The 56,147-nt window shown below is 70.8% G+C and carries 52 protein-coding genes, 1 pseudogene and 1 riboswitch (2 of these 54 running past the window's edge); of the genes and pseudogenes, 11 read left to right on the top strand and 42 right to left on the bottom strand.

Translation table 11 applies throughout. From position 1 onward, the window contains the following. The 5 genes in view from ACZ39I_RS10190 to tdh are tightly spaced (at most 32 nt apart) and all read right to left on the bottom strand, a layout consistent with a single transcriptional unit that may run on beyond the window. Window positions 1-454: the 5' portion of a GNAT family N-acetyltransferase gene (locus tag ACZ39I_RS10190; protein WP_467244001.1), read on the bottom strand. 71 nt of this gene lie to the left of the window's left edge; 454 of the gene's 525 nt are visible here — the first part of the coding sequence; it begins with the start codon at window positions 452-454; its stop codon lies beyond the left edge, outside the window. Beyond that, a complete protein-coding gene (locus ACZ39I_RS10195) occupies window positions 451-1,056 on the bottom strand; it encodes a helix-turn-helix domain-containing protein (RefSeq protein ID WP_467244003.1) in 606 nt (201 codons plus the stop codon). Before ACZ39I_RS10195 ends, ACZ39I_RS10190 begins: the two co-directional genes overlap by 4 nt. Window positions 1,057-1,076: 20 nt before the next feature. Then, the gene (locus ACZ39I_RS10200) at window positions 1,077-1,979 is read right to left on the bottom strand and encodes a LysR family transcriptional regulator (RefSeq protein ID WP_467244004.1); all 903 of its coding nucleotides are present in this window, start codon (window positions 1,977-1,979) and stop codon (window positions 1,077-1,079) included. A gap of 27 nt (window positions 1,980-2,006) precedes the next feature. Then, a complete protein-coding gene (locus ACZ39I_RS10205) occupies window positions 2,007-3,215 on the bottom strand; it encodes a glycine C-acetyltransferase (protein ID WP_467244006.1) in 1,209 nt (402 codons plus the stop codon). 32 nt (window positions 3,216-3,247) lie between these two features. Then, window positions 3,248-4,276, bottom strand: a complete 1,029-nt coding sequence (tdh, locus tag ACZ39I_RS10210; RefSeq protein ID WP_467244008.1) for an L-threonine 3-dehydrogenase — start codon at window positions 4,274-4,276, stop codon at window positions 3,248-3,250. Window positions 4,277-4,542: 266 nt separating this feature from the next. On the opposite strand from tdh, the gene ACZ39I_RS10215 reads away from it, so the two are divergent. Continuing rightward, on the top strand, window positions 4,543-5,136 hold the full coding sequence (locus ACZ39I_RS10215; protein WP_467244009.1) for a GPP34 family phosphoprotein: 594 nt from the start codon (window positions 4,543-4,545) through the stop codon (window positions 5,134-5,136). Between the two features lie 61 nt (window positions 5,137-5,197). Here the strand turns inward: ACZ39I_RS10215 and ACZ39I_RS10220 are convergent, their stop codons facing one another. From ACZ39I_RS10220 to ACZ39I_RS10245, 6 genes are all read right to left on the bottom strand, one after another. Then, window positions 5,198-5,776 carry a GAF domain-containing protein gene (locus tag ACZ39I_RS10220; protein WP_467244011.1) on the bottom strand — a complete coding sequence of 193 codons (579 nt, stop codon included), beginning with the start codon at window positions 5,774-5,776 and terminating at the stop codon, window positions 5,198-5,200. Between the two features lie 58 nt (window positions 5,777-5,834). Beyond that, the gene (locus tag ACZ39I_RS10225) at window positions 5,835-6,434 is read right to left on the bottom strand and encodes a GTP-binding protein (protein ID WP_007386183.1); all 600 of its coding nucleotides are present in this window, start codon (window positions 6,432-6,434) and stop codon (window positions 5,835-5,837) included. After that, window positions 6,412-6,783 (bottom strand): DUF742 domain-containing protein, encoded by a 372-nt coding sequence (locus ACZ39I_RS10230; protein ID WP_352382484.1) that lies wholly within the window; start codon window positions 6,781-6,783, stop codon window positions 6,412-6,414. Before ACZ39I_RS10230 ends, ACZ39I_RS10225 begins: the two co-directional genes overlap by 23 nt. 2 nt (window positions 6,784-6,785) lie before the next feature. Continuing rightward, window positions 6,786-7,220, bottom strand: a complete 435-nt coding sequence (locus tag ACZ39I_RS10235; protein WP_467244012.1) for a roadblock/LC7 domain-containing protein — start codon at window positions 7,218-7,220, stop codon at window positions 6,786-6,788. Window positions 7,221-7,288: 68 nt separating this feature from the next. Beyond that, complete coding sequence (locus tag ACZ39I_RS10240; RefSeq protein ID WP_467244015.1) at window positions 7,289-9,997, bottom strand: sensor histidine kinase; 2,709 nt, start codon at window positions 9,995-9,997, stop codon at window positions 7,289-7,291. Between the two features lie 981 nt (window positions 9,998-10,978). Beyond that, entirely contained in the window at window positions 10,979-12,166 is a 1,188-nt protein-coding gene (locus ACZ39I_RS10245) for an MBL fold metallo-hydrolase (protein WP_467244016.1), read from the bottom strand. A gap of 176 nt (window positions 12,167-12,342) precedes the next feature. On the opposite strand from ACZ39I_RS10245, the gene ACZ39I_RS10250 reads away from it, so the two are divergent. Both ACZ39I_RS10250 and ACZ39I_RS10255 read left to right on the top strand, forming a co-directional pair. Beyond that, window positions 12,343-13,521 carry a glutamate dehydrogenase gene (locus ACZ39I_RS10250; RefSeq protein ID WP_467244018.1) on the top strand — a complete coding sequence of 393 codons (1,179 nt, stop codon included), beginning with the start codon at window positions 12,343-12,345 and terminating at the stop codon, window positions 13,519-13,521. 48 nt (window positions 13,522-13,569) lie between these two features. Next, window positions 13,570-14,178, top strand: coding sequence for a TetR/AcrR family transcriptional regulator (locus ACZ39I_RS10255; RefSeq protein WP_467244020.1), 609 nt, complete (start codon window positions 13,570-13,572; stop codon window positions 14,176-14,178). Window positions 14,179-14,270: 92 nt separating this feature from the next. Here ACZ39I_RS10255 and ACZ39I_RS10260 read toward each other — a convergent pair whose 3' ends face one another. The 4 genes from ACZ39I_RS10260 to ACZ39I_RS10275 form a co-directional block, all read right to left on the bottom strand. After that, window positions 14,271-15,056 (bottom strand): SGNH/GDSL hydrolase family protein, encoded by a 786-nt coding sequence (locus ACZ39I_RS10260; protein WP_352382485.1) that lies wholly within the window; start codon window positions 15,054-15,056, stop codon window positions 14,271-14,273. A gap of 145 nt (window positions 15,057-15,201) precedes the next feature. Continuing rightward, window positions 15,202-15,918: a DUF6250 domain-containing protein gene (locus ACZ39I_RS10265; RefSeq protein WP_467244022.1), complete on the bottom strand. Its 717-nt coding sequence runs from the start codon at window positions 15,916-15,918 to the stop codon at window positions 15,202-15,204. Window positions 15,919-16,135: 217 nt separating this feature from the next. Further along, complete coding sequence (locus tag ACZ39I_RS10270; protein WP_467244024.1) at window positions 16,136-17,050, bottom strand: M23 family metallopeptidase; 915 nt, start codon at window positions 17,048-17,050, stop codon at window positions 16,136-16,138. A gap of 4 nt (window positions 17,051-17,054) precedes the next feature. Next, window positions 17,055-17,216: riboswitch (cyclic di-AMP (ydaO/yuaA leader) on the bottom strand. A 306-nt stretch (window positions 17,217-17,522) separates the two neighbouring features. Further along, entirely contained in the window at window positions 17,523-19,598 is a 2,076-nt protein-coding gene (locus ACZ39I_RS10275) for an alpha-galactosidase (RefSeq protein WP_467244025.1), read from the bottom strand. Window positions 19,599-19,806: 208 nt separating this feature from the next. Here ACZ39I_RS10275 and ACZ39I_RS10280 point away from each other — a divergent pair, with 208 nt between their 5' ends. Then, a complete protein-coding gene (locus ACZ39I_RS10280) occupies window positions 19,807-20,604 on the top strand; it encodes a tyrosine-protein phosphatase (protein WP_467244027.1) in 798 nt (265 codons plus the stop codon). 16 nt (window positions 20,605-20,620) lie between these two features. Here ACZ39I_RS10280 and ACZ39I_RS10285 read toward each other — a convergent pair whose 3' ends face one another. The 20 genes from ACZ39I_RS10285 to ACZ39I_RS10380 form a co-directional block, all read right to left on the bottom strand. After that, a complete protein-coding gene (locus ACZ39I_RS10285) occupies window positions 20,621-20,743 on the bottom strand; it encodes a DUF6126 family protein (RefSeq protein WP_352380693.1) in 123 nt (40 codons plus the stop codon). Further along, window positions 20,740-21,345, bottom strand: coding sequence for a helix-turn-helix domain-containing protein (locus ACZ39I_RS10290; protein ID WP_467244028.1), 606 nt, complete (start codon window positions 21,343-21,345; stop codon window positions 20,740-20,742). Before ACZ39I_RS10290 ends, ACZ39I_RS10285 begins: the two co-directional genes overlap by 4 nt. A gap of 79 nt (window positions 21,346-21,424) precedes the next feature. Beyond that, complete coding sequence (locus tag ACZ39I_RS10295; protein ID WP_467244029.1) at window positions 21,425-22,810, bottom strand: aspartate aminotransferase family protein; 1,386 nt, start codon at window positions 22,808-22,810, stop codon at window positions 21,425-21,427. Then, a complete protein-coding gene (dxs, locus tag ACZ39I_RS10300; protein WP_467244030.1) occupies window positions 22,807-24,705 on the bottom strand; it encodes a 1-deoxy-D-xylulose-5-phosphate synthase in 1,899 nt (632 codons plus the stop codon). The genes ACZ39I_RS10295 and dxs overlap by 4 nt, the downstream gene beginning before the upstream one ends. Before the next feature lie 27 nt (window positions 24,706-24,732). After that, a complete protein-coding gene (ispG, locus tag ACZ39I_RS10305) occupies window positions 24,733-25,890 on the bottom strand; it encodes a flavodoxin-dependent (E)-4-hydroxy-3-methylbut-2-enyl-diphosphate synthase (RefSeq protein ID WP_467244031.1) in 1,158 nt (385 codons plus the stop codon). 4 nt (window positions 25,891-25,894) lie between these two features. Next, window positions 25,895-26,917, bottom strand: coding sequence for an adenosyl-hopene transferase HpnH (hpnH, locus tag ACZ39I_RS10310; RefSeq protein WP_007386169.1), 1,023 nt, complete (start codon window positions 26,915-26,917; stop codon window positions 25,895-25,897). A gap of 5 nt (window positions 26,918-26,922) precedes the next feature. Next, on the bottom strand, window positions 26,923-27,564 hold the full coding sequence (locus ACZ39I_RS10315; RefSeq protein WP_467244032.1) for a phosphorylase family protein: 642 nt from the start codon (window positions 27,562-27,564) through the stop codon (window positions 26,923-26,925). Next, the gene (gene shc / locus ACZ39I_RS10320; RefSeq protein ID WP_467244034.1) at window positions 27,564-29,555 is read right to left on the bottom strand and encodes a squalene--hopene cyclase; all 1,992 of its coding nucleotides are present in this window, start codon (window positions 29,553-29,555) and stop codon (window positions 27,564-27,566) included. The genes ACZ39I_RS10315 and shc overlap by 1 nt, the downstream gene beginning before the upstream one ends. Window positions 29,556-29,676: 121 nt before the next feature. Further along, window positions 29,677-30,741 (bottom strand): polyprenyl synthetase family protein, encoded by a 1,065-nt coding sequence (locus ACZ39I_RS10325; RefSeq protein WP_467244369.1) that lies wholly within the window; start codon window positions 30,739-30,741, stop codon window positions 29,677-29,679. Between the two features lie 71 nt (window positions 30,742-30,812). Then, window positions 30,813-32,207, bottom strand: coding sequence for a hydroxysqualene dehydroxylase HpnE (gene hpnE, locus ACZ39I_RS10330; protein ID WP_467244035.1), 1,395 nt, complete (start codon window positions 32,205-32,207; stop codon window positions 30,813-30,815). Beyond that, window positions 32,204-32,353, bottom strand: a complete 150-nt coding sequence (locus tag ACZ39I_RS10335; protein WP_352380709.1) for a DUF6380 family protein — start codon at window positions 32,351-32,353, stop codon at window positions 32,204-32,206. Before ACZ39I_RS10335 ends, hpnE begins: the two co-directional genes overlap by 4 nt. After that, on the bottom strand, window positions 32,353-33,303 hold the full coding sequence (gene hpnD, locus ACZ39I_RS10340) for a presqualene diphosphate synthase HpnD (RefSeq protein ID WP_467244037.1): 951 nt from the start codon (window positions 33,301-33,303) through the stop codon (window positions 32,353-32,355). Before hpnD ends, ACZ39I_RS10335 begins: the two co-directional genes overlap by 1 nt. After that, window positions 33,300-34,202 (bottom strand): squalene synthase HpnC, encoded by a 903-nt coding sequence (gene hpnC, locus ACZ39I_RS10345; protein ID WP_467244039.1) that lies wholly within the window; start codon window positions 34,200-34,202, stop codon window positions 33,300-33,302. Before hpnC ends, hpnD begins: the two co-directional genes overlap by 4 nt. A gap of 387 nt (window positions 34,203-34,589) precedes the next feature. Then, window positions 34,590-35,369 carry an ABC transporter ATP-binding protein gene (locus ACZ39I_RS10350; protein ID WP_467244041.1) on the bottom strand — a complete coding sequence of 260 codons (780 nt, stop codon included), beginning with the start codon at window positions 35,367-35,369 and terminating at the stop codon, window positions 34,590-34,592. Next, complete coding sequence (locus tag ACZ39I_RS10355) at window positions 35,362-36,291, bottom strand: ABC transporter permease (RefSeq protein WP_352380717.1); 930 nt, start codon at window positions 36,289-36,291, stop codon at window positions 35,362-35,364. Before ACZ39I_RS10355 ends, ACZ39I_RS10350 begins: the two co-directional genes overlap by 8 nt. A gap of 105 nt (window positions 36,292-36,396) precedes the next feature. Then, a complete protein-coding gene (locus ACZ39I_RS10360; protein ID WP_467244370.1) occupies window positions 36,397-37,269 on the bottom strand; it encodes a glycosyltransferase family 2 protein in 873 nt (290 codons plus the stop codon). A gap of 8 nt (window positions 37,270-37,277) precedes the next feature. Next, complete coding sequence (locus ACZ39I_RS10365; RefSeq protein ID WP_352380721.1) at window positions 37,278-38,057, bottom strand: CDP-alcohol phosphatidyltransferase family protein; 780 nt, start codon at window positions 38,055-38,057, stop codon at window positions 37,278-37,280. After that, window positions 38,035-39,096 (bottom strand): iron-containing alcohol dehydrogenase family protein, encoded by a 1,062-nt coding sequence (locus ACZ39I_RS10370; RefSeq protein WP_467244042.1) that lies wholly within the window; start codon window positions 39,094-39,096, stop codon window positions 38,035-38,037. Before ACZ39I_RS10370 ends, ACZ39I_RS10365 begins: the two co-directional genes overlap by 23 nt. Beyond that, window positions 39,084-39,836, bottom strand: coding sequence for a phosphocholine cytidylyltransferase family protein (locus ACZ39I_RS10375; RefSeq protein ID WP_467244043.1), 753 nt, complete (start codon window positions 39,834-39,836; stop codon window positions 39,084-39,086). Before ACZ39I_RS10375 ends, ACZ39I_RS10370 begins: the two co-directional genes overlap by 13 nt. Further along, window positions 39,833-41,641, bottom strand: coding sequence for a DUF5941 domain-containing protein (locus tag ACZ39I_RS10380; protein ID WP_467244045.1), 1,809 nt, complete (start codon window positions 41,639-41,641; stop codon window positions 39,833-39,835). Before ACZ39I_RS10380 ends, ACZ39I_RS10375 begins: the two co-directional genes overlap by 4 nt. 277 nt (window positions 41,642-41,918) lie before the next feature. Here ACZ39I_RS10380 and galE point away from each other — a divergent pair, with 277 nt between their 5' ends. From galE to idi, 3 genes are all read left to right on the top strand, one after another. After that, on the top strand, window positions 41,919-42,887 hold the full coding sequence (gene galE / locus ACZ39I_RS10385) for a UDP-glucose 4-epimerase GalE (protein WP_467244046.1): 969 nt from the start codon (window positions 41,919-41,921) through the stop codon (window positions 42,885-42,887). A gap of 138 nt (window positions 42,888-43,025) precedes the next feature. Then, on the top strand, window positions 43,026-43,967 hold the full coding sequence (locus ACZ39I_RS10390) for a cation diffusion facilitator family transporter (RefSeq protein WP_467244047.1): 942 nt from the start codon (window positions 43,026-43,028) through the stop codon (window positions 43,965-43,967). 202 nt (window positions 43,968-44,169) lie between these two features. Then, window positions 44,170-44,763 (top strand): isopentenyl-diphosphate Delta-isomerase, encoded by a 594-nt coding sequence (gene idi / locus ACZ39I_RS10395; protein WP_352380732.1) that lies wholly within the window; start codon window positions 44,170-44,172, stop codon window positions 44,761-44,763. A gap of 15 nt (window positions 44,764-44,778) precedes the next feature. Here the strand turns inward: idi and ACZ39I_RS10400 are convergent, their stop codons facing one another. Together ACZ39I_RS10400 and ACZ39I_RS10405 are read right to left on the bottom strand one after the other, a co-directional pair. Continuing rightward, window positions 44,779-45,348: an ATP-binding protein gene (locus tag ACZ39I_RS10400; RefSeq protein ID WP_467244371.1), complete on the bottom strand. Its 570-nt coding sequence runs from the start codon at window positions 45,346-45,348 to the stop codon at window positions 44,779-44,781. A 126-nt stretch (window positions 45,349-45,474) separates the two neighbouring features. Further along, window positions 45,475-46,117 (bottom strand): annotated as a pseudogene (locus ACZ39I_RS10405) (HdeD family acid-resistance protein). Between the two features lie 69 nt (window positions 46,118-46,186). Between ACZ39I_RS10405 and ACZ39I_RS10410 the strand changes: the two are divergent. Beyond that, window positions 46,187-46,945, top strand: coding sequence for an enoyl-CoA hydratase/isomerase family protein (locus ACZ39I_RS10410; protein ID WP_467244048.1), 759 nt, complete (start codon window positions 46,187-46,189; stop codon window positions 46,943-46,945). Here ACZ39I_RS10410 and ACZ39I_RS10415 read toward each other — a convergent pair. Both ACZ39I_RS10415 and ACZ39I_RS10420 read right to left on the bottom strand, forming a co-directional pair. Further along, window positions 46,932-47,567 (bottom strand): DJ-1/PfpI family protein, encoded by a 636-nt coding sequence (locus ACZ39I_RS10415; protein ID WP_467244050.1) that lies wholly within the window; start codon window positions 47,565-47,567, stop codon window positions 46,932-46,934. The two genes, ACZ39I_RS10410 and ACZ39I_RS10415, sit on opposite strands and share 14 nt — an antisense overlap. Window positions 47,568-47,578: 11 nt before the next feature. After that, window positions 47,579-48,571: a GlxA family transcriptional regulator gene (locus tag ACZ39I_RS10420; RefSeq protein ID WP_467244051.1), complete on the bottom strand. Its 993-nt coding sequence runs from the start codon at window positions 48,569-48,571 to the stop codon at window positions 47,579-47,581. A gap of 113 nt (window positions 48,572-48,684) precedes the next feature. Between ACZ39I_RS10420 and ACZ39I_RS10425 the strand changes: the two genes are divergently transcribed. The 3 genes from ACZ39I_RS10425 to ACZ39I_RS10435 all read left to right on the top strand — a co-directional run bounded on the left by ACZ39I_RS10425 (window position 48,685) and on the right by ACZ39I_RS10435 (window position 52,235). Next, window positions 48,685-49,554 (top strand): SCO6745 family protein, encoded by an 870-nt coding sequence (locus ACZ39I_RS10425; RefSeq protein WP_467244053.1) that lies wholly within the window; start codon window positions 48,685-48,687, stop codon window positions 49,552-49,554. Between the two features lie 88 nt (window positions 49,555-49,642). Further along, a complete protein-coding gene (locus ACZ39I_RS10430; protein WP_467244054.1) occupies window positions 49,643-49,774 on the top strand; it encodes an LPFR motif small protein in 132 nt (43 codons plus the stop codon). A 94-nt stretch (window positions 49,775-49,868) separates the two neighbouring features. Continuing rightward, window positions 49,869-52,235 carry a Tex family protein gene (locus ACZ39I_RS10435; RefSeq protein WP_467244056.1) on the top strand — a complete coding sequence of 789 codons (2,367 nt, stop codon included), beginning with the start codon at window positions 49,869-49,871 and terminating at the stop codon, window positions 52,233-52,235. Between the two features lie 59 nt (window positions 52,236-52,294). Here ACZ39I_RS10435 and abc-f read toward each other — a convergent pair whose 3' ends face one another. The 3 genes from abc-f to ACZ39I_RS10450 form a co-directional block, all read right to left on the bottom strand. After that, entirely contained in the window at window positions 52,295-53,938 is a 1,644-nt protein-coding gene (abc-f, locus tag ACZ39I_RS10440) for a ribosomal protection-like ABC-F family protein (RefSeq protein ID WP_467244058.1), read from the bottom strand. A 48-nt stretch (window positions 53,939-53,986) separates the two neighbouring features. Next, a complete protein-coding gene (locus ACZ39I_RS10445; RefSeq protein WP_467244060.1) occupies window positions 53,987-55,015 on the bottom strand; it encodes an oxidoreductase in 1,029 nt (342 codons plus the stop codon). A gap of 195 nt (window positions 55,016-55,210) precedes the next feature. Further along, window positions 55,211-56,147, bottom strand: the 3' portion of a protein-coding gene (locus tag ACZ39I_RS10450; protein ID WP_467244061.1) for a BCCT family transporter. It continues 764 nt past the right edge of the window; 937 of the gene's 1,701 nt are visible here — the last part of the coding sequence; its start codon lies off the right edge, out of view; it ends in the stop codon at window positions 55,211-55,213.

Consider the following 56,147-nt stretch of genomic DNA (forward strand, 5'->3'; position numbering starts at 1 on the left):
AGTCGGGGATGACGCCGGCCCGGGTCCAGCCGGCCGAGCCGTAGAGGCGCTCGGCGGGGCTGTCGGTCTCGGTGTCGAGGTGGAGCAGGGTGATTCCGGCCGCGCAGGCCGCCTGCTCCGCGGTGTCGAGGAGCCGCCGTCCGAGGCCCTGACCGCGCGCGTCCCTGTGCACCATCAGCTTGACCAGCTCCGCGCGGTGGCGGGAGTTGGGTTTGTCGGGAAAGGCGAGGCTGACGGTGCCGACGACGCGATGACCGTCGTGCGCCGCCCACACCGCCAGGTGTCCCGCGGCCACCGCGGCCGCGCGCTCCTTCCACCAGGCGACGGCCGCCGCGTGGTCCATCGGAGCGAGGAACCCGATGGAGGCGCCGCCGTCCACGGTGTCGACCAGCAGATCGGCCAACTCGCCCACAGAGTATGACAGTTGGGCCTCGCCGAGGCGCGTGACGGTCACGGCAGGACCACCGCCAGCACGTACCGCGCCGCGTCGGGGCCCGCGCACCGGAACCGCGTCGGGCCCCACACCCGCAGCCGCAGACAGTCCCCGGCGCCGAGGTGGCGCTCGGCGTCCTGGGCGGTGACGTCGAGCGCCCCCTCCAGGACCCAGATGTGTTGCTCCAGGCCGGGCACGGGCGGCCGGTCGTAGGCGATGTCGGCACCGGCGGCGAGCCTCCCCTCGACGAGTTCGCCGCGCAGCCCGGGATGCGGCGGCGACACGGACCGCCGTACGAACCCGGAGGCCCGGTCCTCCCACACCGGCTGCTCGGCGCCCCGCACCAGTGGCGGGGGCTCCGCCTCGGCCTCGACCTCGCTGAGCAGCTGGGACATGGTCCGTCCGTACACCCCGCACAGCCGGTTCAGCAGCGCGGCGGTGGGGCTGATCTCGGCCCGCTCGGCACGGGAGAGAGTGGACTTGCTGACTCCGCTGCGCTCGGCCAATTCGCCCAGCGACCAGCCGCGTTCGGCCCGCAACTCGGCGAGCCGGAGGCCGAGGCGGGCGTCGACGGGGTCGGGTCCGGGTTCGTCACGTCTCACATTCGGGACGCTATCCCACATACGAGAAACCGTGCCAGCCCCTATGCCCCGGCAATGGCTCCGAGCGCGTCCAGCACCGGACGGATCAGGGGATGCTCCTCCGCTCCCCGCCGTACGGCCGCGAAGACCCGGCGCGTCGGGGCGACCCCGTCGACCGGCCGTACGACCACTCCGGTCAGGTCCATCCCGATCAGGGCCGAACGCGGCACCAACGCCACTCCCGCGTCCGCCGACGCCAGTGCGACCACCGCCCGGAAGTCGTCCGAGGAGTGCTCCAGACGGGGCTGGAAACCGGCGCTCTCACAGGCCAGGACCACGACGTCGTGGCAGGGGTTCCCCGGGTAGGGGCCGATCCACGGGTCCTTGGCGAGCTCGGCCAGCGGCACCTCGCCCGCGTCGGCCAGCCGGTGGCTCACCGGCACGACCGCGTCGAAGGGCTCGGCGTACAGCGGCACGTGCGCCAGGCGGGGGTCGTCGGCGGGCGGCGCCCCGCGGTACTCCACCGCGACCGCCACATCGACCTGCCGGTCCAGCACCATCGGCAGGCTGGCGTCGCCCTCGGCGTCCTGGACGCGGAGGTGGATGCCCGGGGCCGTCGAGGCGAGGCGGGCCACCGCGGGCGCCACGACCAGGGCGATCCCGGTCGCGAAGGAGGCAACGGTGACCGTGCCGGCCGCACCCGAGCTGTAGGCGGCCAGCTCGGCCTCCGCCCGCTCCAGCTGGGCGAGCACGGCGTTGGTGTGGCTGAGCAGGATCTCGCCGGCCGGGGTCAGCCGTACGCCCTTGGCGCCGCGCTCGACGAGCCGGTGGCCGGTCTCCTGCTCCAGGGCCGTGAGCTGCTGAGAGACCGCGGAGGGGGTGAGATACAGCGCGGCGGCAGCCGCCGTGACCGTGCGGTGGTCGGCCACCGCACGGAGGATGTGGAGCCGCCGCGCTTCGATCATGGGATCGATTATCGCAATACGTCCGGACTACAGGGCGCCCGAGAAGCCGGTCAGCTCGGCCCTGGCCGCGACGAAGGCGTCGACCGCGCGGTTCACGTCCTCGGTGGAGTGGGCCGCCGAGAGCTGCACCCTGATGCGCGCCTGTCCCTGGGGAACCACCGGGTACGAGAAGCCGATCACGTACACGCCCCGCTCCAGGAGCAGCTCCGCGAGGCGCCCCGCCTTCGCCGCGTCCCCGATCATCACGGGCGCGATGGCGTGATCACCGGGCAGGACGTCGAAGCCCTCCTCCGTCATCCGGCGCCGGAACAGCGCGGTGTTCTCCCGCAGCCGCACCCGCAGGTCGTCCGCCGACTCCAGCAGGTCGAGGACCTTCAGGGAGGCCGCGGCGATCACCGGGGCGAGCGTGTTGGAGAAGAGGTACGGCCGTGAGCGCTGACGCAGGAGCGCGACGATTTCGGCGCGGGCGGCCACGTAGCCGCCGGAGGCACCGCCGAGCGCCTTGCCGAGCGTTCCCGTGATGATGTCGACACGGTCCATGACGCCGTGCAGTTCGGGGGTGCCGCGGCCACCGGGGCCCACGAAGCCGACGGCGTGCGAGTCGTCGACCATGACCATGGCGTCGTAGCGGTCGGCGAGGTCGCAGATGTCCTTCAAGGGCGCGAGGTATCCGTCCATGGAGAAGACGCCGTCGGTGACGACCAGCTTCCGGCGGGCCCCCGACGCCTCCTTCAACTGCCGCTCCAGATCGGCGAGATCACGGTTGGCGTAGCGGAAGCGGCGGGCCTTGGACAGCCGGATGCCGTCGATGATGGACGCATGGTTCAGGGCGTCGGAGATCACCGCGTCCTCGGGGCCCAGCAGCGTCTCGAAGACACCGCCGTTGGCGTCGAAGCAGGAGGAGTACAGGATCGTGTCCTCCTGGCCGAGGAAGGCCGACAGCCGCGCCTCCAGCTCCTTGTGGACCTCCTGCGTGCCGCAGATGAAGCGGACCGAGGCCATGCCGTAGCCCCAGCGGTCCAGGGCCTCGTGCGCGGCGGCGATCACCTCGGGGTGGTCGGCGAGGCCGAGGTAGTTGTTGGCGCAGAAGTTGAGGACCTCGCCGGGGCGGCCGCCCGCAGAGACGTTCACGGCCCTGGACTGCGGGGTGTCGATCACGCGCTCGGGCTTGTGCAGTCCGGCGGCGCGGATCTCGTCGAGGGTGGCGCGCAGGTCGTCGCGCACGGAGTCGAACATCGTCAATCCCTAAGTCGGTTGGTCCGGTCGAGTCAGTTGGTCCAGTCGAGGATGACCTTGCCGCCGCGGCCGCTCGCCGCGTCGGCGAACGCCGCCTCGAAGTCGCGGTAGCCGTACCGGCCGGTGATCACGGGGGCGAGGTCGAGGCCGCCCTCCAGGAGGACCGACATCGCGTACCAGGTCTCGAACATCTCGCGGCCGTAGATGCCCTTGATGGTGATCATCGAGGTGACGATCCGGGCCCAGTCGACCGGGAACTCCGCGGCCGGCAGTCCCAGCATGGCGATCCGGCCGCCGTGCGTCATGTTGGCGATCATGTCGCGCAGGGCCTCCGGACGGCCGGACATCTCCAGGCCGATGTCGAAGCCCTCGCGCAGCCCCAACTCCCTTTGCCCGTCGGCGATCCGGGCCTGTGAGACGTTCAACGCGAGGCTCACCCCGATCTTGCGGGCCAGTTCCAGGCGCTCCTCGCTGACGTCGGTGACGACGACGTTGCGGGCACCCGCGTGCCGGGCGACCGCCGCCGTCATCAGTCCGATCGGCCCGGCACCGGTGATCAGCACGTCCTCGCCGACCAGCGGGAAGGACAGCGCGGTGTGCACGGCGTTGCCGAACGGGTCGAAGATCGCCGCCACATCGAGGTCCACGGGGACGCGGTGCACCCACACATTGGCGGCGGGCAGCACGACGTACTCCGCGAAGGCCCCGTCCCGGCCGACGCCGAGTCCGACCGTGGCCCGGCACAGGTGCCGTCGCCCGGCGAGGCAGTTGCGGCACTTGCCGCAGACGAGGTGCCCCTCGCCGCTCACCCGGTCCCCGATGGCGATCTCCGGGACATCGCGCCCGGTCTCCACGACCTCGCCGACGAACTCGTGTCCGAGCACGAGCGGGGTCCTGATCGCCTGCTGGGCCCAGCCGTCCCAGGACCGGATGTGCAGATCGGTGCCGCAGATGCCGGTGCGCAGCACCTTGATCAGTACGTCGCCGGGGCCGACGGCCGGCTCCGGGACGTCCGCGAGCCACAGCCCGGGCTCGGCCTTCTCCTTGACCAGCGCCTTCACGGTACGGCTCCTGTGGGTGCGAGGGGTGGAAACGCCCAGCAATCTGCCGTACGGCACCGTCCTGGTCCATCGAGGATTTCTTAAGCGGTGCCACAGCTCCGCTTCACACCCGCCGGGCGGTTCGGCCCGGGTTCTCGCATCACATGGTCGTATCGGGTCACACGGTCCCCGATCAGCAGCGAGAATCGACCGGGAAGGCCCGGCCCGCCGCGGCCGGCCCCTGAACGCTCACCGCCGTACCCGGCCAAACTGACGTGGAGCCGCTGATGACCACCGCACGGGACCTCGCGATCGTCGCCCTCGATGTGGCCGCCGACAAGCCGGTGGAACAGGGTGACCTCGCGCTCGCGCTCGCGGGCGCCGAGGTGTTCGACCTCCTCGACGCCCACGCCGTCGCCCTGGACGGCGACCGCATCCTGCCGCAGGCCCAGTCCCCCACGGGGGACCGGCTGTTGGACGAGGCCGCCGACGCGCTCGTACGGCAGGAACCGTACGAGACGGTCGAGGACTGGCTGTGGCGCCGGGGCCGCGGGCTGTCCGCGGCCTACGTCGACGACCTGGAGCGGATGGGGCTGACCACCCGCTCGCGGGGCCGCCGCATCCCGCTGCGGACCGGGCGGACGGAGCTGGTCGAGTCGGCGGCCCGGCGGGAGGCCGAGGAGCGCTGGGCGGCGGGCGAGCCCGTCCTCGCAGCCCTGGTGGCCGCCGCCGGGATCGGCGACGAACCGGCCGGGGAACCTGCCGACGAGGCGGCCACCGTGCTGGCCGCGGTCGGGGACGCGGTGATGGAACTGGAAGCGGTCCGCCAGCGGAAGGTCATCGAGGACGCCGCGTTCGACAATGTCTGGCGCGGTTACTAGGAGCCGGCGAGCCGGACACCCGGCCCTCCAGCCGGGCTCCCCCGACGGGCCGTCCCGCCCGTCACAGCACCGGGAGCCCGTCGGCCTCCCGTCGTTCCAGCCGCGCGACCAGTTCCGCCGCGGACGACTTGATGGTGTCCAGTCCGGACCTCCCCCAGGTCCGCGGCTGCACGTCCGCCGCGCACACCGTGCCGAGGACCATCCCCGTGGAGTCGATGAGCGGAGCGCCCAGATAGGAACGGATGCCGAACTCGTCGACAACCGGGTTGCCCGCGAACCGCGGGTAGTCACGGACGTCCTCCAGCACCAGCGCCTTGCGGCGGGCGACCACATGGGGGCAGAACCCATGGTCGCGCGCCATATAGCGGCCCACTTCCGGCTTGGCCTCCTCGCCGGCCGCCGGCGGCCGGGCCGCGGGAATTCTCAGACCGGCGAAGAACTGCCGGTTCTCGCCGAGGAAGTTGACCATGGCGTACGGCGCCCCCGTGCACTCGGCGAGCCGCTCGGCGAAGGCGTCGAGCACCGGCTCCGGATACTCCCCGAGCCCGAGCAGGCGCAGCCGGCGCGTCCGGTCCGGGGCCTCCTTGTCCTCCGGGGTGAGCAGCAGTCGACCGGCCGGGCGGGGTGGGTCGTAGCTCATGGGCGGCCGTCGCTGTGGACGTCGGTCATATGCGGCTCCGTAGCGGTGTGTGCGGGGGTCACATGTGGGCGCCATGGCTCGGCGCGGGGGCCGGGCTGTGGGCGATGAGATGCCGTACGAGGGTGAGCAGGGTCTGCACACCGGAACTGGAGATCCGGGCGTCGCAGCGCACGATGGGGATCTCCGGCGGGAGGTCGATGGCGGCACGGACCTCCTCCGGGTCGTAGCGGTACCCCCCGTCGAACTCGTTGATCGCGACGATGAATCCGAGGCCGCGCTGCTCGAAGAAGTCCACGGCGGCGAAGCAGTCCTCCAGTCTGCGGGTGTCGGCGAGGATCACCGCGCCGAGCGCGCCCTCGGAGAGTTCGTCCCACATGAACCAGAACCGCTCCTGGCCGGGTGTGCCGAACAGGTACAGGACGTGTTCCGGGTCGAGCGTGATCCTTCCGAAGTCCATGGCCACCGTCGTCTCGACCTTGTTCTCGATGCCGTCGAGACTGTCGGTCGCGGCGCTGACCGTGGTGAGCAGCTCCTCCGTGCTGAGGGGAGCGATCTCGCTGACCGCGCCCACGAAGGTCGTCTTGCCTACCCCGAACCCTCCCGCCACCAGGATCTTCAGTGCGGTGGGAAAGGGGTCAGAGCTGTCGTCGTAGTCCATCGAGCACTGCCTCCAGAAGAGCCCGGTCAGTCGGGTTGTGGGTGAACTCGGGGGGCTTGGTGGTCAGCGCCCCGCAGTCGACGAGGTCGGACAGCAGCACCTTGGTGACCACCGCCGGCAGCTTGAGATGGGCGGCGACCTCGGCCACCGAGACGGGCGCGCGGCACAGGTCGAGCGCCTGCGCGTGCTCGGGGCCGAGATAGCCGATGGGGGTGGCACCGGTGGCCATCACGTGCGAGAGGAGATCGAACACGATGGACGGCCGGGTGCGGCCGTTGCTGACCGTGAAGGGCCGCACCAGCCGCCCGGCCGCGTCGTCGAGCCAGGGCCCGTCGCCGGCCGCCGCCACGCTCAAGGCCTCATCGCCGAGGGTTCGACGGCGTGCTGCCGGGGCGCGGTCACCAGGTAGGGGCGCACGCTCTTGACGAGCATCGCCATCTCGTAGCCGAGCACGGCGGCGTCGGCCTCGCGTCCCGCCAGGACGGCGAGACAGGTACCGGAGCCGGCGGTGGTCACGAACAGCAGCGTCGAGTCGAGTTCGACGACGACCTGGCGGACGTCTCCGCCGTCGCCGAAGCGGACGCCCGCGCTGCGGCCGAGGGAGTAGAGGCCGGAGGCCAGGGCCGCCATGTGGTCGGCGCTGTCCACGTCGAGGCCGTGGACCGACTTCACGAGCCCGTCGCAGGACAGCAGGACCGCGCTGCTGGTGTGCGGCACGCGCTGCACGAGGCCGCTCATCAGCCAGTCGAGATCGGATACATGGCCGGTCGGCGCTTCGCTCGCCATGGTGGATCGACTCCTTGAGGTACGAAGGTCTGCGGGAGCGCTGGGGGGTGGGGTGAACGCGGGGGTGGTCATCCGGCGGGTGCGCTCCCGTCGTGCCGGTGGGTGGTGCGGTCGGGATCGAGGCCGTGCGCCTCGGCTATGTGGGGCCGCTCCATGGGGGTTACGTCGAGGGTGGCGGCGTCGGTCGTGTGTGTGGCGTCCGTGTGGCTCGCATCCAGGTCGATGTCGCTGTCGCTGTTGCTGTCGAAGTCGAAGGAGGCGGAAGGGTCGGGGGACGTAGCGGGGCGGGACGTGGGCGCCGCGGACACCGCCCTGGGGCGGCCCGTGGTGTATGCCGAGTCCATGTGTCCCGCCTCCGTACGCGGCGACGGCAATGGCAAGGGCAAGGGCGTGGTCGGTTCACCGCGCTCCGGCTCCACGTGTTGCTGGGCCTCGGCGAGGTTGATCCCGCGCTGGAAGGCCGCCATCAGCCCCGGGTCGTGGCCGGCGATGTACTCGGCGTCCTGCCGTGGTGCCGGTCCGCCGCGCAGTTGGGGTGCGATGTGCTCCTGGGCGCGGCGGCGGGGCAGTTGGGGCTTGCCCATGGTGCCGCGCACGGTCCCGCTACGCGGGGTGGGCGGCGCGGCGACGTGCTCCGCGACCAGCCGCCGGTCGTCGGGCCTGATCCCGGGCACGGCCTCGGCAGGGGTGGGCCGCGCCCCGCGGGCCCCACGCACGGGCAGCGGCGCGGGACGCCCGGAGCGCGCTCCCTCCGGCCCGCTCCCACGACCGGCCTGCCGATCGGTCCCCGCTCCGTTGCCACGGGCCGGGGACCCGCCCCCGCCGGGCAGGGCCCCGCCTGCGAGATGCCCTTGCCCACCGTCGCCCGGAACACCCAAGCCACCACTGGGTACGGCCGAGCCAACACTCGGAGAGGACCCACTGCCACGCGCCAGGGAGTCGCCAACAGGCACTTGCCTACCGTCACCTGGAGCTCGCGAGGCACCGTCCAAGAAGGCTCCGCCACCACTCGCCAGGGCGTCGGCACCGGACGTTTGTCCACCGCCAACCGGCCCCCCCGAGGCACCATCCAGAAACGCTCCGGCGCCACCCGCCAGGGCCTCGCCGCCGGGCACCTGTCCGCCGCCGCCCGGCAAGCGCCCGCCCTCATGCGGAACGCTTCCACCGCTGGCCGGTGCCCCCGAGCCGTTCAAGAACGGCCCGCTGCCACTCGGCAGGGGATCGCTGCCGCCAGGCCCAGGCCCCCCACCGCTCGACACGGCCGCGCCGCGATCCGGCGCAGCACCTTCGCCGACCGGTACGCCTCCGCCGCCACCCGGTGCGCGACCACTCCCGTTCAGTCCGGGCCCACGGCCGTTCTGCCCATGCCCGACGCCCTGCGGAACCGCCACGCCGCTCTCCGCCGTCGGCGTCGCACCACCGTTGAGACCCGGACGCGGCTCCGCGGGCGCTCCCCGGTGCCGTGCCTCGTGCCCGGCACGCGGATGACCCGGACCCTGGCGCGCTACGACCGCCCCCGCGCCCCCACCCGTCCCCGCCGCTTCCGGCTGGTGCGCACCGATCGCCCCCGGCGCCGAACCCAGCAACGTCTGCGGCACGACGAGGACGGCCTGGACGCCGCCGTAGATATTGGTCTGGAGCCGGACATGGATCCCGTGCCGCTTCGCGAGCTGCGAGACCACGAACAGCCCGATGCGCCCGTCCGCCAGCAGACTTGCGACATTGACCTGGTCCGGATCCGCCAACAGGGCGTTCATCCGGTGCTGTTCGGCGACCGGCAAGCCGAGCCCGCGGTCCTCCACCTCGACGGCGAGCCCGGAGGTCACGAGGTTGGCGCGCAGCAGCACTTGGGTGTGCGGCGCCGAGAACACCGTTGCGTTCTCGACCAGTTCGGCCAGCAGATGAATGACGTCGGCGACGGCATGCCCGCGCAGTGTGCCGTCGATCGGCGGCACGAGTTTCACCCGCGAGTACTGCTCGACCTCGGCGATGGCGGAGCGCAGCACCTCGGTCATGGAGACGGGGTTGCTCCACTGCCGACGTGAGACGGCACCGCCGAGGACTGCGAGGTTCTCGGCGTGCCGGCGGATCCGGGTGGCCAGGTGATCGACGTGGAAGAGCCCCTTGAGCAAATCGGGGTCCTCGATCTCGTTCTCCAGCTCGTCGAGGATCGAGATCTCGCGGTGCACCAGCGACTGAAGCCGCCGCGCGAGGTTGACGAAGACCTCCAGCTTCTGTTCGCTGCCGGCCTGGCTGGAGAGCTGGGCGGCCTGGACGACGGCGGTGACCGCCCCGTCGTGGGCGCGGTCCAGGTCGGCGGCGAGCAGTTCGAGGTCGTCGGCGTCGTCGGGCGGACCGTTGCGCGGGCTGAGGCCCGGCGGAATCTCGCCGCGCCGCAGCCCCTCGACCAGCGCCCGCAGGTCGGCCTCGCGGCGTGCGCTGCTGCGGCGCAACGCGCCGACGCGGTCGCCCACCGTCTTTGCGGCGCGGTCGGCCGCGACGGCGGCGATGAGGATCCCCGCGAGGGCAACCGAGACCGTACCGGCCAGGACAGCCCACAGGATGAGGTTGGGATGCGCCCCGGTGGAACGAACGGTGAACAGGACGGCCGCGCAGCCGCTGAGGGCGACCGCGATCGGCGGGAGCACGGCCAGCCGCAGCAGTTGTGGCCGTATGTGCGTCTCAGGCAGCGAGGGGGTGGGGCGGGCGACCGGCCGCCCGTGCCGCCCGCTCTCGCGGCGGTCTGCGCGTGCGGCAGGTGCACGGAGGTGAGACATCGGTGTCCTTGTACTGGTCCGTCGGTCCTGTTGGCCGGAGGGATCCGGGCCTGCCGGCCCGGATCGGCGGGCTGCGGCGCGTGCCCCCACGGGCGTCGGGGCGGGTCGCCGGGCGGCTCGCGCGGCATGGTCGTCGGTCACCGGCGCGTCGCCTCCCTCCTCCCCGCACCTCGGCCGAGCGCCGTGGGCATGCGTCATGGCGTACCGGTCGAGAGAACCGAAGACTTCAACCCCTCGTTGGCCGGTGGACACTCACAGTAGTCGCCAAGGCATCATGTGCGAGCGGCAGTTGACAAACTGCCCCGGGGAGCATCCCGCTCTGGTATGAGGTTTCGCACGACAGAACGACAAGCTGATCGGCCGAGCACTCTCGAACGAGTGACTACCGATCATCCCTGGTCAGAACCGTTCACACACGACCGGCGAGGACTCCAGCCGTACGCGCGCCTCGGTCGTCGCCCCGGCCCGTTCCTCGGGCACGACGGACCCACCGACACCCTCCCGGACCCTTGGCCCAAACTTTCCGGACCGTCACTGACTGTGTCGGTCGGCCGCGACGCCGAGCCGCTTCATCCCCCGAGCCACGGCGGGGGCACTCCCCGCGCTGGGCGTTGGTCTTGCCGAGGGTGTCCGGCGCCGACTACCCCGGAGTGACAGGCGGACGGGGTCCTCAGTCCGCTCACCCCGGCCTCGGGGCCGGCCGACCCGACCCGTGCCGCCCGCAAGCACGCGCGACTCCAGTTACCAGCCTTCTCGCCGGGTCCACCGAGGCAGGCCGGCCCCCTGCCACCCCGTCACCGGACCTCGGTGCCGAGGTCCGGACCGTACTGCTTGCCCCGCCAGAGATGTTCACCGCACCGCACCGCGCTGCGAAGCCGGGGACACCTACCCAGACCACCGTTACGACACCAGGGTCAACGGCACCCACCCGCACGGGCAGACAAGACCCGCACCGGCTTCCACCCCCGCGCCAACCTCACATCACCGCTCAGCCACCGGCTCCCGCTCCGGTTCCCGCTCCCCCGAAGCCGCAGGCAGCTCGGCCCACCCCCCGGCCGGCGCCCTCGCCACCCGCCGCCACCAAGGATCGGCCACCGGTACCGCCCCCGGCTCGAACGGCTCCCCCGGCCGAGGCGTGGCCATGGCGACCCCGGCCTTGTGGGACAGCAGCATGGTCCGCTCCGCAGGCTCCGCCCAGGGATGCGTCGCGAGGTTGAAGGTGCCCCAGTGGATCGGCAGCAGCACGCCTTCCGCCGCGTCCCCGCCCTGCAGATCCAGATGGGACCGCACGGCCTCGTCGGGTGTCATGTGGATGTCCGGCCAGAACTCCGAGTAGGCGCCGAGCTGGATCATCGTGGCGTCGAAGGGCCCGAAGGCCGCGCCGATGTCCTTGAATCCGTCGAAGTACCCGGTGTCACCGCTGTGGTAGACCCGGTGCTCCCCGCTGGAGACGACCCAGGACGCCCACAGCGTGTGCTGGGTGTTGCGCAGTCCCCGTCCGCAGAAGTGCCGGGCCGGGGTGGCCGTGAGCGTGAGTCCGGCGACCTGGGTCGACTCGTGCCAGTCCAGCTCACGCAGCCGGTCCGCGGACACTCCCCAGTGCTCGAGGTGGGCCCCCACCCCGAGCGGCACGGCGAAGACGGTGTCGGTCCCGGCCAGTTCCTTGATCGTGAGCATGTCCAGGTGGTCGTAGTGGTCGTGGGAGATGACGACCACGTCGACCGGCCCGAGCGCGGCCAGCGGCAGCGGCACGGGGTGCAGCCGCTTGGGACCGGCGAAGGGGAGCGGGGAGCAGCGCTCACCCCACACGGGGTCGAACAGCACCCGCCGTCCGTCGATCTCGGCGAGCACGCTGGAGTGACCCATCCACGTGAGCCGCAGCCCGGTGGCCGGGGGCTTGGAGAGGTCGGCGAGCGTCGTGGCATGTACCGGGATCCGGCCTTCGGGAGCCCGCTGCCGGCGGCCGTCGCTGTCGAAGAAGGCCTTGGCGAGGTCGATCGCCGAAGCGTCGGGACGGGTCCGGGCCGTACCGCCGGGGTTCTGGAAGACACCGTTCGCGAAGTGAGGGGATCTGCGGATGCGCGCCAAGCGCTCACCGCTCGGGTCCGCGCCGAAGGCCGCGGGCTGCAGCGCGCGGAGCCCGTAGCTCAGGGGACGGAAGCCGGTCACGGTACCTCCATGTGGAGTCTCTGAGGCACCCATTATGGTCCGCCCCTCTGACAGCGCCGGGGTCTGCCCGGTCACACGGACAAGGACGCCGTGGCAGCGGATCACGTTGACAGGGCGTACCGGGATGCCAATACTGACCCCCCGTTCAGTAGCCGTCCGCCCACCCCGGAGCCCGCGTGACCACCCCCTTGCTGTCGCTCACCTGGACCGACCACGTCACCGGCCGCCAGGGCTTCCTGGTCGTCGACCGGCTGGTGCGGGGTGTCGCCAGCGGCGGCCTGCGGATGCGCCCGGGCTGCACTCTGGACGAGGTCGCCGGACTCGCCCGCGGCATGACCATGAAGGAGGCCCTGCACTACGACCCCGCGGCCCGGTACGTCCCGTTGGGCGGGGCGAAGGGCGGCATCGACTGCGACCCCCGGGACCCGGAGGCGTACGGCCTGCTCGTGCGCTACCTGCGCGCCATGCGGCCGTACGTCGAAAGCTGCTGGACGACCGGCGAGGACCTCGGTCTCAGCCAGGACCTGGTCGACCGGGCGGCCGCGGAGGCCGGTCTCGTCTCCTCGATCCAGGCGGTCTATCCCCTGCTCGACGACGAGGCCGCGGCCCGGCGGCGGCTCGCGGACGCGTTCGCCGTGGAGGTGGACGGCATCGGGCTCGACGAGCTGGCGGGCGGCTGCGGGGTGGCCGAGTCGGCGCTCGCGGCCCTGGACGCGGCCGGAGTGCCGTACGGGGGCACGCGCGTGGCCGTGCAGGGGCTCGGCACCATGGGCGGGGCCACGGCGCGCTTCCTCACGCGCGCGGGGCTGACGGTCGTGGCCGTCGCCGACATCAAGGGCACGATCTTCAACCCGGCAGGGCTCGACGTCGAGGCGCTGCTGGCCGCCCGGGACGCCTACGGCACCGTGGACCGCTCCGCCCTGCGCCCGGCCGACCGCGAACTGCCCGGTGAGGCCTGGCTGTCGCTCGACGCCGAGGTGCTCGTGCCGGCGGCCGTCTCGTACGCGATCGACACCGGGAACCAGGAGCGGATCCGGGCGCGTTGGATCGTCGAGGCGGCCAACATGCCCGTCCTGCCCGCGGCGGAGGCTCTGCTGGCCGCGCGCGGGGTGACCGTACTGCCGGACGTCGTGGTCAACTCCGGGACCAATGCCTGGTGGTGGTGGACCCTGTTCGGCGACATCGGCGCGGATCCGGACGAGGCCTTCGCGCACATTCGACGTTCCATGCGCGACCTGGTGGGGCAGTTGCTGGCGCGCGCGGAGGCGGACGGCACCTCGCCGCGCGCCGCCGCGCACGCACTGGTCGCGGACCGGCTGCCGGTGATCGCGGAGCGGTTCGGTTGGTACCGCTGACCTGGCCCGACACGCGAGGACCCGCAGGGGGACGGCTAGGGTGATCCCGTGGCGAGAGTGCGGTTGACAGTGGCGGAGCGGCGCGAGGAGCTGCTGCGGGCCGCCATCGAGCAGATCGAGGCGCGGGGCGTGGCGGCCGTCAGGATCGCCGACGTGGCCTCGGCGCTCGGGGTGAGCAACGCCCTGGTGCTCTATCACTTCTCCACGAAGGAGAAGCTGGTCGCCGCCGCGTTCACCTACGCCGCCGAGGACGACCTGGCCCATCTGCGCAAGCTCCTCGGCCGCCGCACGAGCGCCCTGCGCCGGCTCCGGTCGGCCGTGCGCTGGTACGCCCCGACGGGCCAGGCCAAGGGCTGGCGGCTGTGGATCGAGGGCTGGGCGGTGGCCCTGCGTGAGCCGGCGCTCCAGGAGGTCATTCGTGACCTGGACAGACGCTGGAAGGCGGCGCTCACGGAGGTGATCGCCGAGGGCGTGGCCGCGGGCGAGTTCTCCTGCCCGGACCCGGAAGCCACCGCCCTGCGCCTCACCGCCCTCCTGGACGGCCTGGCCGTCCAACTGACGTCCTACGCGGGAGCGGTGGCCAGGTCCCGGGCCCAGGAGTGGGTGGACGAGGCCCTGGCACGGGAACTCGGCCTGGACGGCACGAGGTCCGAGTAGCGGCGATACGCGGGCCGGGTCGCCCGGGGGGAGGGTCTCATGGCGGCCGCCGGGCGAGATCCGCCCCGCCCGGCACCGGCCTCGCACTCGACTCAGGCCACCGGAGCGATCCGGCTCTTGATGTCGTCCGGCGACAGCACGCCCTTGGCCGTCACGTGGTCCCCGGAGGACTCGCCGCGCAGCCGACGCCCGATCCACGGCACCAGAAACTCCCGGGCCCAGTGCACATCGTCGCGCCGCACGTCCAGCGGCCCGCGCGGGGGAAGCGGCGGCCAGGGCTGGTCGGGATCCGCCGGCACCTCCAGTCCCAGCACCTGTCCCGCACGGAGCGCCACACGCGTGTGCCCCTCAGGGGAGAGGTGCAGCCGGTCGCCGTCCCAGGCCCGCCGGTCCTGGATGGTCTTCAGGGACCACAGGTCGAGCACCGGGCACCCGTACCGGTCGGCGACGGCCCGCACATGTCCGTTGTACGTGGCGATCTTGCCGCGCAGATGCTTGAGCACGGGCACACCACGGGTGTCGAAGCCGGTCGTCACCATGACCGTGCCGCACGCCTGGGTGAGCCGGGCCACGGCCCGCTCGAAGCGTTCGGCGACCTCGTCGGGGTCGGTACCGGGCCGGAGGATGTCGTTGCCGCCGGCGCAGAACGACACCAGGTCCGGTGCCAGTTCGACGGCCTGCGGAAGCTGGTCCTCGACGATCTGGTCGAGGAGCTTCCCGCGTACGGCGAGATTGCTGTACCTGAAATCGCCCTCGGGCCGCCGGTCCGCGAGAAGCACCGCGAACCGGTCGGCCCAGCCGACGAATGCCCCGTCGGGGCCGAGGTCGCCGACGCCCTCGGTGAAGCTGTCCCCCACCGCCACGTACGACCCGATCACTGAGCTGCTGTCGTTCTTCGAATCGTCTGCCACAACCGTTCATGATTCACCTTCGAATGTGACCTACGCGACCGTAAGAAGGACTTGACGGTCGGTGAGATAAGCCACTCCTAAAGTGTTGGCCAAACCAGGAATAGGCCCATCATCAGGAATGTTCACGCTGCGACCGCCACACCCTGAAGTCACTGATCCGGAAGTGACTCCAGGTGGTCCGGAACGCGAAGTGCCCACGTGTGTACGGCTGCGGATCGGTGTAGTCGAAGACGAGCCGCCCGTTGTTCCACCACTGCACGGTGGACCCGTCGGAAACGATCCGCACCCGGTTCGGCTCGTTCGCGACCAGCAGCGGCTCGGTGTAGTCGTAGATCAGGGGCCGTACACCGGATTCTCCGACGTAACGGCGCAGCCGTGTCGTGGTGTTGTAGTTGGCGCCGTAGCCGGAGTAGTACGTCTTCAGGTAGTCGTACTCCGCGAGCGCCCCGCCCCGGTGGGTGGCGAAGAGGTCGTGGGGAGACCGGACGTCGACCGCGTTCCAGAAGTTGTTCAGGTCGGACACCCGGTCGTTGACCCCGCCCGCGGACACGGGAGTGGCTGTGTACTCCAGGACGTACGGCCCTTCGAGCGGCTGCCTGAACCAGATCGTCGCGCCGGCCGGCACATCGACCTCCAGGACCCCGCGCCGCGCGGTGACCGTGCCGCCTTGCTCCAGCTCGACGGCCCAGCGGCCGAGGCCGTGGCGGAAGTCGTCGTGAGCGATGAGGCGGCGGTGTGGGGGCGAGGCGCTCGCGGTGGCCGCGGGGACGAGGGCGGCCAGGGCGGCGCCGGCGGCGAGGGCCCCGAAGGCTCTGCGCGTGGTCGTCATGACGGACGGTTCCTTCCGTGAAGGGACGAGGACCCTGAAGAGACGAGGATCCCAGAAAGCGCTTACTCGGCTGGGGAGTTCACTGTGCCGCGCCCCTCCTCCCCCTGTCGACGCCCCGAGCACACCCGCCACAAGAACGCAACGAAGCGATCATGAGGAAACACCGAAGGCCGGACCCGGGGATCGGGGTCCGGCCTTCGGTGGCACAGGAGGATCGTCAGCCGACGGCGACGCCCTTCGAACGGAGGTAGGCGACGGGGTCCACGTCGGAGCCGTAGTCCGGCGTGGTGCGGATCTCGAAGTGCAGGTGCGGGCCGGTGACGTTGCCGGTCGCACCGGAGAGGCCGATCTGCTGGCCCTCGGTCACGGTCTGGCCGGCCGAGACGGAGAGCTGGGACAGGTGGGCGTACTGCGCGTAGTAGCCGTCGTTCAGCTTGATGACGACCTGGTTGCCGTAGGCGCCGCCCCAGCCCGCGGAGACGACCGTGCCCGCGGCCACGGCCTTGAGCGAGGTGCCGGTCGGGACGACGAAGTCGACGCCGGTGTGGTAGCCGCTGGACCACATGCTGCCCGCGACGCGGTAGCCGGTGCCGATCGTGGCGCCGGTGACCGGAAGGGTGTAGCCGCTGGAACTGGTGGTGGCGGAGCTCTGGGTGGCAGCCGTCGAGTTCGAGGAGGACTTCTTCGACTCGGCCTTCTCGGTCTTCGCCGAGGACGAAGAGGAAGACTTGGTCTTCGTCGTGCTCGCCTTGGCCTTCTTGCCGATCGAGAGCTTCAGACCGGGGTGGATCAGTGACGGGTCGTCTCCGATCGCCGAACGGTTGTCGGCGTACAGCTTCTTCCAACCACCGCTGACGTTCTGCTCATCGGCGATCTTCGAGAGATAGTCGCCGACGCGCACCGAATAGGTGCGCACCGTCGAGGCCTTCTTCGCGACCGTCTTTTCGGCGGACTTCTGCGTGACCGGAAGCGACTGAACGGCCTTTTCCGACACGGACTGGGGAGTTGCGGCGTGCGCGCCGGTGGCCCCCATGAGCGGGAGGGCGAGCGCGGCGCCCCCGGTGCCGACGACGGCGATCGAGCGGGTGAAGCGCTGGGACTTCGGACGGCGGTGCTTACCCTTCGCGGGCATGACGAATTCCTCTCCGGCGCCTGCGAGGTGAGCTGTCGGGTGCGGGCTGGAGATGCCCGGACGCGCCTGGACGCGCCTTAACCCCAAGCCGTTCCGGAGACCGGAACAGGCGGTTTTACCTGTGGGTCCCCCGCTCCTGCCTTGCACGGGTGGGTGAGTGTGGGGAATCCGCTCGGCGGCAGGATTGGGCGTCCGACCGGATCGGGGGTGAACGTAAGCGAGCAAGACGCAAAGGGACAAGTGAAGGGTTCCCTTTGCCTGCGTTCCTGTTGATCCCGTATGAGAATTACCGGTCACCCTGCGTGAATCGGACGCCCTTCACCCGACCCAAATCCCCTTGGGAAACCTGCGAATTACGTGAACATGACGGGCGACACACCGTCACGGATATGACGCTGCTCACGTCACGAATTCACAGGAACCCTCAAGCCGAAAGGAGTTGGGAGAGAACCTGCTAATTCGGACACAAGCCCTAGATGCGACGCAGTCGGATAACTGTCGCATCGAGGTCACCGCGCAAGCCGGTACGAAGTCCGTGATGAAGCAATACGCCCCCTCGGTACACTTCGCCCGTTTCGAGGCATTCATACGACGCTGTCGGGTCGAGCCCGCGCAGCCGCAGCGAGGGGACGGGCTCGCCGTACTTCTGCGCCTGCAGCCAGGCGAGGACGACGGTCTCGTCCCCGAGGACGTACTGCACCGCGCTCAGCCCGCCCTGCGGAGGCCGCAGCCGGTACAGGTCGCCGCGCTGCACCACCGGCCGGATCTCCTTGTAGAGACCCACCCACCGAGCGGCTTCGGCGAGCTCCTCCTCGGTCCACTCCGTGAGGTCCCCGCCGACCCCCAGCACCCCGGCCATCGCGCTGACGAACCGGAACCGCAGCGAGCTCACCCGGTCGTTGAGCTGGGTGTTGGGACTGTCGGTCACCCATGCGGCCATCACACGCGCGGGATGGATCTGGCTGAAGCCGTGCTGGATGGCGAGCCGGTCGAGCGGATCGGTGTTGTCCGAGGTCCACACCTGGTCGGTGCGGCTGAGCACCCCGAGGTCGATCCGGCCGCCACCGCCCGAGCAGGACTCGAAGGCCACGCCCGGGTGGGCCTCCCGCAACCGATCCAAGAGGGCGTAGAAGCCGCGCACATGGTCCACCCACAGGCGCTGCGGGTACGACTCACCGGGCCAGCCCGCGTCCGTGAAGCAGCGGTTGAAGTCCCACTTCACATAGTCGATCGGGGCCGAGGAGAGGAGAGCGTCGAGCTGCTCCCACAGGTACTCCTGGACGTCCTCGCGCGCGAGGTTCAGTACGAGCTGGTTGCGGAGCTCCGTCCGCTTCCGTCCCGTTTGGTACTGCACCCAGTCCGGGTGGGCGCGGTACAGCTCGCTGTCCGGGTTGACCATCTCCGGCTCGACCCAGATGCCGAACTGCATGCCGAGCGTGCGCACGTAGTCGGCGAGCGGCTTGAGGCCGGCGGGGAAGCGGTCGGGGTTGGGCGTCCAGTCGCCGAGCCCGGCCCGGTCGCTGGTGCGGGCACCGAACCAGCCGTCGTCGACCACGAACAGCTCGACGCCCATCGCCGCGGCCCGCCGGGCCAGGGTGCGCTGCTGCTCCTCGGAGATGTCGAAGTTCGTGGCCTCCCAGGAGTTGAACAGCACGGGCCGGTCCTGGTCCGCGTGCGGGATGACGTGGGCCCGCTGGTAGGCGTGCCAGGTGCGGCTCGCGCCGCCGAAGCCGCCGTCGCTCCAGAGCCCGGCGAAGACGGGCGTCATGAAGGACTCCCCGGCCGCCAGCCGCAGCAGACCCGAGTCGTCGTAGCCGGCGCCGCCGGTGATCTGCACGCGCGCGTCGGGCAGTTGCGCCACGGCGATCCGCCAGGACCCCGACCAGCCGAGGGCGACGCCGTAGACCTCGCCGTGCTCCTCGGTGGCGTCGGTGTCGAGGGCGACCCACGGCAGGTGCTGGTGCCCGGTGTGGCCGCGGCGGCTGCCGATGACCTTCTCGCCGTAGGTGAGGGGAGTCCGGGTGAGCAGGGACTCGGCGGCCCAGCGGCCGTGCAGCTGGGACAGCCGCCAGCCGTCCTCGCGGTCGGGCAGGGTCCAGGTGGCGGAGTCGGCGCGCAGCAGCTCGACCGGGTCCTGCCCATGGTTGTCCAGGATCACCCAGCGCTCCAGGATGTCGTCGCGCATCCGGTAGTGCAGCGTGATGGCCAGCCCGCCGTCGCGGAACCGCAGCCGCAGCTCGTCGCCCTCGGTGTCGTACGCCTCGAAGCTCCACTCGGTGCCGCGCCACTCGTCGGTGCGCACGGACAGGGCGGGGCGGGTGAAGCGGGGGCCGCCCTCGACGGGGTACTCCTCGTGTCCGTCGAGCGGGGACTCGAAGGGCCAGTACTCGGGCAGCGGACGGACGGCGAGGGCCTCGGCGTCGGCCAGGGTGATCCTCGGGCCCCAGTGCAGGTGCAGCAGCTCGTCCTCGGCGGTGAGGTGCAGGGCGTAACTGCTGGTCGGCCCGGACAGAATCCACGTACGGCCGTTCTCGGCGATCTCCAGCATGGCGCTTCCTCACAGATTCGAACAGGTGCCAACAGGTGCACTCAGGCCCCAACATCATCAGCGGGCACCGGCCCTGGTGGCAACGGCTGTGGACAAGTCGTTGCAGGCCCTGTGGACAACTCCTTGCCCCCGGAATCCATGTCGTATCGTCGAGAGCGTGCCTCCGCCGGCGAGCCGCGCCGGCGGAACCTGGCTGGGAGGACCCCCCGTGACGCAGCAGATCCCGTCGACCGAACCCGAGCTGGCAGGTGTGCGCAACTTCCGCGACGTGGGCGGGCTGCCGACGGCGGACGGGCGGCGGGTGCGGTACGGAGTGCTGTTCCGCAGCGGCCATCTCGCGCACGCGACGGAGGACGACGCGGCCTTCCTGTCCTCGCTCGGCCTGCACACGATCTTCGACTTCCGCAACGCGGCGGACCAGAAGCTGGAGGGCCCCGACGTCGACATGCCGGGCGTCACCAATGTGAACCTGCCGCTGAGCGACCCGGCGGAGGGCACCTCGTTCTGGAAGATGGTCCGCGACGGCGACATAGAGCAGCTGCGCGAGCTCCTCGGTGACGGCAAGGCGGCGGAGCGCATGACCAACTCCTACCGCACGATGATCAAGGAGCGCACCGCCGAGCACTCCCAGGTGCTGCGCTCCCTCGCCGAGGACAGCGTGCCCGCCCTCATGCACTGCGCGGCCGGCAAGGACCGCGCGGGTCTGGCCGTCGCCCTGACCCTGCTCGCCCTGGGCGTGGAGCGTGAGGCGATCATCGCCGACTACCTGGAGTCGAACGCCAAGCACCGCCGCTACAAGGTGCGGCGCACCAGCACCTCCGCCGACGCCTACTCCCCCGAGGTCATGGAGCTGCTCAGCCCCTTGTTCGAGGCACGCGCCGAGTATCTGACGGCGGCCTTCGCGACCATCGAGGAGACGTGGGGCGGCGTCGAGGCGTATCTGGAAGAGGGCCTCGGCCTGACCCCCGAGATTCGTGAGCGGCTGCGGGAGCGTCTGCTCGACTGAGCTGCGCGCAGGGCCGCTACTGCCCGGCTCCCACCTCGAAGAGCAGGAAGACGAAGGCCGCGAAGATGTGGCCGACCGCGAGATAGATGATCAGGCGCACCCACAGGGCGCGGGGGAACTTCTCTTCCATGTCGCTCATGGCGTGTCTCCAGGGGTGGGGCCCAGGCACAGCGTGGCCGTGGGACTCTGCAGCAGGGTGTGGACGAACAGGAGCTCGACGCCGTCGGGGTCCTGGGCGGCGATGCGGTGCGGGGTCAGCGAGTCGAAGTGCGCGCTGTCGCCCGGACCGAGCCGGTGTGTGGTGTCCGCGAGACGGAGCCTGAGCCGTCCCTTGAGGACGTACAGCCATTCCTCGCCGGGGTGCACTCGCACGATGTCGCCCTGAGAGCCGTGCGGCACCCGCACGCGCAGGGCCTGCATCCCGCGGCCGGTCGCACCCGCCTGGACGTAGGTCCAGCCGCCCGCCACGGTCGGTTCCATGTCGGCGGCGCGCACCACGGCGTCCCGGTCGGCGGCCGTCTCGCCGAGCAGTTCCGAGACGGTCGTACCGTAGATACGGGCCAGCGCGAGCAGCATGGGCAGCGACGGCTGGCGCTGTCCGGTCTCCAGCCGGGAGAGATGGGCGGGCGACAGGCCCGCGGCACCGGCCGCGGCCTCCAGGGTGAGGGAGGCGCGACGGCGCAGCGCGCGAAGCTGGGGAGCCACGGAGGGCAGCTCCCTGAAGGCTTCCGAGGAGGTCATGCCTCCATTGAGCCGGAGGCTTGCCTCTGCGGCAAATTTCTTGCCCCAGAGGCAAAGAGGCCACAGGCTCCCTGGGTCGTCAGCGGTTGGCCACCGCCTGCTTCACCAGCGTCCTGCCGAAGTCCCACATCAGCCCGCCGCCGCTGTGCGCGTCGTCCATGACGTCCGTGAAGGCGTCGACGAACCGGTCCACCTCCTTCTCCCCGACGACGAGCGGCGGGATGAGCTTGATGACTTCCAGGTGGTCGCCGGAGACCTGGGTGAGGATCCGGTGCCGCTGCAGGAGGGGGACGACGACCATCTGTGCGAACAGGCCCTTGCGCGCGGCCTGGAGCATGGTCCAGCGGCTGCGCAGCTTCAGCGACTTCGGCCTGCCGAACTCGATGCCGATCATCAGGCCCCGGCCTCGCACGTCGGCGAGCAGTTCGTACTTGTCGACCAGGGCCGCGAGCCGGGACCTGAGCAGGCCACCGGTGGCGCGGGCGTTCGCGACGATCTGCTCGTTCTCCATGACCGACAGGACGGCGAGCCCGGCCGCCATCGCCTGGGCGTTGGAGCCGAAGCTCGCCGAGTGCACCAGCACCCGGTCCATCGACGAGTAGACCTTCTTGAAGATCCAGTCCTTGCCGAGGGTGGCGCCGACCGGGACATAGCCTCCGGAGAGCGCCTTGGCCACGCACACCAGGTCGGGCTCGACGCCGTCCTCGTGCTGGTAGGCGTAGAAGTCCCCGGTCCGGCCGAGCCCGGTCTGCACCTCGTCGGCGATGAGCAGCGCCTTGTGCCGGCGCAGCAGCTCCTGCGCGGCGCGCAGATAGCCGGGCGGCGCCTCGTGCACCCCCTTGCCCTGGATCGGCTCGACGACCAGGGCGGCGACGTCGCCCTTCTTCAACTCCCTGGCCAGGGCGTCCAGATCGCCGAGAGGTACGGCGGTGTCGGGCAGCAGAGGCGCGAACCCGTCCCGGAAGCCGTCTTCGCCGTTGACCGACAGCGAGCCCGTGGTCAGCCCGTGGAAGGCGTGGTCGCAGTACAGGACACGGGGCTTCCCGGTCGCGTACCGGGCGAACTTCAGCGCGGTCTCGACCGCCTCGGTGCCGCTGTTGCCGAAGAACACCCGGTCCAGGTGCGGGCTGTGGGTGAGCAGCTTCTCCGCCAGCAGCCCGGGCAGTGGCTGGCAGTCGAAGCGGGTGAGGTCGGCGAGAGAGGCGTCGAGGACGTCGTGCAGCGCCTTGCGGACGACGGGATGGTGGCGCCCCAGGCCCATCACCCCGAACCCGGCGAGCATGTCCAGGTAGTCGTTGCCGTCCGCGTCCCAGAAGTAGGCGCCCTCGCCGCGCTCGTAGACCTTGTCGAAGCCGATGGTGTGCAGCATGCGCGGGAGCTGGTGGTTGAGGTACCTGGTGTGCAGCTCGTAGCGTTCGGCTCCGCGCTCGGCCAGGAGTCTGCCGAGGTCGAACTCCGTGCTCATTCAGCCTTCTCCTTGACGTCGGCCTGTGCCTTCACGGCCAGGCTCGCGCTGATCCGCCCCGCCACCTCGACCGGCGTCAGGCCGATGTCGGCGAGTACCTCGCCCCGTTTGGCATGCGCGAGGAACTGTTCCGGGATCCCGAACCGCCGTACGGGCACGTCGACGTCGGCGTCACCGAGTGCCAGCGCGACCGCTGCTCCCACTCCGGCGGCCCGGCTGTTGTCCTCGACCACCGCCACCAGCCGGTGTTCCGCCGCGAGGCCGGGCAGCGCCGGGTCGACGGGCTTGACCCAACGCGGGTCCACGACCGTGCAGTTGGTGCCCCGCGCTTCCAGCAGCTCGGCGGCCTGGAGGCAGACGGGCGCCATCACGCCGACAGCGACGAGAAGCACCTCGGGCCGTTCCCCGCGGTGCAGGACGTCCATGCCGCCCACGTGGTCCACAGCCGGGACCACGGGTCCCACGGACTCCTTCGGGAACCGCACCAGGGTCGGCGCGTCGTCCACGGCGACCGCCTCCCGCAGTTGCGCCCGCAGCTGGTCGGCGTCTCGGGGCGCGGCGATCCTCAGTCCGGGCACGACCTGGAGGATCGACATGTCCCACATGCCGTTGTGGGAGGCCCCGTCGACGCCCGTGACCCCGGCGCGGTCGAGGACGAACGTGACCCCGCAACCGTGCAGGGCGACGTCCATCAGGAGCTGGTCGAAGGCCCGGTTCAGGAAGGTGGCGTACACGGCGACGACCGGGTGCAGGCCCCCCGTCGCGAGGCCGGCCGCGGAGACCGCCGCGTGCTGCTCGGCGATGCCGACGTCCCACACCCGGTCCGGGAAACGCGCCGCGAACTTGCCCAGCCCCACGGGATGCAGCATGGCCGCCGTGATCGCCACGACGTCCTCGCGCTCCTCCCCGATCGCGGTGATCTCATCGCCGAACACCGAGGTCCAGGAAGGTCCGTTGGACGGGGCGAGCGGCTCGCAGGTGAGGGGGTCCATCACACCGACGGTGTGGAAGTGGTCCTCCTCGTGGGCGAGGGCGGGCTCGTAACCGCGCCCCTTCTCGGTGAGGCAGTGGATCAGCACCGGGCCGTGGAAGCGCTTGGCACGCCGCAGAGCGGACTCGACGGCCCCGATGTCGTGTCCGTCGATGGGACCGACGTACTTCAGCCCGAGGTCCTCGAACATGCCCTGCGGCGCGAAGGCGTCCTTGAAGCCCTTCTTCGCGCCGTGCAGGGACTCGTAGACGGTGTTGCCGACCAGGGGCGTCTTCAGGAGTACGTCCTTCCCCCAGGCCAGCACCTTCTCGTAGCCGTCGGTCGTGCGCAGGGTGGCCAGGTGGTTGGCGAGGCCGCCGATGGTCGGCGAGTACGACCGCTCGTTGTCGTTGACGACGATGATCAGCGGCCGGTCCTTGGCGGCCGCGATGTTGTTCAGCGCCTCCCAGGCCATACCGCCGGTCAGGGCGCCGTCGCCTATGACCGCGACGACATGTCCCTTCTCGCCCTGGACCTGGCGGGCCTTGGCGAGTCCGTCGGCCCAGCCGAGCGCGGTGGAGGCGTGGCTGTTCTCGACGATGTCGTGCTCGGACTCCTCGCGCGAGGGGTAGCCGGACAGCCCGCCCTTGCCGCGCAGCTTGGAGAAGTCCTGACGTCCCGTCAGGATCTTGTGCACATAGCTCTGATGGCCGGTGTCCCACACGATGCGGTCGACCGGCGACTCGAAGACCCGGTGGAGCGCGATGGTCAGTTCCACCACCCCCAGGTTGGGCCCGAGGTGTCCGCCGGTCCTGGCGACCGCGTGCACCAGGAACTCCCTGATTTCCTCGGCCAGTTCGCCGAGATCCGATTCGGACAGCGCCTTCAGGTCGCGTGGTCCCCGGATGTTCTCCAGCATGGTCACGCTCGGGCCCCCTTCGGTCCGTGCTGTTCAGCTCACGGTGACGGCCGGCTCCCCTGACGCGACGCCGTCCTGCTCCATCTGTTCGGCGATCTTCATCGCCTCCTCGATGAGGGTCTCCACGATCTTCGACTCCGGGACCGTCTTGACGACTTCGCCCTTCACGAAGATCTGCCCCTTGCCGTTGCCGGAGGCGACCCCCAGGTCCGCCTCCCGCGCCTCACCGGGGCCGTTGACCACACACCCCATCACCGCGACCCGCAAAGGCACTTCCATGCCTTCCAGACCCGCCGTGACCTCGTCGGCCAGCTTGTACACGTCCACCTGCGCGCGCCCGCAGGACGGGCACGAGACGATCTCCAGGCGCCGCTGCCTGAGCCCGAGCGACTCCAGGATCTGGATGCCGACCTTGACCTCCTCGGCGGGCGGCGCGGACAGAGACACCCGGATGGTGTCGCCGATCCCTCTGGACAGCAGCGCCCCGAAGGCCACCGCCGACTTGATCGTCCCCTGAAAGGCGGGACCGGCCTCCGTGACCCCCAGGTGCAGCGGGTAGTCGCACTGCTCGGCGAGCTGCTGGTAGGCGGCCACCATCACCACGGGGTCGTTGTGCTTGACGGAGATCTTGATGTCCCGGAAGCCGTGCTCCTCGAACAACGAGGCTTCCCACAACGCCGATTCGACCAGCGCCTCCGGAGTCGCCTTCCCGTACTTCTGGAGCAGCCGGCTGTCCAGCGATCCGGCGTTGACCCCGATCCGGATCGGCGTGCCATGGTCCTTCGCGGCCCGCGCGATCTCCTTGACCTTGTCGTCGAACTGCTTGATGTTGCCGGGATTGACGCGTACGGCCGCGCAGCCTGCCTCGATCGCCGCGAACACGTACTTGGGCTGGAAGTGGATGTCCGCGATCACCGGGATCTGCGACTTGCGCGCGATGGTCGCCAGCGCGTCCGCGTCGTCCTGCGTGGGGCAGGCGACGCGGACGATCTGGCAGCCGGACGCGGTGAGTTCGGCGATCTGCTGGAGGGTGGCGCCGATGTCGGACGTACGGGTCGTCGTCATCGACTGCACCGACACCGGGGCCCCGCCCCCGACCGCCACCGACCCGACCATGATCTGCCGCGACACACGCCGCTCGGCGATCAGCCGGACCGGTACCTCGGGGACGCCCAAGGAAATGGCGGTCATGGCGTTACTCGCGGTTTCCGGAGACCGTCTCGCGCATGGCGCGCAGCGACTCCTTGAGCGAGCCCATGGTGGCGAGGACGGCGGTCGGCTCGTAGCCGCAGTGCGCCATGCAGTTGGCGCAGCGCGGGTCCTTGCCGCGGCCGTACTTGTCCCAGTCCGTCTCCTCGATGAGTTCGCGGTACGTCGGCACGTATCCGTCGCTCATCAGGTAGCAGGGCCGCTGCCAGCCGAACAGGGAGTAGTTCGGGATGGCCCAGGCCGTGCACGGGAAGTCGACCTTGCCCTCCAGGAAGTCCAGGAAGAGCGGGGAGTGGTTGAGCCGCCACTTCTTGCGGTTGCCGCCCGCGAAGGCCTTCTTGAACAGCTCACGGGTCTGCTCCACGCCCAGGAAGTGCTCCTGGTCGGGCGCCTTCTCGTAGGCGTAGGCGGGCGAGATCATCATCTCGTCGACCTTGAGGTCGTCGTTGAGGAAGTTGAGCACCTCGATGATGGTCTGCGGGGTGTCGGTGTTGAAGAAGGTCGAGTTGGTGGTGACCCGGAAGCCGCGCTTCTTGGCCTCCTTGATCGCCTCCACCGCCTCGTCGAACACCCCCTCCTTGGCAACGGACTCGTCGTGCCGCTCGCGCAGCCCGTCGATGTGCACCGCGAAGGCGAAGTAGGGGGAGGGCTTGAACTTGTCCATCTTCTTGCGCAGCAGCATGGCATTGGTGCAGAGGAAGACGTACTTCTTCTTTGCCACCAACTGCCGCACGATCTCGTCGATCTGAGGATGCATCAGCGGCTCACCGCCGGCGATGGACACCATCGGCGCACCGGATTCCAGCACCGCCCCGACGGCCTGAGCCACCGGCATGCGCTGCTTCAGCACACCCGCCGGATGCTGGATCTTGCCGCAGCCCTCGCACTTCAGGTTGCATGCGAAGAGAGGTTCCAGCTCCACGATCAGCGGGAACTTCTCCCGCTTGCGGAGCTTTTGTTCGGCCAAGTATGTAGCGACCTTGATGGACTGGCGCAGCGGCATGGCCATCTGGCTCACCTCCTGGGGAGCAGCAAGGAACGGTGCCATTCGTAAAAAGCAGGAAGGACGGAACGAAGAACGCGGAAGGCTGATATTCCACCGCGTACCGTGCCGATCCGGACGAGTTCATGTTGTGGAGCGTCCACGACCACCCGGACGGCCGCAACCGGGCGCTCGCCCGTGCGCACGGCGCTCAGGAGCGTGGCCGCGGACTCCATGTCGACCGCGATCGCGCCGGTCGCGAGCAGCTGCGACCGCTCGTGACCTCGAACGATGTGATCGGAGCCGGTGAGGGGTCCGGTGTGCACGGTACGTCCCGGCAGGGCCCGTACGAGCTCCTTGACGAGCAGGTCGGCCTCCAGACACGGAACGGTTCCGTCCGGATCCCGGGTCTCCTCGGCGACGACCAGGTCGCCGGGGTGCATCCCGGGGGCGAGGCCGGCGCAGAACCCGGTGGCCAGTACGGCGGCCCCGGCGAGGGCGGGGTCGGCCAGGCGCCGGGTGACGGACCGCTGTGCCGCCTTGGGGCCCATGCCCGTCCGGAGCAGGGTGACCGGCCCGCCGGCCCCGCCGCGGTCGCCGGTGCGCAGGGCGAGGTGCTCGATGCCGAGGGCGCAGGCGATCAGCAGCGGGGTGGTGGCGGGCTGGGTGGTCATCAGAGGGCCTCGGTCCGGGAGAACGGTTCTCCGTGGACGTAACGGCCCAGGGCGGTGAGCGGGAAGACCTGCCGGTAGAGGTGGTAGTTGATGGAGAAGTCCCAGGGGAAGCCGGTGCCGGTGAAGTAGGGCTCGTCCCAGGAGCCGTCCTCGTGCTGGGTGCTCGCGAGCCACTCGACGCCCCGCTCGACGGCCTTGGAGTCCCGCTCCCCCGCGGCCAGCAGCGCCATCAGGGCCCAGGCCGTTTGCGAGGCGGTGGAGGCGCCGCGTCCGCTCCACTCCTTGACGTACTTGTAGGAGCGCAGGTCCTCGCCCCAGCCGCCGTCGTCGTTCTGCACCTTCTCCAGCCAGGCCACCGCCCGCCGGATCGCCGGGTGCGAGACGGGCAGTCCGGCCGCCGTCAGTGCGGGCACCACCGACCCGGTGCCGTAGATGTAGTTGACGCCCCAGCGCCCGAACCACGAGCCGTCCGGCTCCTGTTCGGCGAGCAGCCACTCGATGCCGCGCCGGGTGCGCGGGTCGTGGGAGAGCCCCTCGATCGCCAGCATCTCCACCACGTGGGCGGTGACGTCGACGGACGGCGGGTCGATGACCTCGCCGAAGTCGCAGAACGGCAGCCGGTTGGGGAAGGGGCTGGTGTTGTCGACGTCGAAGGCGCCCCAGGCCCCGTTCTTCGACTGCATCCCGAGGTTCCAGCGCACCCCGCGCCCGATGGCCTTCTCCACCCGCTCGGGGTCGTGGTGTCTGACCCGGCGCAGGGCGAGGACGACCTCGGCGGTGTCGTCGATGTCGGGGTAGTTGTCGTTGTGGAACTCGAACGCCCAGCCGCCCGGGGGGAGTTGGGGCCGCTTGACCGACCAGTCGCCGGGCCGCACGATCTCCTCGCCGAGCATCCAGTCGGCGGCCCTGACGAGCTGCGGATGGTCGGCCGGCACGCCGGCGTCGACGAGCGCGATGGTGGCGAGGCAGGTGTCCCAGACCGGCGACTGGCAGGCCTCGATCATCCGGGACCCGTCCTCGCGCCAGATGGCGAACCGGTCCAGGGACTCCAGCCCGGCCCGCATGACCGGGTGTTCTAGGTCGTAGCCGAGCAGGTGCAGGGCGATCACCGAGTAGACGGCCGGGGGCTGGATGCCGCCCCAGCAGCCGTCGTTCTCCTGCCGCTCGATGATCCAGCGGGCCGCGCTGTTCATGGCGGCTCTGCGGAGTCTGCGCGGGGCGACCTTGCGCAGTTGGTGCAGTGCCTTGTCCAGACGCTGGAAGGCGCCGTCCCAACTGGCCACCGGGGCGAGGGGCTTGGCCGGGTTCGGGTCGGCCGGGTCGATGTGCAGTTCGTCGAGCGGGAAGGGCGCGGGCCGGACCGGGCGCTTCGCGGAGACGATCGTCAGCGGGACGATGGTCTGGCGGGCCCAGCAGCCGAAGTCGTAGATGTTGAGGGGGAACCACTTGGGGAAGTAGATGAGTTCCGGAGGGAGTTCGGGCAGGTCCTCCCACTTCCACCAGCCGAACAGGGCGAGCCAGATCCGGGTGAACACCCGGGCGGCGGCGATACCGCCGTGGGCGCGGATCCAGGCGGAGGCCCTCGCCATGTGCGGGGCGTCCGGGGCGTCGCCGTCCATGCGCAGGGCGACGTACGCCTCGATGGTGGTGGACAGTTCGCCGGGCCCGCCGTAGAAGCCGGCCCAGGTGCCGTCCTCGCGCTGCTCGCCGCGGATGAACTGGGCGGCGGCGCGGGTGGTCGACTCGTCGCGGATACCGAGGAATTGACGGAGCAACAGGTCCTCGGCGTCCATCGTGACGTTGGTCTCGAGGTCACCCTTCCACCAGCCCTCGGCGTCCTGCCGGGCGAGCAGGTGGTCGGTGGCGCGCTGGACGGCACGCGCGGCGGCTTCTTGTATCCCGGCCGCCACGGGGGTGTCGAGACGGGTTTCGCTGGCCGCGGCAGCGCGGGGCGGCAGGGCCCCGGTGCTTCCGTCGGTCGTCGCTGTCATGGCTTCCCCTTCGTGCAGTGTGCAATGTGGTGCTCTGCTGTGGGTCCGCCGTCGGCCGGTGCCTTTCCTTTCCTCGCAGCACCGGCCGGCGACTACGCGAGGGCTATTCGACCGATAGTGATCATCTCTTTCGTACGACGACGAAGTCGGCGAGCGCCGTGAACCGGTCCCGGACCCCGTCGGGCATGTCGACGGCGTTCAGGGCTTCGATGGCGATGGTGTGCTGACGGCGGGCCTCCGCGGCCGTCCACTCGCGGCCGCCCGCCTCCTCGATGAGGGCGGCACGGGCCGCGAACTCCTCCTCGGAGAAGTTCTCGAAGTCGCTGCTCTTGGCATCGGCGGCGAGGATCTCGCCGAGCCGCTCGGAGGCGGAACCGCCCGCCGCGAGCGCGGCCACCACCGGCAGTGACTTCTTGCGCTGGCGCAGGTCGCTCCAGGTCTGCTTGCCGGTGGAGACCGGGTCGCCCCAGATGCCGAGAAGGTCGTCGACCGCCTGGAAGGCGAGGCCGAGGTGGTAGCCGTACTTCTCCAGGGTGTCGGCCGTGCGGTCGTCCGCGCCGCCGAGCACGGCGCCGATGGAGCTGGCGCAGGCCAGCAGGGCGCCGGTCTTGTTGCCCTCCATCTCCAGGCACTCCTCGACGCTGACGCGGTCGCGGTGCTCGTAGGAGATGTCCTGGGCCTGGCCGTCGATCAGGGCGCGGGTGGCGGTGGTCAGACGGCGGGTGGCACGGCCGGCCTCGACGGTGCCGAGCTCCAGCAGGACCTCGTTGGCCAGGGCGAACAGTGCGTCGCCGACCAGGATGGCCTGGGCGGGGCCGTGCACCTTCCAGACGGTGTCCCGGTGACGGCGCTGCTCGTCTCCGTCCATCAGGTCGTCGTGCAGCAGGGAGAAGTTGTGGACCAGTTCGACGGCGACCGCGCCGGGGATGCCGGTCTCCGGCGGGGCGCCGGTGACCTCGGCGGAGAGGACGGCGAGGGCGGGGCGCACGGCCTTGCCGCCGTCGCCGTCCGCGGGGTTGCCCTGGGCGTCGATCCAGCCGAAGTGGTAGGCGGAAACGGTGTCCATCGGGGATGCGAGGCGGTCGACGGCCGCCTTCAGCACCGGAGTGGCCAGGGTCCGGCCGCGCTCCAGGAGCGCGGTCACGTCCACCGCGTTCCTCGCAGCGGCCGTCTCGGCCGGGGGCACAGTGGGCACAGTCTCTCCTCTTGTTGCGGTACCGGAGGTGCTGGGGCCGGATACGCCGTGCTGGTCGAGCATCACGCGGCCTCCTCGAACTCGAAGAGACGGGCGGGGCGGGGCCGGCCCAGGGCGGCGAGGGCGGCGTCCGCCGCACTCACACCACTGCGGACCGCACTCTCCATGGTCGCGGGCCACCCTGTGGCGGTCCACGCGCCGGCCAGGTAGAGGCCGGGGGCTTTCGTACGGGCGCCGGGCCGCAGCCGTCCGACGCCGGGGGCCGGGGCGAACGTCGCCGTCCGCTCCCGGGTCACGAAGAAGTCCTTCACCTCGGCGCCGCGCGCGAGCGGCAGCAGCCGCTCCAGCTCGGGCAGATACCGCTCGCGCAGTACGGCCACCGGCTCGTCGATCTCGTCGTGCGCGGCCGACTGGGACAGGGCGAGGTACTGGCCCTCGCGCAGCCCGGAGGCGTCGGTGCGGTCGAAGACCCACTGCACCGGGGTGCCGAGGGCCGCGAAGAACGGCTTGTCGAGGACCTTGCGGTCGTAGACGACATGGACGTTGAGGATCGGCGCGGTGCCGATCTCCCGAAGATTTTCCGGGGCGTCGAGCGCACCCTCCGGCAGCAGGTCACACGCCTCGCCCTGGGCGACGGCGAGTACGACCGCGTCGGCCCGGAGCGTCTCCCCGGGAACCTGAACGCTCCAAGTGCCGTTCTCGTCAGTAGAGATGGAGGTGACGCGTGTACGGACCTCGGTACGCACGCCCGCGGAGTCGAGCGCCTTGCGGGCGAGCCGGTCATGCAGGTCACCCAGCGGGACGTGCGCCCAGCCGATGTCGGCCGCGCCCGGGTCGGACAGCAGACCGGTCTTGAACACCATCGCGGCGAGCCCCAGTGAGGCGTCGCCCGCGACCGCGTTGAGGGTGGCGACCCCGACCAGGTCCCACAGGGCCTCGACGGCACGCGCCGACTGACCGTGCGCGGTCAGCCAGCTGCCGAAGTCCTGTGCGTCCAGGCTCGGATCGGCGAGGTCGAGACCCTTGAGCGCGAGCGCGGCACGCCCCACCCTGGCCCGCTCGGCGAGCGAGAGATGCGGATAGGTCGCGAGGCTGCGTCCCAGATGCAGGGGCACCGGCAGCGCGTCGCGCCGCAGTCTGCCGAGCCGTCGGCCCGCGGGCCGGGCCACGTCGAGTACGGGCACGTCGAGACGATCCTGCAGCGGTGCCAGCGCCGTCCCCTCGATGCGGTCGAGGAACCAGCGGTAGGCGGTGCAGCAGCGCAGGTAGACATGCTGTCCGTTGTCGACGGTCAGTTCGCCGCGCTGGAAGGAGAAGGCGAGTCCGCCCAGGCGTGGCCTGCCTTCGAGCAGGGTGACGCGCACTCCGGCGTCGGCGAGCGCGAGCGCGGCGGTGATACCGGCGAGCCCACCGCCGATCACGACGGCATCCCGTCCGGACCGCTGTCCGTCGGTCATCGCACATCCTCCCCTGCACGGACGCCGTGGTGCTTGAACGGTGCACGGCCGGCCGTTGCAGTCAGGGACGCCGTCCTCGAGCGGAGGGTTGCGTGCCGTTTTTCTCCGGCGGCATCACCTTGGACCGAATTGTCCACCTCACCCATCAAGCCCGCCTCCTGACCGTCCGCCGCGTCACATGCCGGGCGTCCAGGCCGGACAGGCCGCGGACGGCGACGTACGCCTTCTCGCGTCCGGGCAGTGAGACCCGGCCGCGCAGCACCGCCTCGGGGTCGCGCTCGATGCGGTCGAGCAGCCGGCGGTAGATGCCGGCCATGGCGGCGACACAGGCACCGCTGCGCCGGTCGAGCATGGGCAGCAGCCGGTAGCCCTCGGCGAAAAGGGTGCGGGCCCGTCGCACTTCGAAGTGGACGAGGCCCGCGAAGTCGGCGCCCTCCGGTGGTTTCGGCCCCTTGAAGCCGGCCGAGCAGCCGAACTTCGCGAGGTCGTCGGCGGGCAGATACACGCGCCCGCCCTCGGCGTCCTCACGGACGTCTCTGAGGATGTTGGTGAGCTGGAGCGCGAGACCGAGCGTGTCGGCATACTCCGGCGCGCGCTCGGCGGCGCGCGCCCCGGGTTCGGTGCCGAACACACCGAGCGAGAGCCGTCCGATGGCGCCGGCCACACAGCGGCAGTACACCTTCAGGTCGTCCCAGGTCTCGTAGGTCTCGCCGCGTACGTCCATCAGGACGCCGTCGATCAGTTCGTCCAGGCCGCCCAGCGGGATCGGGAAGGTCTCGGCGGCGTGGGCGAGGGCGACGGCCACCGGATCGGTGTCGTCCTCGTCGACCGAGCCCTCACGCACCCGGGTCAGCATCGCCCGGGTGTCCTCGAGTCTCGCGGCCTTGACGCTGTCCGCCAGAGCACCGTCGCCGATGTCGTCGACGCGCCGCGAGAACGCGTAGAGCGCCGACATCGCACGCCGCTTGGACGTCGGCAGCAGCCTGATGCCGTACGCGAAGTTACGGGCCTGCTGTCCGGTCACGGTCTCGCAGTAGCCGTAGGCGGCGAGTACCGGTGCGGACACGTGCGACGGTGACTCCACGGTCCGGATCACCCCTCTCCTCGCAGAGCGACGCCCACCTCGCGCAGCAGTTGGAGCTTGCCGGGCTTGGGCGGGCCGGGAAGTACGTCGTACTGGGCGGCGGCGATCGCGCGGAGCGCCGCCCTCCCCCCTGCCACGAACCCTGCGAGCAGCAGCTTCAGTCTGCCGTGGACGCTACCCACCAGGGGGGCGCCTTCATTCAGGAGTTCACGGGCGCGTTGTGCCTCGTATGCAACCAGAGCGCGCACCGATGCGCCCGCGGTTTTCGTGGCGAGGTCCGTCTCCTGGATGTGAAAGCGCTTCATGTCCGCGGCGGGCAGATAGATCCGGTCGCGGCCGAGGTCCTCGGCGACGTCCTGGAGGTGTTCGACGATCTGGAGGGCCGTGCAGATCGCGTCCGAGAGACGGATCCGCTCGGGGGTCGAGGTGCCGGTGACGGCGAGCACGAGACGGCCGACGGGGTTGGCGGACAGCTCGCAGTAGGCGAGCAGGTCGTCGTAGGTCTCGTAGCGGGTGACGAGCTGGTCCTGGCGGTTGGCGGCGATCAGGCCGAGGAAGGGCTCGGGGGTGAGGGAGCGGCGGCGGACCGTGGGCTGAAGGCGGCGCAGCAGGGGGTGGCGGGGGGCTCCGGAGAAGACGCGGTGCAGGTCGGCCTCGAAGGCGTCCAGCACAACCAGCCGGTCTTCGGCCTCCGCGGGGGACACGCCGAGCAGGGCGGCGTCGGCGCCGCCGGGGGCCAGGTCGCCGTCGCCGATGTCGTCGACGAGGCGCGCGAAGCCGTAGACCGCCATGAGGTCGGTGCGCCAGTCCTTGGGCAGGAAGAACGGAGCCACGGGGAAGTTCTCCGCCGCGGCCTTGTCGAGCGTTCCGCGCTCCGTCACTCCGGGGCGCGTCGTGCCGGTCTCCGTCATCGCTGCCTGCCCGCGGCGGGGACGGCACGTGCTGCGTTGAGCTGGGGAGTTTCCGTAGCCATCGCCGTCACATCTCCCGTTCTACACCGCCGACCCAATGCACACTATTTCGGACACGCCGCCCGGCCGTCCGCGCGGCGTCCCAGTGATCGGGTGTCGCGCATTATCGCCCCACTTGCCGCGATTGGGCACCGGTACAGCTTACGTTGTACAACGCGGCGAGGATCGTCGGGGTGTCCTGCACATCACAACAACACACCGATTGGCCTCAAGATTCCTAAGGGGCGCCGAAGTTGACGCTTCCTTTGCAGACGTGTGGCCCCGCCGAAACAGTTGCGGCGGGGCCAGGTCGAGCGGAGCGGTCATGTTCGTCCGGGGCGGGGTGGACTACTTGCCCGTGAACTTCTCGTACTCCTTGATGACCTCGTCGGTCGGGCCGTCCATGCGCAGTTCCCCGCGCTCCAGCCACAGGACGCGGTTGCAGGTGTCACGGATCGACTTGTTGTTGTGACTGACGAGGAACACCGTGCCGGCCTCCTTGCGCAGTTCCCGGATGCGTTCCTCGGAACGCTTCTGGAACTTGCGGTCACCGGTGGCCAGGGCCTCGTCGATCATGAGGACGTCGTGGTCCTTGGCGGCGGCGATGGAGAAGCGCAGACGGGCCGCCATGCCGGAGGAATAGGTGCGCATCGGGAGGGTGATGAAGTCGCCCTTCTCGTTGATCCCGGAGAAGTCGACGATCTCCTGGTAGCGCTCCTTGATCTGCTCCCGGGTCATACCCATGGCGAGGCCGCCCAGGATGACGTTGCGCTCGCCCGTCAGGTCGTTCATCAGGGCCGCGTTGACGCCGAGCAGGGAGGGCTGGCCGTGGGTGTAGACGCGGCCGCTCTCGGCGGGCAGCAGGCCGGCGATGGCGCGCAGCAGCGTCGACTTGCCGGAGCCGTTGGAACCGATCAGGCCGATCGCCTCGCCCTTGTAGGCGACGAAGGAGACGCCCTTGACGGCGTGCACCTTGCGCACGCCCCGCTCCTCACCGCGCTTGAGGATGCGGCTCAGCGCGGCGGTCGCGCTGCCCTTGCCGGCCTTGGCGCCGTTGACGCGGTAGACGATGTGCAGCTCGTCCGCGATCACGGTGGGGGTGTGCTCGTCCCTGGTGTCCTCAGCCACGGCCGTACCTTTCCTCCGCCTTCCAGAAGTACACGAAGCCGCCGAGCGCGAAGAGCGCCGCCCAGCCGCCCGCGGCCGCCCAGACGTGGTCGGGCAGGTTCTCGGCGCCGTACTCGTCGATCAGGGCGAAACGCATCAGGTCCATGTAGATGGCCGCCGGGTTCCACTGGAGCACCGTGGCGACCCACTGCGGCTTGTCGGCCAGCATGATCGGGATGGAGAACATCACGCCGGACGCGTACATCCAGGTACGCATCACGAACGGCATGAGCTGCGCCAGGTCGGGGGTTTTGGCACCCGCGCGGGCCATGATCAGCGCCAGGCCGCTGTTGAAGAGGAACTGGAGGATCAGCACCGGCACGATGAGCGCCCAGGACAGGTCCGGGTAGTGGCCGAAGCCGATCGCCACGGCGAACAGCACGACCATCGAGAACAGCAGCTGCTGGAGCTGCTGGAGCGCGAAGGAGATCGGCAGGGATGCCCGCGGGAAGTGCAGTGCGCGGACCAGGCCGAGGTTGCCGGAGATGGCGCGTACGCCCGCCATGACGGAGCTCTGCGTGAAGGTGAACACGAAGACACCCGTGACCAGGAACGGGATGTAGACGTCCTTGGGCATGCCCCGGCTGGCGTTCAGGATGACGCCGAAGATGAAGAAGTACACGGCCGCGTTCAGCAGCGGCGTCGCCACCTGCCACAGCTGGCCGAGCTTGGCCTGGCTGTACTGGGCGGTCAGCTTCGCCCGCGAGAACGCGAGGATGAAGTGGCGCCGGTCCCAGAGCTGGCGGACGTACTCGACGAGTGAGGGCCTGGCGCCGCTCACGGTCAGGCCGTACCGGTCGGCGAGCTGTGCCGCCGTGAGGCCCTCGTCGGGCGACGCGGGCGCGCTCACCGCGACCGTGCCGTCGTGCGTTGTCTCACTCACTGATGGATAGCTTTCCTCTTCGGGATGCTTCGGGATGCGCGCCTGTGCGGACAGGGCGGGAGCGCGGGCCGGGGTGCGGCCCTGCCGCTCTCGGGAACGAGCTTGTCAGATGACCGGGGGTCGGCCCAGTCGGGTCAGTCGCCAGACGGTACGCCACTTCATCGGCCTGCGCGGTCCGCACGGCGTGCTCCAGCCCTCCCGGAAGCCGCCGAACCAGGCCTGCAGAGCGGGCCGCGAGGGGCGGCGCACCAGGGTGAGCAGCATCCAGACACCGAGGTAGACCGGGACGAGCAGCGCGGGCAGGTTGCGGCGGGCGAGCCAGACGCGGTTGCGGGCGACCATGCGGTGGTAGACCGCGTGCCGCGAGGGCGCGGTCGTCGGGTGGTACAGCACCATGTCGGACCGGTAGTCGATCATCCAGCCCGCGTCGAGGGCCCGCCATGCCAGGTCGGTTTCCTCGTGGGCGTAGAAGAACTCGTCCGGAAGGCCGCCGACTTCGGCGAAGACCTGGGTGCGGACGGCGTTGGCGCCACCGAGGAAGGTGGTCACCCGGGAGGAGCGCATCGGGTCGGCGGCCCGCAGCCGGGGGACGTGCCGGCGCTGGGTGACCCCGGTGTCGGGGTCGGCGATGCGGAAGCTGACGATGCCGAGCCTGGGGTCCTTGGTGAACGCCTCGCGGCACAGCTCGGCGGTGTCGTGGTTCGGGAGGAGACCGTCGTCGTCCAGGAAAAGCAATATGTCGACGTCGCGGCCGCTGGGGCCGAAGGCCTCGATGCCGACGTTGCGGCCGCCGGGGATGCCGAGGTTCTCGGGCAGCTCGATGGTCCGCACGCCGTCGGGGACGTCCGGGACGGGCGAGCCGTTGCCGACGACGACCACCTCGACCGGGTCGCCGTCCTGCTTGGCGACCGAGTCGAGCAGGGCACGCAGCTCCTCGGGGCGGTTGCCCATGGTGATGATGACCGCGCCGACCTTCATGCCCGTACTCACTTCAGCCTGCTGGAGGCGAGGATGGACACGAGGTGCAGCAGGGTCTGGAGCAGCGCGATGCCGGCCATCACGGCGACGCCGAGCCGGGAGAAGAACAGGTCGCCGCGCATCTGGTCCACGATCGCGAGGACCAGGATCAGCAGGGACGCCTCGATGCCGAGGATCAGCCGGTGGAACTTGAACGCGGCGGCGGCCCGGCGGGCCAGTGCCATGCCGGAGGAGCGCATCTCGGCGGCCGCCTCCTGGACCGGCGGCTTCCCGGTCTGGTGGCGGGCGACACCGACCAGGTCGGTCTCGGCCTTGATCAGGATCGCGCCGAGGGCGGCCAGCGTGCCGAGGAAGGCCCACAGCCAGTCGATACGGCCGCTGCCGAACAGGTCGGCGGCGCGCAGACCGAAGCCGACGAGCACGGCCGCGTCGGTCAGGTACGCGCCCACGCGGTCCAGGTACACGCCGTTGAGCGAGTACTGCTTCTTCCAGCGCGCGATCTCGCCGTCGACGCAGTCGAGCAGCAGATACATCTGGACGCACACCACACCGAGCACGGCTCCCGGGATCCCCGGCACCAGGAGGGCCGGGGCCGCCAGGACACCGAAGACGGTCATCAGGTACGTGAGCTGGTTGGGCGTGACCCTGGTGTTCACCAGGTAGCGGTCCACCCGCAGGGACACCTCACGCATGTAGAGGCGTCCCATCCAGTGCTCACCGCTGCGCCGGTCCTTGACCCCTGCGGGGTGGACGACCGGACGGAGTTCAGCTACCGATGGCCTTGACATAGTCGGCGTAGATGTCCTTGATCTGGTCGGTCTTGAGGTCGAGGTGTTCGAGGATGGTGTAGCGGCCGGGGCGGGTCTGCGGGGCGAACTCCACGGCGCGCACGAACTCCGCGGGCGTGAAGCCGATCTCCTCCGGCAGTACCGGAAGTCCGTGCCGGCGCAGTACCTCGGCCATGTACGCCGATTCCTCGTGGGCTCCGCGCAGGTACATCGCGAAGGCCGCGCCCAGGCCGCACTGCTCGCCGTGGGCGGCGGCGCGCTTGGGGTAGAGCAGGTCGAACGCGTGGTTGATCTCGTGGCACGAGCCGGACGCGGGCCGTGAGTCACCCGAGATCGACATCGCGACACCGGTGAGGACGAGTGCCTCGGCGAGCACCTGGAGGAAGTTGTTGTCGCCGACCCCGCCGGGATGCCGGAGCACGGCCTCGCCGGCCTGGCGGGCCATGGCGGCCGCGAGTCCGTCGATCTTCTCGCCCTTGACGCGGCTCGCGAGCTCCCAGTCGGCGATCGCGTTGATGTTGGAGATCGCGTCACCGATACCCGCGCGCACGAAGCGCACCGGGGCCTCACGGATGACGTCCAGGTCGATGACGGCCGCTATCGGGTTGGGCACACCGTAGGAGCCGCGGCCCGCGTCGTTGTCGAGGGTCGCGACGGGCGAGCACAGGCCGTCGTGCGCGAGGTTGGTCGGTACGGCGACCAGGGGCAGGCCGATGCGCGCCGCGGCGAACTTGGCGCAGTCGATGATCTTGCCGCCCCCGAGTCCGACGACCGCGTCGTAGTGGCCGGCCTTCATCTCACCGGCCAGCCGGATCGCGTCGTCGAGGGTGCCGCCGCCGACCTCGTACCAGGTGGCGCCGGGCAGGGCGGGAGCGAGCCGTTCCTTCAGCTTGGCGCCGGAGCCGTTGCTGACGGCGACGGCCAGCTTGCCGGAGTGCGAGATGCGTTCGTCGGCGAGCACACCGGCCAGGTCGTCGAGGGCACCCGGGCGGATGTCCACGACGACCGGTGAGGGGATCAGCCTGGTCAATAGCGGCACGCGATCTCCCGTCCACGGGCGAGGTCGTCGTGGTTGTCGATCTCCACCCACGGGACGTCGCCGATCGGCGCGACGTCGATACGGAAGCCGCGGTTCACGAGCTCCTGGTAGCCGTGCTCGTAGAACTGCTGGGGATCGGTCTCCCAGACGGCCTTCAGGGCGTCGGCCAGTTCGGGGGCGGCGGCGCCCTCGATGAGGGTGACACCGATGTACTCGCCGGTGGCCTCGGCCGGGTCCATCAGCTTGGTGATCTTCGTCATGCCCTTCTCGGGGTCGACGACGACCTTCATCTCCTCGTCGGCGAGGGACTTCACGGTGTCCAGGGCGAGGATGATCCGCTTGCCCTCGCCGCGGGCGGCGAGCAGCGTCTTCTCGACGGAGACCGGGTGCACGGTGTCGCCGTTGGCGAGGATCACGCCGTCCTTGAGGGCGTCACGGCCGCACCACAGGGAGTAGGCGTTGTTCCACTCCTCGGCCTTGTCGTTGTCGATGAGGGTGAGCTTGAGGCCGTACTTCTGCTCCAGGGCCGCCTTGCGCTCGTACACGGCTTCCTTGCGGTAGCCGACGATGACCGCGACCTCGGTCAGACCGATCTCGGCGAAGTTGCCGAGGGTGAGGTCCAGGACCGTGGGTTCGCCCTCTATGCCCGCGGGGCCCACCGGCACCAGAGCCTTGGGAAGGCTGTCGGTGTAGGGGCGCAGACGGCGTCCGGCGCCGGCCGCCAGCACGAGGCCGATCATGCGGGTTCTCCTTCATCGTGTACGGCGGGCGCCCCAGCGGACACCCAGAAGCGGATGCTCTCGACGAGCACCAGCAGGGCCACGGCCACGGCCAGGACCGTGAGCGCGAGCGTGAACTGCGAGGCGGTGAGCGCCGCGGCCAGAACGGCAACGAGGAGCGTCCGCCCCTCCTGCCCCCCGACGGCACGCACCAGCCAGGCCGGGGGCGCTCCGGCGTTGCCGCGGATGCGGTACACCGTGTCGTAGTGATGGTAGGCGACGGCGGCCACCAGGCCGAAAGCCGCAGGAAGGGCCCCGTTCACGTCCGCTTCGGCCGAGAGCAGCAGGACGATGCCGTACTCCGCGGCGCGGAAGAAGGGCGGGACCAGCCAGTCGAGGGAGCCCTTGAGGGGGCGGGCCACGGCCAGGGCCGAGGTGACCGCGTAGATCACGGCTCCGACCACTGTCAGCGGTCCGCCGAAGCCGGGCTGCCAGGCGAGACCGACGAGAACGAGACCGCCGAGCAGGGCCAGAGCAGGGGCGGCGAAACCGGGCAGGCGGCGCGCGGGAGCCTTGAAGAGCCCCGCGATGGCCTGCGCGAGCGGGCCTGAGTCCGTGAGGTCCGCCAGCGCCTGCGCCGCCCGGTCCGTCCGCCGCGCCTTGCGGGTCAGCGACCGCAGCACCCGGCCCGCCGTCGTGTATGTCGCCGCGAAGGCGCACCCGACGAGAAGGGCGTAGAAGGTGATCCGCGGAGTCGTGACCGCGGTGAGCACCGCGATCATCGCCCAGCGCTCCCCGATGGGCAGGACGATCATCCGCCGGACCCACACCGTCCAGCCGACGCTGTCGAGCTTGTCCGAAAGGGCCGCCGTGGGGCTGGTGTTGGCGGTCGCGTCGTGGTTCGCCTCGTTGAAGGAGAAGTCGACGACGTGCCGGCAGGTCTGCAGGATCATCGCGCCGAGCGCCAGGGCCCAGACGTCGTCGCCGCCACGGGCCGCGCCGAGGGCGAGGCCGGCGTAGTAGGCGTACTCCTTGGCGCGGTCGAAGGTGGCGTCGAGCCAGGCGCCGAGGGTGGAGTACTGCAGGGAGTAACGGGCGAGCTGGCCGTCGGTGCAGTCCAGGACGAAGGACGCGATGAGCAGAACTCCCGCGGCGACGAAGCCGCCCCGGGTGCCGGTGGCCGCGCAGGCCGCCGCGATGAGGGCGGTGAGCAGGGAGGCCGTGGTGACCTGGTTCGGGGTCAGGCCGCGACGGGCGCACCAGCGAGCGAGGTAGCGGGAGTAGGGGCTGATGAAGTGGGTGGTGAAGAACCCGTCGCGGGACTTCACGGCGGACTTCAGGCGTACGGCCTCGTCGTCGACGTCCGCGACGGCCTGCCGTGCCTCGTTGCGGGCCTGCGGGTCGGCGGGGACGGTGGCGACCAGGCTGCCGAGCTCGGGGCGGTACACCTCGGCGCCGTCGTCGGCCAGCGCGGTGACGATGCGGTCGGGAAGGCTGTCCACGGCGACTGCCGTGCCGCCGCCCGCGGAGTTCTCGCGGGCCACGGCGCGGGTGAGGGTCGTGCGGCCGTCGGGTTGTGCGGTGACGGCGCCGGGCAGCGCGGCGAGGGGGAAGCGGGGGTCGGTCAGGCCCAGGCGCAGCGCGTGTACGTGGCCGACGAACCGGGCATCGACGAGGGCGACGCGCTGGTCGCAGGGGGCTTCGGCGATCAGCCGCTCGGCGTCGGCGGCGTCCGCGGCGACCTGCACGTCGAAGCCGAGGGACCGCAGATCACCCTCGATCGACGATCCGGGGACCGGCTGACCGGTGAGGATGGCGGTCGACAACCGAACTCACTCCCTGGGTGCCGACGCGCGGGCGCCGGTCATGTGCACGATGGGGGCGCCCCTTGGCTGGACCAGGCGGGCGGCATGTCGGCAGAGGCTATCGGATGCCAAGAAGGCCGCGTTCACCGCCCGTTCACGGGCCGATCAACACTGTCTCCCCCGGCCTTTGCCGCGATCATCATCGGTGATGTGGGCCCCCGCCCACAAACCGCGCTCCACAGAGCGGACATCCGGGACATCGCGGGGGTCCGGGTGCCTCGGCATAGGGTGGGCGACCATGACGTGGCTGATCACCGGCGGTGCCGGGTACATAGGGGCGCATGTGGCGAGGGCCATGACGGGGGCCGGGGAGCGGGTGCTCGTCCTGGACGACCTGTCGGCGGGGGTGCCCGCGCGGCTGCCCGCCGACGTGCCGCTGGTGCGGGGCTCCTCGCTGGACGGCGGCCTGCTGAAGCGGGTGCTGGCCGAGCACGCGGTGACGGGTGTGGTGCATCTCGCGGCGCGCAAGCAGGTCGCCGAGTCGGTGGCGCAGCCGACCCGCTACTACCAGGAGAACGTCGGCGGTCTCGCGACCCTCCTGGAGGCGGTCGCGGAGGCCGGGATCGAGCGCTTCCTCTTCTCCTCCTCGGCGGCGGTCTACGGCAATCCCGCGGCTGAACTGATCACGGAGGAGACGCCGTGCGCCCCCGTGAACCCCTACGGCGAGACGAAGCTCGCCGGGGAGTGGCTGGTGCGGGCGGCCGGGCAGGCACACGGGATCTCCACGGTCTGCCTGCGTTATTTCAACGTCGCCGGGGCCGCGGCGCCGGAGCTCGCGGACACCGGTGTCTTCAACATCGTGCCCATGGTCTTCGACCGCCTCACCCGCGACGAGGCGCCGCGGATCTTCGGCGACGACTATCCGACGCCGGACGGCACCTGCGTCCGTGACTACATCCATGTGTCCGATCTCGCCGAGGCGCATCTCGCGGCGGCCCGGCGGCTGTCGGAAGGCGGACGGAGCGGTGACCTGACGGTCAACATCGGTCGTGGCGAGGGCGTCTCCGTACGCGAGATGGTCACGGTGATCGGCGAGGTGACCGGAGACCGACGGCCCGCGGTCGTGGAGCCCCGGCGCCCCGGGGACGCGCCCGTGTCGGTGGCCTCGGCCGCGCTGGCCGCCGAGACGCTCGGGTGGAGCGCGCGGCGAGGGGTGCGCGAGATGATCGAGTCCGCCTGGCACGGATGGCTGCTGCACCACCACTGAGGTCCTGACCTGCGGTTCGTTTCCGCAGGTCAGGCATATGACAACGGTGTTCAGTGCCGCGTTGCCGGATACCCCCAGGGCGTAGTTCACTGTGATCCCGGACGGGTGTTCCGGATCGACGCGCAGGAGGCGGCTTCCATGGGGGCAGGGCACGATCACGGGCACGCGCACTCGCATGCGCCGACCGGCGGTACGGCGACGGCGGCGTACGTCGGCAGGCTGCGGGTGGCGCTGTCGATCACGCTCACCGTCATGGTGGTCGAGATCGTCGGCGGCATCGTCGCGGACTCCCTCGCCCTGGTCGCGGACGCGGCACACATGGCGACGGACGCGCTGGGTCTCGGCATGGCCCTCCTCGCGATCCACTTCGCGAACCGCCCCGCGACCGGCAACCGCACCTTCGGGTACGCCCGCGCCGAGATCCTCGCCGCCCTCGCGAACTGTCTGCTGCTGCTCGGGGTCGGCGGCTACGTGTTGTACGAGGCGATCCAGCGGTTCGTCACGCCGGCCGACACCGAGGGCGGGCTGACCATCGTGTTCGGTGCGATCGGCCTGGTCGCGAACATGATCTCGCTGACGCTGCTGATGCGCGGTCAGAAGGAGAGCCTGAACGTGCGCGGGGCCTTCCTGGAGGTCGCGGCAGACGCGCTGGGCTCGCTCGCGGTACTGATCGCGGCGACGGTGATCCTGACCACGGGCTGGCAGGCCGCCGACCCGATCGCCTCGCTCGTCATCGGCCTGATGATCGTGCCGCGCACCGTCAAGCTGCTGCGCGAGACCCTCGACGTCCTGCTGGAGTCGGCACCCAAGGACGTCGACATGACGGAGGTGCGGATGCACATCCTGGCCCTGGACGGCGTGGAGGACGTCCACGACCTGCACGCCTGGACGATCACCTCGGGGATGCCGGTGCTGTCCGCGCACGTGGTTGTGCGCTCCGACGTGCTCAGCGCGATCGGCCACGAGAAGATGCTGCACGAGCTCCAGAACTGTCTCGGCGACCACTTCGACGTGGAGCACTGCACCTTCCAGCTGGAACCGAGCGGGCACGCGGAACACGAGGCACGGCTGTGCCACTGACGGGTGTACCAGTGACACACGTGTACGGTGCATGAAACGCCCGTTCTGACGGAATGCAGCGATCCGGCGCACCTTCGCGTCCTCCACCGCACAGCACCGCCCCGAGCGGTTCCCCGCCCGCCGCGCCGGGCACGATCAACTGCCGGGAGTGCCCGATCCGTGCGGCACACTTGGGGCGCGAAGACCGATGTGAAGGATGGGTATGCCGACCACACCTGCCACCACGACGCACACTCCGTCGAACGGCGCCGCGAACGCGATCCTGCTGGAACTGGTCGACGAGCACGGTGTGACGATCGGCACCGCGGAGAAGCTCGCCGCCCACCAGCCCCCGGGACAACTGCACCGTGCTTTCTCGGTGTTCCTCTTCGACGAGCGCGGTCGGCTGCTCCTCCAGCAGCGCGCGCTGGGCAAGTACCACTCCCCCGGCGTGTGGTCCAACACCTGCTGCGGCCACCCCTACCCGGGCGAGGCGCCCTTCGCGGCGGCGGCCCGGCGGACGTACGAGGAGCTGGGTGTCTCCCCGTCGCTGCTCGCCGAGGCGGGCACGGTGCGCTACAACCACCCGGACCCGGACTCGGGCCTGGTCGAGCAGGAGTACAACCACCTCTTCGTCGGCATGGTGCAGTCCTCGCTCGCACCGGACCCGGAGGAGGTCGCCACGACCGCCTTCGTGACCCCGGACGAGCTGGCGGAGCGGCACGCGAAGGACGTTTTCTCGGCGTGGTTCATGACGGTGCTGGACGCGGCCCGTCCCGCGGTCAGGGAGCTGACGGGCCCGTCCGCCGGCTGGTGAGCGACTCTCCGGCGCTCAGGGCACGCGCACGGCCATGAGCGGCAGGGCGGCCCAGATCACCTTGCCGCCACTGGCCGTGTGCTCGACGTCGCAGACTCCGCCCGCCTCCCGGGTGATCTCGCGGACCAGGAGCAGTCCCCGGCCTCCCTCGCCGCTGTGGTCGGTCTCCAGGGCGGTCGGCCGGTAGGGGTGGTTGTCCTCCACGGACACCCGCACCCACTCCGCGCCGACGGCCACCTCCACGGCGAGCATCGGCGAGAGCAGGGCCGCGTGCCGAACGGCGTTCGTGACGAGCTCGGACACGATCAGCAGGAGGCCCTGGACGAGATCGTCCGAGACGGGCACGCCCTGGCGGTACAGCAGGTCCCGTACGGCGTGTCGCGCCTGCGGGACCGACGCGTCGACGGCGGGGGCGGTGAACCGCCACACGCCCTCGTACGGCAGCGGGTCCGGTGCGCCCGGGTCGAGGGAGTCCGGTCCGAGGGGATCCGGGCCGAGGGGATCCTGTTCGAGAGGGTCCGGTTCGAGGGGGTCTTCTCCGCTGTCCGTTGGGCGAGGGCCGGACCCACGCCCATGGTCGTCCATTCTTCGGTCGCCACCCTTGCGCTCGATTGTCACCACACGTCGAGTGTTGGCAGCATGTCACCCCGGCCCGCCGTACTGAACAGAAGTCAGCGCATATCGAGTGGCTCTGACCGTTTCCGCTCGGAACTACTCAAGATGTGTCGGTTTCGCGGCCGCCTCCTGCCGCTCGGTGACCATGCCGACGACCTTGCGTCCCCCGAAGCCGGTGGCGACGAGGCCGAGGCCGTCGAAGAGCAGGGCGAGCGAGAAGAAGCAGCCGATCACGTACTTGCTGCTGCTCGGCCAGGACGCCAGTACCAGGATGCCGAGCAGCAGGTCGAAGGCGCCCTGCACGAGCGTCCAGCCGAACTGCGGTCCGCGCACCACCAGGCTGCCGGCCAGCCGGAACACCCCGCCGGTCAGGAAGAGCAGCGCGGCGAACATGGTCAGTGCCGCTGCCGCCGCCTCCGGTCGCCCGATGACGACCACGCCGGCCGCGATGTTCAGGGCGGCGACCACGGCACCGAGCCAGAAGAAGTTGGAGTCCCGGGCCTGGACCGCGTGCAGGAGTCCGACCTCCCCCAGTCTCGACTTCGCTCGACCGGGCGGTGCCCCCATCGCCGATCAGCAGGAGCCAGCCGAAGAGGATCATCGAGGTGAGCGTGGCCACCCCGGTGTAGATCAGCCCGACGAGTCCGGCGATCACCAGGATCACGCCCAGCACCGCCAGCCAGCCGAAACCGCGGCTCAGCTTGGCCGCTTCGGGGTTCTCCGCCTTGTGCACTGTCATGCGGGCCCTCCTCGCGCTGCGGGCCCCTTCTTGATCGTACGGTCGGGGCGTGGGGCTAGCATCCGACGCATGGAGCTCCCGGAGCCGCAGCTGCTGCACACCGTCACCGACTCGGTCGCTACCGTCGTAGTGCACCATCCGGCCAAGCGCAATGCCATGACGGCCGCGATGTGGCGGGCGCTGCCGCCGCTCCTTGAGACGCTGGCCGCCGATCCGGGCGTCCGGGCGCTCGTGCTGACCGGTCAGGGCGGGACGTTCTGTGCGGGCGCGGACATCTCCACGCTGCGTGAATCGCCCGAGGAGGCGCAGGGGCTCGCGGTGCGTGCCGAGGAGGCCCTCGCCGCGTTTCCGAAGCCGACGCTGGCGGCGGTCCGGGGGCACTGTGTGGGCGGCGGTTCGCAGCTCGCCGCGGCGTGCGATCTGCGGTTCGCCGAGGAGGGCGCGCTGTTCGGGGTGACGCCGTCGAAGCTCGGAATCGTGTATCCGGCGTCCTCCACCCGGCGACTGGTGTCGCTGGTCGGTCCCGCCACCGCCAAGTACCTGTTGTTCTCCGGTGAGTTGATCGACGCGGAGCGGGCGTTGCGTACGGGCCTGGTCGACGAGGTGCTGCCTTCGGGTGAACTGGCCAAGCGGGTCAGGGAGTTCACGCGAATCCTGGCATCCCGTTCGCAGCTCACGCAGGCCGCGGCGAAGGAGTTCGCGAACGGCCGCACGGACCGGGACGCGTACTGGAGCCGTGAGGCGCGGGGCAGCGGCGACACCGCGGAGGGGGTCGCCGCGTTCCTCGAGCGCAGGGCACCGCGCTTCACCTGGACTACGTCAGGATGAAGCGGCTCTTGGAGCGGAACTCCTCGACGAGGTGCGCGGGCGCCTTCTGGGGCGAACCGGCGTCGTAGGGCGGTTGTGGGTCGTACTCGGTCAACAGCTGTACGGCCTGGGCGTGTTCGTCGCCCGCGATCCTGCCGAGCAGCGTGAGCCCCATGTCGATGCCGGCGGAGACACCCGCCCCGGTGACGTACTTCCCGTCGAACACGACCCGCTCCCCCGTGGGTTCGACGCCGAACTGCTCCAGGAAGTCCAGGGCCAGCCAGTGGGAGGTCGCGCGGCGGCCCCGGAGCAGACCCGCGGCCGCCAGCAGCAGGGAGCCGGTGCACACGGACGTGGTCCAGGTACTGGTGGCGTCGGCGGCGCGCAGCCAGTCGAGCAGCACCGTGTTCTCCATCTGCGGGGTCTGCCCGGGACCGCCCGGCACGATCACGATGTCCGGGTTCGGCACCTCGGCGAACGTCCGGTCGGCGGTGAGGGCGAGCCTGCCTGTGTCGGTGCGCACGGGGCCGGTCTCCTCCGCGACGAACACGACCTCGGAGTCCGGCAGGCGCCCGAGGGTCTCGTACGGTCCTACGGCGTCCAGGGCGGTGAAGCGGTCGAAGAGGACGATGGCGATCTGCACAGGGAGTCCTTTCAGCGGGCCGGGGTCGGGTGGAAGCGGCGGCGGTACTCGGAGGGGGCCGTGCCGAGGGCCTTGACGAAGGCGCGGCGCATGCCCTCGGGGGTGCCGTAGCCGCTGGCGCGGGAGATCTCCTCGATGCCGTCGGAGGTGTCCTCCAGGAGGCGGCGGGCGTGTTCCAGCCGGACCCGGTCGACGTACCGGCCCGGTGTCATGCCGGTCTCGGTCTGGAAGGCGCGGGCGAAGTGGCGGGGCGAGAGGCGGGCCCGGGCGGCGAGGCTCTCGACGCTGAGGTCGTCGGCGGGGTGCTCGGTGATCCTCCCCCACTGCCTTAAGGGCGTGGGAGGTGCCCCCAGCTGGACCTCGCGCAAGGGCTCGCGCTGGGCGGTCTGGGCGGCGAGCTGGGCGCTGAACTGTGCCTGGTTGCCGGGCCGGCGCAGGAAGACGACCAGGTGGCGGGCGATGGCGAGGGCGGCGTCCCGGCCCAGGTCCTCCTCGACCAGGGCGAGCGCGAGGTCGATCCCCGAGGTGACGCCGGCGGACGTGGACACGTGTCCGTCGCGCACATAGATCGGGTCCGGGTCCACCTCCACGGCCGGGTGGTCACGGGCGAGCTTGTCGCAGTACGCCCAGTGCGTGGTGACGCGGCGGCCGTCCAGGAGCCCCGCCTCGGCGAGCCGGATGGCGCCGGTGCACACCGAGACCAGGCGCTCGGCCCGCGGCCCGTGCTCGCGCAGCCAGTCGGCGATGCGGGCGTCGGGGCGCCGGGTGCCCTGGCCACCGGGCACGAGGAGGGTGTGCGGGGCATCCGCCCGCGCGAGGGCTTCGTCCGGTACGACGGTCAGGCCGCTGGAGGTGCGTACGGGAGCGCCGTCGAGCGAGGCCGTACGGATGCGGTAGGTGCCCGGGGTGAGCTGCTCGGCCCCGGCGAAGACCTCCAGTGGGCCGGTGACGTCGAGGCTCTGCACGCCGTCGAAGAGGACGAAGAGAACGGTTCGCTGGGCCATGCCCTTGATTCTTGGGGCGGTGAGCGATGGCGGCAATGACGAGTTCCCCACCTTTTCTGCCATGCCCAGCACACCTGTCGAACGGATACCAAGCGGTCGGTAACCTGCTCGTCATGACCACTGCCGCCCTGGAACCACGTGCCGGACGCCGCTGTCACAACCCGCTCAACTCCCTGCACGCGGCGCACTACTTCTCTCCCGACCTGGACAAGGAGCTGGCCGCGATCGGCGTCACCCATCCGCGGGCCGTCAACTTCGCGGTGCGGGCCGCCGCGCTGGGTCCGGTCGGTCCGGGGGCGGTCACGGCGGCGTTCTACAACTACAAGCACGAGCTGGTCGCCGAGCACGTGCCGGCCGTGTGGCGGACCGCCACGCCCGAACAGGTCCTGGCGGCACGCGCGCGTGCCGTCGACTCGACCCTGCGCCGCCTGCTCGGCGACGAGACCGTGGCGTCGGAGGGGATGGCCGAGGCCGCGCGGCTCGCGCTGCGGGCCACGGAAGCCTGTTCGCGCGCCGCCCGCCCGTTGTACTCCGCGCACGCCGATCTGCCGGTGCCCCTGGAGCCCCACCTGGCGTTCTGGCACGCCGCGACGCTGCTGCGCGAGCACCGGGGCGACGGACATCTCGCCGCCCTGATGTCCGCGGAGCTGGACGGTCTGGAGGCCCTGGTGACCCACACCGCGACGGGCCGGGGCATGACACCGTCATGGGTGTTCACCACCCGCGGGTGGACCCGCCAGGAGTGGGACGCGGCCTCCGGCCGGCTCCGGGAGCGCGGACTGCTGGACGCCGACGGTGAGCTGACCGAGCGGGGTGTCGCCCTGCGGGAGGAGATCGAGGCGGAGACAGACCGCCTGGACCGGGCCCCGTACGAGCACCTCGGGGCCGAGGGCGTACGACGGCTGACAGAGCTCGCGGTGGGGTTCGCGCGGGCCGCGTTGACCGCGGGGGCCTATCCCGCGGACCTGATCGGCAAGCACTGAAACACGGGGCGACGAAGATTGCCCGGCCGTCTTGGAGGTACCCGTTCCTTTCCCGGTCGTCGCGGCCGGGAGAGGAAAGGGGATACACATGTTCCGCGCGATCGCAGACGTCCTGCGCCAGATCGGTGGCGCCATCGCCACCGTGGTGACCCTGCCCTTCCGGGCAGTGGCCCGGCTCTTCGGCGGTGCGTCCAGCTCCACGAGGAGCAGCAGGGCCTGATGACCACGGCCTGATGACCGCGCCCTGATCCCCCACTGTCGGTGCCGCCTGCCACAATTGCCGCGCAACCTCAGTGAGAAGGCGGTACGGGATCGTGACGACACCCGGGCCCAGCGGGTCCACCAGCGCAGGGTCGATCGAAAGCAGGATCGCCGAGGAACTCGGCGTACGGGAGCGGCAGGTGAAGGCTGCCGTGGAGCTGCTGGACGGCGGTTCCACGGTTCCCTTCATCGCCCGCTACCGCAAGGAAGCGACCGAGATGCTCGACGACGCGCAGCTGCGCACGCTCGAGGAGCGGTTGCGGTATCTGCGGGAGCTGGAGGAGCGGCGGACGGCGATCCTCGACTCGGTGCGCGAGCAGGGCAAGCTCACCGAGGAGCTCGAGGCGCGGATCCGCGGCGCGGAGACCAAGGCGCGCCTGGAGGACATCTACCTGCCGTTCAAGCCGAAGCGGCGCACCAAGGCGCAGATCGCCCGCGAGGCAGGTCTGGAGCCGCTCGCCGAGGGCCTGCTCGGGGACCCGGGTGTCGCGCCGCTCGCCGCGGCCGCCGCGTTCGTCGACGCCGACAAGGGCGTCCCGGACGCGCAGGCCGCGCTGGACGGTGCCCGGGCGATCCTGACCGAGCGCTTCTCGGAGGACGCCGACCTGATCGGCGAGCTGCGCGAGCGCATGTGGGTGCGCGGGCGGCTGGTCGCCAAGGTGCGGGACGGCAAGGAGGAGGCGGGCGCCAAGTTCGCCGACTACTTCGACTTCGCCGAGCCCTTCACGAATCTGCCCTCGCACCGCATCCTGGCGATGCTGCGCGGCGAGAAGGAGGAGGTCCTCGACCTCGTCCTGGAACCCGAGGAGCCGTCCGAGCAGCCCGGTCCATCCTCCTACGAGGGGATCGTGGCCGGGAAGTTCGGCATCGCCGACCGCGGCCGCCCCGGCGACAAGTGGCTGGTGGACACGGTCCGCTGGGCCTGGCGGACCCGCATCCTCGTGCACCTCGGCATCGACCTCAGGCTGCGGCTGCGGACGGCCGCCGAGGACGAGGCGGTCAACGTGTTCGCGGCCAACCTCCGCGACCTGCTGCTCGCCGCTCCGGCCGGCACACGCGCGACGCTGGGCCTGGACCCCGGGTTCCGGACGGGCGTGAAGGTCGCCGTGGTCGACGCGACCGGCAAGGTCGTCGCCACCGACGTCATCCACCCGCACGTCCCCGCCAACCGGTGGGACGAGGCGATCGCCAAGCTGGCCCGGCTGGCCAGGGAGCACGCGGTCGAGCTGATCGCCATCGGCAATGGCACGGCGTCCCGCGAGACCGACAAGCTCGCCGGTGAACTCATCGCCAAGCACCCGGAGCTGAAGCTCACCAAGGTGATGGTGTCCGAGGCGGGCGCCTCCGTGTACTCGGCGTCCGCGTTCGCCTCGCAGGAACTGCCGGACATGGACGTGTCACTGCGCGGCGCGGTGTCCATCGCGCGCCGGCTCCAGGACCCGCTGGCCGAGCTCGTGAAGATCGACCCGAAGTCGATCGGCGTCGGCCAGTACCAGCACGACCTGTCCGAGGTGAAGCTGTCGCGCTCCCTGGACGCGGTGGTGGAGGACTGTGTGAACGGCGTGGGCGTCGACGTCAACACGGCGTCCGCCCCGCTGCTCGCCCGGGTCTCCGGGATCACCTCCGGGCTGGCCGAGAACATCGTGTCCCACCGGGACGCCAACGGCCCCTTCAAGGCCCGCACCGAACTGAAGAAGGTGGCCCGCCTGGGCCCCAAGGCGTACGAGCAGTGCGCGGGCTTCCTGCGGATCCGCGGCGGCCACGACCCGCTGGACTCCTCCAGCGTCCACCCCGAGGCGTATCCGGTGGTGCGGCGGATGGTGAAGACCGCGGGACAGGACGTCGCCTCCCTCGTCGGCAACACGGCGACGCTGCGTTCGCTTCGGCCGCAGGACTTCGTGGACGAGACCTTCGGCCTGCCCACGGTGACGGACATCCTCAAGGAGCTGGAGAAGCCGGGGCGCGACCCTCGGCCCGCCTTCAAGACGGCGACCTTCAAGGAGGGCGTCGAGAAGATCTCCGACCTCGTCTCCGGGATGGTGCTGGAGGGGGTCGTGACGAACGTGGCGGCGTTCGGGGCGTTCATCGACGTCGGTGTCCACCAGGACGGTCTGGCGCATGTTTCCGCGCTGTCGAAGACGTTCGTCAAGGATCCGCGCGATGTGGTGAAGCCCGGCGACATCGTCAAGGTGAAGGTGCTGGAGGTCGATATTCCGCGGAAGCGGATCTCGTTGACGCTGCGGCTCGACGACGAAGCGGCGGCGAAGCCTTCCGGTGGGGAGCGTCGTCAGCCGCAGCGGGGTGGGCGGCCGCCTCAGCAGCGGCAGCAACGGCAGGCGGCGCCTGCTCCGGCCAACGGTGCGATGGCTGACGCGTTGCGCAAGGCGGGGCTGCTCAATCCGAAGAACGGCAAGCGCTGACTCAGGTCGTGGGGAACTGCGGGCCCGTTGTGGCTGGGCGCGCAGTTCCCCGCCCCCCTTCAGGGCGCTTCCGTCACCTTGCCCGATGAGACCTCCAAGCGACGGTTCACCCTCACCGCGTCCAGCATCCTGCGGTCGTGCGTGACCAATAGCAGCGTGCCTTCGTAGGCGTCGAGGGCGGACTCCAGCTGTTCGATGGCCGGCAGGTCCAGGTGGTTGGTCGGTTCGTCCAGGACCAGGAGGTTGACTCCCCTGCCCTGCAGCAGTGCCAGGGCCGCCCTCGTCCGCTCCCCCGGGGACAGCGTCGCCGCCGAGCGCGTGACGTGGTCGGACTTGAGACCGAACTTGGCCAGGAGGGTGCGGACCTCCGCCGGTTCCGTGTCGGGGACCGCCGCACAGAAGGCCTCCAGCAGGGACTCCTCGCCGTGGAAGAGCTTGCGGGCCTGGTCGACCTCGCCGATCAGGACGCCGGAGCCCAGGGAGGACTGGCCGGAGGTCAGCGGCACCCGGCCCAGCAGGGCGCCGAGCAGGGTGGACTTTCCGGCCCCGTTCGCGCCCGTGACCGCCACCCGGTCCGCCCAGTCGATCTGGAGGGACACCGGGCCGAGGACGAAGTCGCCCTGGCGTACCTCGGCGTCCCGCAGCGTCGCCACGACCGCGCCCGAGCGGGGGGCCGAGGCGATCTCCATGCGCAGTTCCCACTCCTTGCGCGGCTCCTCGACGACATCGAGGCGTTCGATCATGCGCTGGGTCTGGCGGGCCTTGGCGGCCTGCTTCTCGCTGGCCTCGCTGCGGAACTTGCGGCCGATCTTGTCGTTGTCGTTGCTCGCCTTGCGGCGCGCGTTCTTCACGCCCTTGTCCATCCACGAGCGCTGCATCTGCGCCCGGTCCTGGAGGGCGGACCGCTTGTCGGCGAACTCCTCGTAGTCGTCCCGGGCGTGCCGGCGGGCCACCTCGCGCTCCTCCAGGTAGGCCTCGTAACCGCCGCCGTAGAGGGTGATCCGCTGCTGGGCCAGGTCGAGTTCGAGGACCTTGGTGACCGTGCGGGTGAGGAACTCGCGGTCGTGGCTGACCACCACCGTGCCGGCACGCAGGCCCTTCACGAACCGCTCCAGGCGCTCCAGGCCGTCCAGGTCGAGGTCGTTGGTCGGCTCGTCGAGGAGGAAGACGTCGTAGCGGGAGAGCAGCAGGGAGGCGAGGCCCGCGCGGGCCGCCTGGCCGCCCGACAGGGAGGTCATCGGCAGGTCCAGGTCGACCGCGAGTCCCAGGGAGTCGGTGACCTCCTCGGCCCGTTCGTCGAGGTCGGCGCCGCCGAGGTCGAGCCAGCGCTCCAGGCTGGTGGCGTACGCGTCGTCGGCGCCCGGGGCCCCGTCGACCAGGGCCTGGGTCGCCTCGTCCATCACCCGCTGGGCCTCGGCGACACCGGTGCGGCGGGCGAGGAACTCACGCACGGTCTCCCCCGGGCGCCGCTCCGGCTCCTGCGGGAGGTGCCCGACCGTGGCCGTCGGCGGGGAGAGCCTGAGCTCCCCCTCCTCCGGCGCGAGCAGCCCCGCGAGCATCCTGAGCAGCGTGGACTTGCCCGCGCCGTTGGCCCCGACCAGGCCGATCACATCTCCGGGCGCGACGACGAGGTCGAGCCCGCTGAACAGGGAACGGTCGCCGTGGCCGGCGGCGAGGTTCTTGGCGACGAGGGTGGCAGTCATCAGACCGTCGATCCTAACGGCGGCGGCGGTTTCCCGACGCCCCGTTTCTCACCGGGCCATCGCCTCCACCAGGACACTTCCCGAGGTCCGCGCCACCACGAACGATTCTCCCTTCACCGCCTTGGCGTCCAGGGCGATCCGGTGCCGGCCCGCTTCCAGGACGCCGTCGAAGACCTCCTGGGCGTGGGTGCGATACAGACGGTCGAGGCGGTACGCCGTCAGGCGCACCCGGCACGGTGAGGTGACCTCGACAGCCGCCTCGCCGGCGGCGGCGACCAGCCGGGTCAGCCGGCGCTGTGCGACGGGGCTGCGGTCGAGGGCGTGCTCTATCTGGGCCACGAGCAGCGGGACGATCGGGGCGAGACCGTCGACATAGGCCACGTCGACGCCCGCGCGTTCGAAGGAGCGGCGTACGGCGGCACGTTCCTCCTCGGCGACCGCGTGGCCGAAGGCGACGGCGCCGTAGCCGCGCAGTTCGTCGGCGTGGACGGCTCCCACCTCGTGGGTGATGTCGGCGCCGATGCCGATGGTGCGCAGGGCGGCGGCGAGTTTGGCGAGGACGGCGACGCGGGCGCCGATGAGCAGGACCCGGCGTCGGGCTCCCTCGGAGCCGTTGCCGCCCCGGAGCAGGGAGTCGAGCGCCGCGCGGTACTCGGCGCCCCGGAAACGGAACGGTCCGATGCCGTGGTAGCCGCTGAGCCGGAGGTCCACGTCCTCGGCGCTCTGCCAGGCGAAGTCCTTCCAGATGACGTCGTCGCCGTCCCGCTCGATGACGGCGGTGACGGCTCCGCAGGCGAGGTCCTCGCACTCGGGACAGCCGTAGATGACGTGACGACCGTTCGGAAGCGGGGCGTCCGTCTCGCCCAGGAGGCTGCGGACCTGGGCGGTGAAGATCGCGGGTGGCACGTCGGAGGCGAGGGGGGAGACGGCGTCGAGGTCGGAGAGCTGGAAGAGGAGGGGGCGGCCGTCGACGATGAAGTCCACGAAGTCCCGGTGTACCTGGAAGTCACCGTTGGCGAGGACTCCACCGGCACGCATCGCCGGTGCCAGGCCGAAGGTCGCGTAGGCGGCAGACATGGGGTGAGTATTCCCGGCTTTGGGCCGGTCTGAGCACGGCATGGGTCATTCCGCTCACGCCGGGCGGCGCGGTCGTCCGACGTGCACCTCGGCGGGTACGGGGAGTTGGCGGCGCGGCCCGGCGTCAGCGGCGTACGCATGGTCGAAGGAGGACCGGTCGGAGCGGGTGTGACCGCCTCCTCGGTGTGCGCCGGATCAGCTGTGGTCGTGGCCCAGCGGGTCGCCCTCCGTCTCGGTGCCGGGGCCCGGGCCGATCTGGATCCCGAAGTCGCCGTCGTACTTCCGGTGGCCCTCGATCACGGCGAGTTCGACGGCCTCGGAGCCCATCTCGCCGCGCACGATGAGCGGATCCCGGCGCAGGTCGCGCATGAGGGCGACACACATGCCGATCATCACGAGGACGAAGGGCGCGGCGGCCAGGATGGTGAGGTTCTGCAGGCCGGTGAGCGCGTCGCCCTGGCCGCTGCCGACGAGCAGCATGATGGCGGCAACCGCTCCGGTGACCACGCCCCAGAACACGACGACGAACCGGCCGGGTTCGAGGGCGCCCCGCTGGGAGAGCGTGCCCATCACGATGGACGCGGCGTCGGCGCCCGAGACGAAGAAGATGCCGACCAGGATCATCACGAGCAGGCTCGTCGCGGTGGCGATGGGGAACTCCTGGAGCACGCCGAAGAGTTGGCCCTCCGGGGTCGACTCGCCGCCGAGCGCGCCGCCCTCCTTCAGCTTCATGGCCGTACCGCCGAAGATCGCGAACCAGACGAGGCTGACCGTGCTGGGCACGAGGATGACGCCGCCGACGAACTGACGGATGGTGCGGCCGCGGCTGATGCGGGCGATGAACATGCCGACGAAGGGCGTCCAGGAGATCCACCAGGCCCAGTAGAAGACGGTCCAGCTGCCGAGCCAGTCCGCGACGCCCTTGCCGCCGCTCGCCTCGGTACGGCCGGCGAGCTGGGGCAGGTCGCCGAGGTAGGAGAAGACCGAGGTGGGCAGCAGGTCGAGCACGATGATCGTGGGGCCCGCGATGAACACGAACACGGCGAGAATCAGGGCGAGCACCATGTTGGTGTTGGACAGCCACTGGATGCCCCGCTCGATGCCGGAGACGGCCGAGAGCACGAAGGCCAGG

The sequence above is a fragment of the Streptomyces sp. NPDC024687 genome (assembly GCF_055559055.1).

Excerpts from the sequence above, each read along its gene's own strand:
- idi (WP_352380732.1), top strand. The coding sequence starts at position 44,170 with ATGCCGACCACACCTGCCACCACGACGCACACTCCGTCGAACGGCGCC.
- ACZ39I_RS10375 (WP_467244043.1), bottom strand. The coding sequence starts at position 39,836 with ATGATCGGCCTCGTGCTGGCGGCCGGCGCCGGACGCCGTCTGCGCCCC.
- ACZ39I_RS10315 (WP_467244032.1), bottom strand. The coding sequence starts at position 27,564 with ATGACCACCCAGCCCGCCACCACCCCGCTGCTGATCGCCTGCGCCCTC.
- ACZ39I_RS10295 (WP_467244029.1), bottom strand. The coding sequence starts at position 22,810 with ATGAGCACGGAGTTCGACCTCGGCAGACTCCTGGCCGAGCGCGGAGCC.
- ACZ39I_RS10360 (WP_467244370.1), bottom strand. The coding sequence starts at position 37,269 with ATGAAGGTCGGCGCGGTCATCATCACCATGGGCAACCGCCCCGAGGAG.
- ACZ39I_RS10215 (WP_467244009.1), top strand. The coding sequence starts at position 4,543 with ATGACCACCGCACGGGACCTCGCGATCGTCGCCCTCGATGTGGCCGCC.
- galE (WP_467244046.1), top strand. The coding sequence starts at position 41,919 with ATGACGTGGCTGATCACCGGCGGTGCCGGGTACATAGGGGCGCATGTG.
- ACZ39I_RS10270 (WP_467244024.1), bottom strand. The coding sequence starts at position 17,050 with ATGCCCGCGAAGGGTAAGCACCGCCGTCCGAAGTCCCAGCGCTTCACC.
- hpnH (WP_007386169.1), bottom strand. The coding sequence starts at position 26,917 with ATGGCCATGCCGCTGCGCCAGTCCATCAAGGTCGCTACATACTTGGCC.
- hpnC (WP_467244039.1), bottom strand. The coding sequence starts at position 34,202 with ATGACGGAGACCGGCACGACGCGCCCCGGAGTGACGGAGCGCGGAACG.
- ACZ39I_RS10225 (WP_007386183.1), bottom strand. The coding sequence starts at position 6,434 with ATGGACTACGACGACAGCTCTGACCCCTTTCCCACCGCACTGAAGATC.
- ACZ39I_RS10205 (WP_467244006.1), bottom strand. The coding sequence starts at position 3,215 with ATGTTCGACTCCGTGCGCGACGACCTGCGCGCCACCCTCGACGAGATC.
- ACZ39I_RS10290 (WP_467244028.1), bottom strand. The coding sequence starts at position 21,345 with ATGACCTCCTCGGAAGCCTTCAGGGAGCTGCCCTCCGTGGCTCCCCAG.
- hpnE (WP_467244035.1), bottom strand. The coding sequence starts at position 32,207 with ATGACCGACGGACAGCGGTCCGGACGGGATGCCGTCGTGATCGGCGGT.
- ACZ39I_RS10365 (WP_352380721.1), bottom strand. The coding sequence starts at position 38,057 with ATGTCAAGGCCATCGGTAGCTGAACTCCGTCCGGTCGTCCACCCCGCA.
- ACZ39I_RS10275 (WP_467244025.1), bottom strand. The coding sequence starts at position 19,598 with ATGCTGGAGATCGCCGAGAACGGCCGTACGTGGATTCTGTCCGGGCCG.
- ispG (WP_467244031.1), bottom strand. The coding sequence starts at position 25,890 with ATGACCGCCATTTCCTTGGGCGTCCCCGAGGTACCGGTCCGGCTGATC.
- shc (WP_467244034.1), bottom strand. The coding sequence starts at position 29,555 with ATGACAGCGACGACCGACGGAAGCACCGGGGCCCTGCCGCCCCGCGCT.
- ACZ39I_RS10425 (WP_467244053.1), top strand. The coding sequence starts at position 48,685 with ATGACCACTGCCGCCCTGGAACCACGTGCCGGACGCCGCTGTCACAAC.
- ACZ39I_RS10200 (WP_467244004.1), bottom strand. The coding sequence starts at position 1,979 with ATGATCGAAGCGCGGCGGCTCCACATCCTCCGTGCGGTGGCCGACCAC.
- ACZ39I_RS10420 (WP_467244051.1), bottom strand. The coding sequence starts at position 48,571 with ATGGCCCAGCGAACCGTTCTCTTCGTCCTCTTCGACGGCGTGCAGAGC.
- ACZ39I_RS10240 (WP_467244015.1), bottom strand. The coding sequence starts at position 9,997 with ATGTCTCACCTCCGTGCACCTGCCGCACGCGCAGACCGCCGCGAGAGC.
- ACZ39I_RS10285 (WP_352380693.1), bottom strand. The coding sequence starts at position 20,743 with ATGAGCGACATGGAAGAGAAGTTCCCCCGCGCCCTGTGGGTGCGCCTG.
- abc-f (WP_467244058.1), bottom strand. The coding sequence starts at position 53,938 with ATGACTGCCACCCTCGTCGCCAAGAACCTCGCCGCCGGCCACGGCGAC.
- ACZ39I_RS10430 (WP_467244054.1), top strand. The coding sequence starts at position 49,643 with ATGTTCCGCGCGATCGCAGACGTCCTGCGCCAGATCGGTGGCGCCATC.
- ACZ39I_RS10195 (WP_467244003.1), bottom strand. The coding sequence starts at position 1,056 with ATGTGGGATAGCGTCCCGAATGTGAGACGTGACGAACCCGGACCCGAC.
- ACZ39I_RS10220 (WP_467244011.1), bottom strand. The coding sequence starts at position 5,776 with ATGAGCTACGACCCACCCCGCCCGGCCGGTCGACTGCTGCTCACCCCG.
- ACZ39I_RS10390 (WP_467244047.1), top strand. The coding sequence starts at position 43,026 with ATGGGGGCAGGGCACGATCACGGGCACGCGCACTCGCATGCGCCGACC.
- ACZ39I_RS10400 (WP_467244371.1), bottom strand. The coding sequence starts at position 45,348 with ATGGACGACCATGGGCGTGGGTCCGGCCCTCGCCCAACGGACAGCGGA.
- ACZ39I_RS10335 (WP_352380709.1), bottom strand. The coding sequence starts at position 32,353 with ATGGGTGAGGTGGACAATTCGGTCCAAGGTGATGCCGCCGGAGAAAAA.
- ACZ39I_RS10410 (WP_467244048.1), top strand. The coding sequence starts at position 46,187 with ATGGAGCTCCCGGAGCCGCAGCTGCTGCACACCGTCACCGACTCGGTC.
- ACZ39I_RS10445 (WP_467244060.1), bottom strand. The coding sequence starts at position 55,015 with ATGTCTGCCGCCTACGCGACCTTCGGCCTGGCACCGGCGATGCGTGCC.
- ACZ39I_RS10265 (WP_467244022.1), bottom strand. The coding sequence starts at position 15,918 with ATGACGACCACGCGCAGAGCCTTCGGGGCCCTCGCCGCCGGCGCCGCC.
- ACZ39I_RS10235 (WP_467244012.1), bottom strand. The coding sequence starts at position 7,220 with ATGGCGAGCGAAGCGCCGACCGGCCATGTATCCGATCTCGACTGGCTG.